This window comes from Bordetella genomosp. 2 (assembly GCF_002261345.1).
Lineage (GTDB): Bacteria > Pseudomonadota > Gammaproteobacteria > Burkholderiales > Burkholderiaceae_B > Bordetella_A.
In genome coordinates, this window is record NZ_NEVT01000003.1 from 1008133 (window position 1) to 1063006 (window position 54874).

The 54874-nt window shown below is 69.0% G+C and carries 59 protein-coding genes (2 of these 59 running past the window's edge); 46 read left to right on the forward strand and 13 right to left on the reverse strand.

What is annotated here, in order from left to right; all coding sequences use genetic code 11:
* The 10 genes from aroA to cysM form a co-directional block, all read left to right on the forward strand.
* Positions 1–99: the final stretch of a 3-phosphoshikimate 1-carboxyvinyltransferase gene (aroA, locus tag CAL24_RS06885; protein WP_094806148.1), read on the forward strand. Its footprint begins 1242 nt before the window's first position; 99 of the gene's 1341 nt are visible here — the last part of the coding sequence; its start codon lies off the left edge, out of view; it ends in the stop codon at positions 97–99.
* A complete protein-coding gene (gene cmk, locus CAL24_RS06890) occupies positions 96–791 on the forward strand; it encodes a (d)CMP kinase (protein WP_283162968.1) in 696 nt (231 codons plus the stop codon). Before aroA ends, cmk begins: the two co-directional genes overlap by 4 nt.
* A gap of 114 nt (positions 792–905) precedes the next feature.
* The gene (rpsA, locus tag CAL24_RS06895) at positions 906–2618 is read left to right on the forward strand and encodes a 30S ribosomal protein S1 (protein ID WP_170947035.1); all 1713 of its coding nucleotides are present in this window, start codon (positions 906–908) and stop codon (positions 2616–2618) included.
* Positions 2619–2621: 3 nt separating this feature from the next.
* Positions 2622–2978 carry an integration host factor subunit beta gene (locus tag CAL24_RS06900; RefSeq protein WP_028354226.1) on the forward strand — a complete coding sequence of 119 codons (357 nt, stop codon included), beginning with the start codon at positions 2622–2624 and terminating at the stop codon, positions 2976–2978.
* Between the two features lie 195 nt (positions 2979–3173).
* Positions 3174–3488, forward strand: a complete 315-nt coding sequence (locus CAL24_RS06905) for a LapA family protein (protein ID WP_094806151.1) — start codon at positions 3174–3176, stop codon at positions 3486–3488.
* 42 nt (positions 3489–3530) lie between these two features.
* Positions 3531–4763, forward strand: coding sequence for a lipopolysaccharide assembly protein LapB (gene lapB / locus CAL24_RS06910; RefSeq protein ID WP_094806153.1), 1233 nt, complete (start codon positions 3531–3533; stop codon positions 4761–4763).
* Positions 4760–5701, forward strand: coding sequence for a D-glycero-beta-D-manno-heptose-7-phosphate kinase (rfaE1, locus tag CAL24_RS06915; protein ID WP_094806155.1), 942 nt, complete (start codon positions 4760–4762; stop codon positions 5699–5701). Before lapB ends, rfaE1 begins: the two co-directional genes overlap by 4 nt.
* A complete protein-coding gene (rfaD, locus tag CAL24_RS06920) occupies positions 5698–6690 on the forward strand; it encodes an ADP-glyceromanno-heptose 6-epimerase (protein ID WP_094806157.1) in 993 nt (330 codons plus the stop codon). Before rfaE1 ends, rfaD begins: the two co-directional genes overlap by 4 nt.
* Before the next feature lie 131 nt (positions 6691–6821).
* Positions 6822–7304 carry a ComEA family DNA-binding protein gene (locus tag CAL24_RS06925; protein WP_051439395.1) on the forward strand — a complete coding sequence of 161 codons (483 nt, stop codon included), beginning with the start codon at positions 6822–6824 and terminating at the stop codon, positions 7302–7304.
* A 74-nt stretch (positions 7305–7378) separates the two neighbouring features.
* Positions 7379–8299: a cysteine synthase CysM gene (gene cysM, locus CAL24_RS06930; protein ID WP_028354222.1), complete on the forward strand. Its 921-nt coding sequence runs from the start codon at positions 7379–7381 to the stop codon at positions 8297–8299.
* A gap of 82 nt (positions 8300–8381) precedes the next feature.
* Here the strand turns inward: cysM and mltB are convergent, their stop codons facing one another.
* On the reverse strand, positions 8382–9521 hold the full coding sequence (mltB, locus tag CAL24_RS06935) for a lytic murein transglycosylase B (RefSeq protein ID WP_094806158.1): 1140 nt from the start codon (positions 9519–9521) through the stop codon (positions 8382–8384).
* A gap of 11 nt (positions 9522–9532) precedes the next feature.
* Between mltB and CAL24_RS06940 the strand changes: the two genes are divergently transcribed.
* The 3 genes from CAL24_RS06940 (at position 9533) to CAL24_RS06950 (ending at position 12205) form a co-directional block, all read left to right on the forward strand.
* Positions 9533–10456 carry a histone deacetylase family protein gene (locus CAL24_RS06940; protein WP_170947036.1) on the forward strand — a complete coding sequence of 308 codons (924 nt, stop codon included), beginning with the start codon at positions 9533–9535 and terminating at the stop codon, positions 10454–10456.
* Between the two features lie 68 nt (positions 10457–10524).
* The gene (locus CAL24_RS06945) at positions 10525–11274 is read left to right on the forward strand and encodes an electron transfer flavoprotein subunit beta/FixA family protein (RefSeq protein ID WP_028354219.1); all 750 of its coding nucleotides are present in this window, start codon (positions 10525–10527) and stop codon (positions 11272–11274) included.
* 1 nt (position 11275) lies between these two features.
* Complete coding sequence (locus CAL24_RS06950; RefSeq protein ID WP_094806160.1) at positions 11276–12205, forward strand: electron transfer flavoprotein subunit alpha/FixB family protein; 930 nt, start codon at positions 11276–11278, stop codon at positions 12203–12205.
* 114 nt (positions 12206–12319) lie between these two features.
* On the opposite strand, the gene CAL24_RS06955 is transcribed toward CAL24_RS06950, so the two are convergent.
* Positions 12320–13243 (reverse strand): LysR substrate-binding domain-containing protein, encoded by a 924-nt coding sequence (locus CAL24_RS06955; protein ID WP_028354217.1) that lies wholly within the window; start codon positions 13241–13243, stop codon positions 12320–12322.
* A gap of 96 nt (positions 13244–13339) precedes the next feature.
* Between CAL24_RS06955 and CAL24_RS06960 the strand changes: the two genes are divergently transcribed.
* The 14 genes from CAL24_RS06960 (at position 13340) to CAL24_RS07025 (ending at position 28039) form a co-directional block, all read left to right on the forward strand.
* Positions 13340–14560 carry a CaiB/BaiF CoA transferase family protein gene (locus CAL24_RS06960; protein WP_094806162.1) on the forward strand — a complete coding sequence of 407 codons (1221 nt, stop codon included), beginning with the start codon at positions 13340–13342 and terminating at the stop codon, positions 14558–14560.
* Positions 14557–15321, forward strand: coding sequence for an enoyl-CoA hydratase/isomerase family protein (locus CAL24_RS06965; RefSeq protein WP_094806164.1), 765 nt, complete (start codon positions 14557–14559; stop codon positions 15319–15321). The genes CAL24_RS06960 and CAL24_RS06965 overlap by 4 nt, the downstream gene beginning before the upstream one ends.
* Before the next feature lie 57 nt (positions 15322–15378).
* Positions 15379–16356, forward strand: a complete 978-nt coding sequence (locus CAL24_RS06970; protein WP_094806166.1) for a tripartite tricarboxylate transporter substrate-binding protein — start codon at positions 15379–15381, stop codon at positions 16354–16356.
* Between the two features lie 13 nt (positions 16357–16369).
* Positions 16370–18196, forward strand: coding sequence for an acyl-CoA dehydrogenase (locus tag CAL24_RS06975; RefSeq protein ID WP_028354213.1), 1827 nt, complete (start codon positions 16370–16372; stop codon positions 18194–18196).
* A gap of 134 nt (positions 18197–18330) precedes the next feature.
* Entirely contained in the window at positions 18331–18972 is a 642-nt protein-coding gene (locus CAL24_RS06980) for a peroxiredoxin (protein ID WP_028354212.1), read from the forward strand.
* A gap of 205 nt (positions 18973–19177) precedes the next feature.
* Positions 19178–20203 (forward strand): sulfate ABC transporter substrate-binding protein, encoded by a 1026-nt coding sequence (locus CAL24_RS06985; RefSeq protein ID WP_028354211.1) that lies wholly within the window; start codon positions 19178–19180, stop codon positions 20201–20203.
* A gap of 22 nt (positions 20204–20225) precedes the next feature.
* Positions 20226–21110 (forward strand): sulfate ABC transporter permease subunit CysT, encoded by an 885-nt coding sequence (cysT, locus tag CAL24_RS06990; RefSeq protein WP_094806168.1) that lies wholly within the window; start codon positions 20226–20228, stop codon positions 21108–21110.
* Entirely contained in the window at positions 21107–22021 is a 915-nt protein-coding gene (gene cysW, locus CAL24_RS06995) for a sulfate ABC transporter permease subunit CysW (RefSeq protein ID WP_094806170.1), read from the forward strand. The genes cysT and cysW overlap by 4 nt, the downstream gene beginning before the upstream one ends.
* Positions 22022–22034: 13 nt before the next feature.
* A complete protein-coding gene (locus tag CAL24_RS07000; RefSeq protein ID WP_094806172.1) occupies positions 22035–23099 on the forward strand; it encodes a sulfate/molybdate ABC transporter ATP-binding protein in 1065 nt (354 codons plus the stop codon).
* A complete protein-coding gene (locus CAL24_RS07005) occupies positions 23096–23848 on the forward strand; it encodes a phosphoadenylyl-sulfate reductase (protein ID WP_038853413.1) in 753 nt (250 codons plus the stop codon). The genes CAL24_RS07000 and CAL24_RS07005 overlap by 4 nt, the downstream gene beginning before the upstream one ends.
* A 10-nt stretch (positions 23849–23858) precedes the next feature.
* Entirely contained in the window at positions 23859–24767 is a 909-nt protein-coding gene (gene cysD, locus CAL24_RS07010; RefSeq protein ID WP_028354206.1) for a sulfate adenylyltransferase subunit CysD, read from the forward strand.
* 18 nt (positions 24768–24785) lie between these two features.
* Entirely contained in the window at positions 24786–26084 is a 1299-nt protein-coding gene (locus CAL24_RS07015; protein ID WP_028354205.1) for a sulfate adenylyltransferase subunit 1, read from the forward strand.
* Between the two features lie 199 nt (positions 26085–26283).
* Positions 26284–27546: a PA0069 family radical SAM protein gene (locus tag CAL24_RS07020; RefSeq protein ID WP_094806173.1), complete on the forward strand. Its 1263-nt coding sequence runs from the start codon at positions 26284–26286 to the stop codon at positions 27544–27546.
* A gap of 88 nt (positions 27547–27634) precedes the next feature.
* Entirely contained in the window at positions 27635–28039 is a 405-nt protein-coding gene (locus tag CAL24_RS07025) for a hypothetical protein (RefSeq protein ID WP_051439393.1), read from the forward strand.
* 34 nt (positions 28040–28073) lie between these two features.
* Here the strand turns inward: CAL24_RS07025 and CAL24_RS07030 are convergent, their stop codons facing one another.
* On the reverse strand, positions 28074–28946 hold the full coding sequence (locus CAL24_RS07030) for a DMT family transporter (protein WP_028354204.1): 873 nt from the start codon (positions 28944–28946) through the stop codon (positions 28074–28076).
* Between the two features lie 243 nt (positions 28947–29189).
* Here CAL24_RS07030 and rplS point away from each other — a divergent pair, with 243 nt between their 5' ends.
* Positions 29190–29570, forward strand: a complete 381-nt coding sequence (gene rplS / locus CAL24_RS07035; protein ID WP_028354203.1) for a 50S ribosomal protein L19 — start codon at positions 29190–29192, stop codon at positions 29568–29570.
* A 105-nt stretch (positions 29571–29675) separates the two neighbouring features.
* On the forward strand, positions 29676–30404 hold the full coding sequence (locus CAL24_RS07040) for a CoA pyrophosphatase (RefSeq protein WP_028354202.1): 729 nt from the start codon (positions 29676–29678) through the stop codon (positions 30402–30404).
* Here CAL24_RS07040 and rsgA read toward each other — a convergent pair.
* Positions 30398–31366 carry a ribosome small subunit-dependent GTPase A gene (gene rsgA, locus CAL24_RS07045; RefSeq protein ID WP_094806175.1) on the reverse strand — a complete coding sequence of 323 codons (969 nt, stop codon included), beginning with the start codon at positions 31364–31366 and terminating at the stop codon, positions 30398–30400. The genes CAL24_RS07040 and rsgA overlap by 7 nt on opposite strands.
* Positions 31363–32622, reverse strand: a complete 1260-nt coding sequence (locus CAL24_RS07050) for a M48 family metallopeptidase (protein WP_094806176.1) — start codon at positions 32620–32622, stop codon at positions 31363–31365. The genes rsgA and CAL24_RS07050 overlap by 4 nt, the downstream gene beginning before the upstream one ends.
* A 45-nt stretch (positions 32623–32667) precedes the next feature.
* Here CAL24_RS07050 and orn point away from each other — a divergent pair, with 45 nt between their 5' ends.
* Together orn and CAL24_RS07060 are read left to right on the forward strand one after the other, a co-directional pair.
* Positions 32668–33213, forward strand: coding sequence for an oligoribonuclease (gene orn, locus CAL24_RS07055; protein WP_028354199.1), 546 nt, complete (start codon positions 32668–32670; stop codon positions 33211–33213).
* A 13-nt stretch (positions 33214–33226) separates the two neighbouring features.
* Positions 33227–34225 carry a sigma-54 interaction domain-containing protein gene (locus tag CAL24_RS07060; protein WP_094806178.1) on the forward strand — a complete coding sequence of 333 codons (999 nt, stop codon included), beginning with the start codon at positions 33227–33229 and terminating at the stop codon, positions 34223–34225.
* On the opposite strand, the gene CAL24_RS07065 is transcribed toward CAL24_RS07060, so the two are convergent.
* From CAL24_RS07065 to CAL24_RS07075, 3 genes are read right to left on the reverse strand one after another with little or no spacing between them, the layout of a single operon-like run.
* Positions 34222–35190 (reverse strand): tripartite tricarboxylate transporter substrate-binding protein, encoded by a 969-nt coding sequence (locus tag CAL24_RS07065; protein WP_094806180.1) that lies wholly within the window; start codon positions 35188–35190, stop codon positions 34222–34224. The genes CAL24_RS07060 and CAL24_RS07065 overlap by 4 nt on opposite strands.
* 44 nt (positions 35191–35234) lie before the next feature.
* Positions 35235–35561 (reverse strand): DUF4387 domain-containing protein, encoded by a 327-nt coding sequence (locus tag CAL24_RS07070; protein WP_094806182.1) that lies wholly within the window; start codon positions 35559–35561, stop codon positions 35235–35237.
* A 12-nt stretch (positions 35562–35573) separates the two neighbouring features.
* Positions 35574–36935 (reverse strand): acyclic terpene utilization AtuA family protein, encoded by a 1362-nt coding sequence (locus CAL24_RS07075; RefSeq protein WP_094806184.1) that lies wholly within the window; start codon positions 36933–36935, stop codon positions 35574–35576.
* 221 nt (positions 36936–37156) lie between these two features.
* Here CAL24_RS07075 and CAL24_RS07080 point away from each other — a divergent pair, with 221 nt between their 5' ends.
* Entirely contained in the window at positions 37157–37774 is a 618-nt protein-coding gene (locus CAL24_RS07080; protein WP_094806186.1) for an NAD(P)H-hydrate epimerase, read from the forward strand.
* Positions 37775–37780: 6 nt separating this feature from the next.
* Here CAL24_RS07080 and paaX read toward each other — a convergent pair whose 3' ends face one another.
* The gene (paaX, locus tag CAL24_RS07085) at positions 37781–38716 is read right to left on the reverse strand and encodes a phenylacetic acid degradation operon negative regulatory protein PaaX (RefSeq protein WP_094806188.1); all 936 of its coding nucleotides are present in this window, start codon (positions 38714–38716) and stop codon (positions 37781–37783) included.
* Positions 38717–38889: 173 nt separating this feature from the next.
* Here paaX and paaA point away from each other — a divergent pair, with 173 nt between their 5' ends.
* The 10 genes from paaA (at position 38890) to CAL24_RS07135 (ending at position 47465) form a co-directional block, all read left to right on the forward strand.
* Positions 38890–39879, forward strand: coding sequence for a 1,2-phenylacetyl-CoA epoxidase subunit PaaA (paaA, locus tag CAL24_RS07090; RefSeq protein WP_028354196.1), 990 nt, complete (start codon positions 38890–38892; stop codon positions 39877–39879).
* A gap of 62 nt (positions 39880–39941) precedes the next feature.
* Positions 39942–40226: a 1,2-phenylacetyl-CoA epoxidase subunit PaaB gene (gene paaB, locus CAL24_RS07095; protein WP_028354195.1), complete on the forward strand. Its 285-nt coding sequence runs from the start codon at positions 39942–39944 to the stop codon at positions 40224–40226.
* A gap of 7 nt (positions 40227–40233) precedes the next feature.
* Entirely contained in the window at positions 40234–40998 is a 765-nt protein-coding gene (paaC, locus tag CAL24_RS07100) for a 1,2-phenylacetyl-CoA epoxidase subunit PaaC (protein WP_094806190.1), read from the forward strand.
* A gap of 32 nt (positions 40999–41030) precedes the next feature.
* Positions 41031–41501 carry a 1,2-phenylacetyl-CoA epoxidase subunit PaaD gene (paaD, locus tag CAL24_RS07105; protein ID WP_094806509.1) on the forward strand — a complete coding sequence of 157 codons (471 nt, stop codon included), beginning with the start codon at positions 41031–41033 and terminating at the stop codon, positions 41499–41501.
* A gap of 18 nt (positions 41502–41519) precedes the next feature.
* Positions 41520–42608, forward strand: a complete 1089-nt coding sequence (gene paaE / locus CAL24_RS07110; protein WP_028354192.1) for a 1,2-phenylacetyl-CoA epoxidase subunit PaaE — start codon at positions 41520–41522, stop codon at positions 42606–42608.
* A gap of 54 nt (positions 42609–42662) precedes the next feature.
* A complete protein-coding gene (gene paaN / locus CAL24_RS07115; protein ID WP_028354191.1) occupies positions 42663–44327 on the forward strand; it encodes a phenylacetic acid degradation protein PaaN in 1665 nt (554 codons plus the stop codon).
* Between the two features lie 14 nt (positions 44328–44341).
* A complete protein-coding gene (gene paaG, locus CAL24_RS07120) occupies positions 44342–45130 on the forward strand; it encodes a 2-(1,2-epoxy-1,2-dihydrophenyl)acetyl-CoA isomerase PaaG (RefSeq protein WP_028354190.1) in 789 nt (262 codons plus the stop codon).
* On the forward strand, positions 45130–45600 hold the full coding sequence (gene paaI / locus CAL24_RS07125) for a hydroxyphenylacetyl-CoA thioesterase PaaI (RefSeq protein ID WP_028354189.1): 471 nt from the start codon (positions 45130–45132) through the stop codon (positions 45598–45600). Before paaG ends, paaI begins: the two co-directional genes overlap by 1 nt.
* Before the next feature lie 80 nt (positions 45601–45680).
* Positions 45681–46994, forward strand: coding sequence for a phenylacetate--CoA ligase PaaK (gene paaK, locus CAL24_RS07130; RefSeq protein WP_094806192.1), 1314 nt, complete (start codon positions 45681–45683; stop codon positions 46992–46994).
* A gap of 9 nt (positions 46995–47003) precedes the next feature.
* Entirely contained in the window at positions 47004–47465 is a 462-nt protein-coding gene (locus tag CAL24_RS07135; RefSeq protein WP_094806193.1) for a GNAT family N-acetyltransferase, read from the forward strand.
* A 20-nt stretch (positions 47466–47485) separates the two neighbouring features.
* Here CAL24_RS07135 and CAL24_RS07140 read toward each other — a convergent pair whose 3' ends face one another.
* The 4 genes from CAL24_RS07140 to CAL24_RS07155 all read right to left on the reverse strand — a co-directional run bounded on the left by CAL24_RS07140 (position 47486) and on the right by CAL24_RS07155 (position 50820).
* Entirely contained in the window at positions 47486–47887 is a 402-nt protein-coding gene (locus CAL24_RS07140; protein WP_094806195.1) for a hypothetical protein, read from the reverse strand.
* 32 nt (positions 47888–47919) lie between these two features.
* Complete coding sequence (locus CAL24_RS07145; protein ID WP_094806197.1) at positions 47920–49197, reverse strand: TRAP transporter large permease; 1278 nt, start codon at positions 49195–49197, stop codon at positions 47920–47922.
* Between the two features lie 65 nt (positions 49198–49262).
* Complete coding sequence (locus CAL24_RS07150; protein WP_094806198.1) at positions 49263–49763, reverse strand: TRAP transporter small permease; 501 nt, start codon at positions 49761–49763, stop codon at positions 49263–49265.
* A 79-nt stretch (positions 49764–49842) separates the two neighbouring features.
* Complete coding sequence (locus CAL24_RS07155; protein ID WP_094806200.1) at positions 49843–50820, reverse strand: TRAP transporter substrate-binding protein; 978 nt, start codon at positions 50818–50820, stop codon at positions 49843–49845.
* Positions 50821–50928: 108 nt separating this feature from the next.
* Between CAL24_RS07155 and CAL24_RS07160 the strand changes: the two genes are divergently transcribed.
* The 4 genes from CAL24_RS07160 to CAL24_RS07175 form a co-directional block, all read left to right on the forward strand.
* Positions 50929–53460, forward strand: a complete 2532-nt coding sequence (locus CAL24_RS07160) for an ABC transporter permease (protein WP_094806201.1) — start codon at positions 50929–50931, stop codon at positions 53458–53460.
* Complete coding sequence (locus tag CAL24_RS07165) at positions 53460–53885, forward strand: group II truncated hemoglobin (RefSeq protein WP_028354176.1); 426 nt, start codon at positions 53460–53462, stop codon at positions 53883–53885. The genes CAL24_RS07160 and CAL24_RS07165 overlap by 1 nt, the downstream gene beginning before the upstream one ends.
* 64 nt (positions 53886–53949) lie before the next feature.
* Positions 53950–54600: a 3-deoxy-D-manno-octulosonic acid kinase gene (locus tag CAL24_RS07170; protein ID WP_094806510.1), complete on the forward strand. Its 651-nt coding sequence runs from the start codon at positions 53950–53952 to the stop codon at positions 54598–54600.
* 170 nt (positions 54601–54770) lie between these two features.
* Positions 54771–54874, forward strand: the beginning of a protein-coding gene (locus CAL24_RS07175) for a polyamine ABC transporter substrate-binding protein (RefSeq protein ID WP_094806203.1). 1000 nt of this gene lie beyond the right edge of the window; the window shows 104 of its 1104 coding nt (coding positions 1–104); it begins with the start codon at positions 54771–54773; the stop codon falls past the right edge of the window.

The window sequence follows — 54874 nt, forward strand, 5'->3', positions numbered from 1 at the left end:
GTGCGCATTCTCGACCCGGGTTGCGTCAGCAAGACTTTCCCCGATTACTTCGATGTCTACGCCGGGCTGGTGGCCGGCCGACCCGGTACCGAATCATGAGCACTGCGCCCGCCATGTCCGCCGATATTCCCGTCATCGCCATCGACGGTCCCACGGCCTCGGGCAAGGGCACCGTGGCCCACCGGGTCGCCAAGGCGCTGGGCTGGGCCGTGCTCGACAGCGGCGCGCTGTACCGGCTCACGGCGCTGGCGGCCCTGAACCGCGGCCTGGCCGCTGAGGACGAGGCCGGCGTGGCGCGCGTGGCGCAGGAGCTGGACGCCCGTTTCGAGGGCCGGCACATCTACCTGGAGGGCGCCGAGGTGGGCGAGACGATCCGCCAGGAGCGGGTCGGCAACTTCGCGTCCCGCATCGCCGCGTATCCGGCGGTGCGGCAGGCCCTGCTCGAGCGCCAGCGGGCTTTCCGCGCGCCGCCCGGGCTGGTGGCGGACGGCCGCGACATGGGCACGGTGGTCTTCCCGGATGCGTCCCTTAAAGTATTCCTGGTGGCGGATGTCGAGGCGCGTGCGCAAAGACGCTGTAAGCAGTTGATCGAAAAGGGAATTTCTGCTAATCTAACCGACCTTTTGCGCGATATGCGCGAACGCGACGCGCGCGATACGCAGCGCGCCACGGCGCCGCTCGTTGCAGCGGCGGATGCACACGTGCTCGATTCGTCCTATCTGACCATCGAGCAAACGGTGCAGGCAGTACTCGATTTCTGGAAAGTTTCAGGCCCTGCCAAGGGCTCGTAGCGCCGGGCGCATGCCCGGGGCGCGGGTGCTGGCAGGTTCATTCACTCCACTGTCGCGGGCAATCCGCTTCGGTGTGTTTTTCAAGGCCATTTTGGCCCAATGGATTTCAACTCAATGTCTTCCGTTTCCACTCCCGCCACCGGCGGCGAAAGCTTCGCCGACCTCTTCGCAGAAAGCCTCAAGACCCAGGACATGAAGTCCGGCGAAGTGATCAGCGCCGAAGTCGTGCGCGTCGACCACAACTTCGTCGTCGTCAATGCCGGCCTGAAGTCCGAAGCGCTGATCCCCCTGGAAGAGTTCCTCAACGACCAGGGCGAACTCGAAGTGCAACCCGGCGATTTCGTCTCGGTGGCCATCGATTCCCTGGAAAACGGCTACGGCGACACCATTCTGTCGCGTGACCGCGCCAAGCGCCTGTCGGCCTGGCTGCAGCTCGAAAAGGCCCTCGAAAACGGCGAACTGGTCACCGGCACCATCACCGGCAAGGTCAAGGGCGGCCTGACCGTCATGACCAACGGCATCCGCGCGTTCCTGCCGGGCTCGCTGGTCGACCTGCGTCCCGTCAAGGACACCACCCCGTACGAAGGCAAGACCCTCGAATTCAAGGTCATCAAGCTCGACCGCAAGCGCAACAACGTCGTGCTGTCGCGCCGCCAGGTGCTGGAAGCCAGCATGGGCGAAGAGCGCCAGAAGCTGCTCGAGACCCTGCACGAAGGCGCCGTGGTCAAGGGCGTGGTCAAGAACATCACCGACTACGGTGCGTTCGTCGACCTGGGCGGCATCGACGGCCTGCTGCACATCACCGACATGGCCTGGCGCCGCGTGCGTCACCCCTCCGAGGTCCTGCAGGTGGGCCAGGAAGTCGAAGCCAAGGTCCTCAAGTTCGACCAGGAAAAGAGCCGCGTCTCGCTGGGCGTCAAGCAGCTGGGCGAAGATCCGTGGGTCGGCCTGGCGCGTCGCTACCCGCAGGGCACCCGCCTGTTCGGCAAGGTCACCAACCTGACCGACTACGGCGCGTTCGTCGAGGTCGAGGCCGGTATCGAAGGCCTGGTGCACGTCTCCGAAATGGACTGGACCAACAAGAACGTCGATCCGCGCAAGGTCGTGACCCTGGGCGAAGAGGTCGAAGTCATGGTCCTCGAGATCGACGAAGACCGTCGCCGCATCTCGCTGGGCATGAAGCAGTGCCGCCAGAACCCCTGGGAAGAGTTCGCCACCAACTTCAAGCGTGGCGACAAGGTCCGTGGCGCCATCAAGTCGATCACCGACTTCGGCGTGTTCGTCGGCCTGCCCGGCGGCATCGACGGCCTGGTGCGCCTGTCCGACCTGTCCTGGACCGAAACCGGCGAAGAGGCCGTCCGCAACTTCAAGAAGGGCGACGAAATCGAAGCCGTGGTGCTGGGCATTGACACCGACAAGGAACGCATCTCGCTGGGCATCAAGCAGCTGGAAGGCGATCCGTTCAACAACTACGTCGCCACCTATGACAAGGGCGCCGTGGTGCAGGGCGTGATCAAGTCGGTCGAGCCCAAGGGCGCGGTCGTCACCCTGTCGGTCGACGTCGAGGGCTACCTGCGCGCCTCCGAGATCTCCTCGGGCCGCGTCGAGGACGCCACCACCGTGCTGAAGGCCGGCGAGAACGTCGAAGCCATGATCGTCAACATCGACCGCAAGACGCGCTCGATCCAGCTGTCGATCAAGGCCCGCGACAACGCCGAGACGGCCGATACCATCCAGCGCATGTCCGAAGCCAGCGCCTCCTCGGGTACCACCAACCTGGGCGCGCTGCTCAAGGCCAAGCTGGATCAACAGCGCAACGACGGCTGATAAGTGACCAAGTCGGAGCTGATCGCCGCACTGGCGGCCCGCTATCCCCAGCTGGCCGCCCGCGACACCGATTACGCCGTCAAGACCATGCTCGATGCAATGACCCAGGCCCTGGCCTCGGGCCAGCGCATCGAGATCCGCGGTTTTGGCAGCTTTTCGCTGTCGCAGCGTTCACCCCGCATCGGGCGCAACCCCAAGTCGGGCGAGCAGGTGCTGGTGCCTGGCAAGCAGGTGCCGCACTTCAAGGCCGGCAAGGAATTGCGCGAGCGGGTCGACATGGCCGGCGGCGACGCCGGCACGCCGTCCGATACCGCCGCGGACGACCCGCTGCCCACGCTGCTCGGCATGCACGCCATGTAGGGTTGCGGCAGGGTGCCTGGCCGTTTGCCGCGGCGGCGCATACCCCGATGAAGCCCCTTGATCCTTCAAGGGGCTTTGTTTTTGCGCGGCGCGGCGGGCCATGCCGCGCGGACGGCGCATTTGTCGCCACCGACCGCGGATTCCGGTCCGCTTCCGCTTACAATTGACAGTCTTGAATTCTCTGGAGCATGCGCCATGCGCTACCTTGTCTGGGCCCTGCGATTGCTCGTTTTCATCGCGGTGCTGATGTTCGCCTTGAAGAACACCGGCCCCGTCGCCGTGAACTTCTACGCCGATTATGTCGTGCAGGACGTCCCGCTCATCGTGGTGATGCTGGTGACGTTCGTGGTCGGCACGGTGTTCGGCCTGCTGCTGACGGTGCCCGCCGCCATGCGCCGGCGCCGCGAAGCCATGCGCCTGCGCCGCGAAGTCGAGCGCCTGCAGGCCGCCGCCAATGGCACGACCCCGCCGGTCGCCCCCGAGGCCATCGCCCCGATGTCGCCGCTGTAAGCGGCGCGCACCGTTTTCCCCGACCGCTACAGAGCTCGCAGCGTGGATTTTGAACCTTGGTGGCTTATTTTCGTGCCCTTGCTGTTTGCATTGGGCTGGCTGGCGGCGCGCTTCGACTTCCGCCAGATGCTGCGCGAGACGCGCACCTTGCCGGATTCCTACTTCCGCGGGCTGAATTTCCTGCTCAATGAGCAACCCGACCGCGCCATCGACGCGTTCGTCGAGGTCGCCAAGCTCGACCCGGAAACCACCGAGCTGCATTTCGCGCTGGGCAGCCTGTTCCGCCGGCGCGGCGAAATGGAGCGCGCCATCCGCGTGCACCAGAGCCTGCTGAACCGGTCCGACCTGCCGGAAGCCGAACGCGAGCACGCCCAGCACGAACTGGCCCACGATTTCCTCAAGGCCGGCATGCTGGATCGCGCCGAGGCGGCTTTCGAGCAGCTCAAGGACACCCGCTACGCCCTTCCGGCGCTGCGCTCGCTGATTCGCATCTACGAGTCCGAACACGACTGGCCGCGCGCCATCGAGGCCGTCAAGACGCTGCACGGCCTGGTCGACGAGCCGGTGCCGCAGATCGTGCACTACTACTGCGAGCAGGCCCAGACCGCGCTGGCGGCCAAGCCGTTCGACGCCGACGCGGCCCATGCGGCGCTCGACGCGGCCGACCACGCGGCCAGCCAGGCGGGCGCCGGCGAAACCGCCGGCAAGCCGGCGAAAGTGCGCACTTCCATGCTGCGCGCGCGCCTGGCCGCTCTCGAGAACGACCCCAAGCGCGAGCGGCTGTACCTCGAATCCATCCTGGCCGACGCGCCGGAGTTCGCCGGCCTGGTGGCCGAGCAGCTGCTGGCCAATTACCGTGCCGCCGACCAGGCCGCCGAGGGCCTGGAACTGCTGCAGAAGCAGTACGGCCATCATCCGTCGCTGGACCTGTTCAACGTCATATTCCGCGAGCTGCGGGTGCAGCGCGGCGCGGCGCCGGCCTGGGCCTTCGCGCGCGGCGCGCTGCGCCATCATCCGTCGCTGCTCGGGCTCGACCGCCTGCTCGAGGCCGAGCTGGGCAGCGCCGCCGGCCAGCCGCCGGGAGAGGCCGAACAAGGGCCCGTGCGCGGCGCCGATCTCACCCTGCTGCGCAGCCTGATCCACAAGCATACGCAGCGCCTGGACCGCTATGCCTGCCGCAATTGCGGCTTCCAGGCGCGGCGGTACTATTGGCAGTGCCCAGGCTGCAACGTCTGGGAGACCTACGCGCCACGCCGTCTGGAAGAACTCGAATGAAATCCTATCCCGCCGAGGCCATCGCGCGCAGCCGCGTGCTCGTCGTGGGCGACATCATGCTGGACCGCTACTGGTTCGGCGAGGTCGACCGCATCTCGCCCGAGGCGCCGGTGCCCGTGGTGCGCGTGGCGCGCCGCGAAGACCGCCTGGGCGGCGCCGCCAACGTGGCGCGCAACGTCGCCGCCCTGGGCGGGCAGGCCACGCTGCTGGGCATCGTCGGCGCCGACGAGGCGGGCGAGGGCATCGGCCGGCTGGCCGAGCAGGCCGGCGTGCAGGCCGACCTGGTCGCCGACGCCGACCATCCCACCACGCTCAAGATGCGCGTCCTGGGGCGCCAGCAGCAGCTGCTGCGGGTCGACTTCGAACAGCATCCCGCCCCGGCCACGCTCGACGGCCTGGATGCCCGCTACGCGCGCCATCTGGCGCAGCATGACGTGGTGGTGCTGTCGGACTACGCCAAGGGCGCGCTCGACCGCGTCCAGGACCTGATCGCCCAGGCGCGCGCCGCCGGCGTGCCGGTGCTGGCCGATCCCAAGGGCGACGACTACGCGCGCTATCGCGGCGCCACCCTGGTCACGCCGAACCGGGCCGAGATGCAACAGGCCGTGGGCCGCTGGACCACCGAGTCGCAGCTGACCGAGCGCGCCCAGCGGCTGCGCGCCGACCTCGACCTCGAAGCCCTGCTGGTCACCCGGTCCGAGCAGGGCATGACGCTTTTCACCGCGGCGGGCCGCGAACACGTCGATGCGCAGGCGCACGAAGTATTCGACGTGTCCGGCGCCGGCGACACGGTGCTGGCCACCCTGGCGGCCATGCGCGCCATCGGGCTGCCCTGGGCCGAAGCCATGGGCTGGGCCAACCGTGCCGGCGGCATCGTCGTCGGCAAACTGGGCACCTCGGTCGTCACCGCCGCAGAACTCGCAGGAGAATCCACATGATCGTCGTCACAGGCGCCGCCGGTTTCATCGGCAGCAATCTGGTGCGCGGCCTGAACCGGCGCGGCATCCAGGACATCATCGCGGTCGACGACCTGACCGAGGGCGACAAGTTCCTCAACCTGGTCGATTGCCAGATCGCCGACTACCTCGACAAGGACGAATTCCGCAAGCGCGTCCTGGCCGGCGCGCTGCCGCCGGTGCGGGCCGTGCTGCACCAGGGCGCCTGCTCGGACACCACCGAGCGCAACGGCCGCTACATGCTCGACAACAACTACCGGGTCACGCTGGAGCTGTTCGAGTACTGCCAGGCCCAGCGCATCCCGTTCCTGTACGCCTCGTCGGCGGCCGTGTACGGGGGCTCGTCGGTGTATGTCGAGGAGCCCGCCAACGAGCGTCCGCTGAACGTCTACGGCTATTCCAAGCTGCTGTTCGACCAGGTGCTGCGCACCCGCATGGACAGCCTGACCGCCCAGGTGGTGGGGCTGCGCTATTTCAACGTGTACGGCCCGCACGAGCAGCACAAGGGCCGCATGGCCTCGGTCGCCTTCCACAACATGAACCAGTTCCTGGCCGAAGGGCACGTGCGGCTGTTCGCCGGCTGGGACGGCTATCCCGATGGCGGCCAGAGCCGCGACTTCATTTCGGTCGAGGACGTCGTCGCCGTCAACCTGCATTTCCTCGACAACCCCGGCACGTCGGGCATTTTCAACTGCGGCACGGGGCGCGCGCAGCCGTTCAACGACGTGGCCGCCGCCGTGGTCAACACGCTGCGCGCGGAACTCGGCGAGGCCGCGCTGCCGCTGGACAAGCTGGTCGAGCAGGGGCTGGTGCGCTATATCCCGTTCCCCGAGGACCTGAAGGGGCGCTACCAGAGCTACACGCAGGCCGACGTCAGCCGCCTGCGCGCGGCGGGCTTCAGCGCACCCATGCGCGATGTCCAGACCGGCGTGGCCGAGTACGTGCGCTACTGGCGCGCGCGCAAGGCCTGACCGGCGAACCGCCGGCTGCGTAGTTCCCGGGGCGGATTTTCCCGTTCACGGGGGCGCCCGGCGGGGCGGGGCGGCGGCATCATGGCTGGCAGGCGGGCCATCCGGCCCGCCATTTCGCACGGAGCCCCGCCATGAACCCCTTCCTGCATGATCCCGTGGCCGTCCCCTTGCCGGCCGTTCCTCGCCCTTCCCGCCGCAGCCCGCCGCGCTGGCCGCTGGTGGGCGCGCGCCAGCCCGGCCGCGCCGGGCAGCCGCCGGCGCGCCGCGCCATGGCGCACACGCTGGGCCGTTTCGCGGTCGCCGGCGGGCTGAGCCTGGCGGCCATGCCCGCGCAGGCCCTGGACGTCAACGCGGCCAGCGCCGAACAACTGGAATCGCTGCGCGGCGTGGGGCCCAGCACGGCCCGCATCATCATCCAGGAACGCGAGCGCGCCGGCCGGTTCGAATCCCTGGAAGACCTTTCCGACCGGGTGCGCGGCATCGGCCGCAAGCGCCTGCGCAGCCTGCAGGCGGCAGGGCTGGTGGCGGGGCCCGGCATTCCGGTCCTGGCGCCCGGGGGCGCCACCGCCACGCCGCATTTCGCGCCGGCGCTGCCCAGCCTGTCGGCTCCCTGAACGCCGCGGGCGGTATCCCTGGCGCGGGCGCGGCTTTGGCGCCACGTCCGCACGGCAGCGGTTATCATCGGCCGATGGCTACCTCATCCTATCCCACCATCGAACAAACCGTCGGCAATACGCCGCTGGTCCGCCTGCAGCGCATTCCCGGCGCGGCGGGCCAGGCACGGGGCAACGTCATCCTGGCCAAACTGGAAGGCAATAATCCGGCGGGTTCCGTCAAGGACCGGCCGGCGCTGTCGATGATCCTGCGCGCCGAAGAGCGCGGCGAGATCAAGCCGGGCGATACGCTCATCGAAGCCACCAGCGGCAACACCGGCATCGCGCTGGCCATGACGGCCGCCATGCGCGGCTACCGCATGGTGCTGATCATGCCGGACAACCTGTCGGTCGAGCGCCGCGCAGCCATGGCGGCCTATGGGGCGGAGCTGATCCTCACGCCCGCGGACAAGGGCGGCATGGAATACGCCCGCGACCTGGCCACCAGCATGGAGGCCGAAGGCAAGGGCAAGGTGCTGGACCAGTTCGCCAACCCCGACAACCCGCGCGCCCACATCGAAGGCACCGGCCCCGAGATCTGGACGCAGACCGACGGCCGCGTCACCCACTTCGTCAGCGCCATGGGCACGACAGGCACCATCATGGGCGTGTCCACCTACCTGAAGTCGCGCAATCCGGCGGTGCAGGTGGTGGGCGCCCAACCGGCCGAAGGGTCGCAGATCCCGGGCATTCGCAAGTGGCCGGAAGCCTACCTGCCGAAGATCTTCGATCGCAGCCTGGTGGATGCCTACGAGTCCATCGGCCAGGACGAGGCCGAGACCATGGCCCGCCGCCTGGCCGCCGAAGAGGGCATCTTCGGCGGCATTTCCTCGGCTGGCGCGCTGGTGGCGGCCCTGCGCGTGGCCGAGCGGGTTGAGAACGCGACCATCGTGTTCATCGTCTGCGACCGCGGCGACCGCTATCTGTCGACCGGCGTGTTCAACGAGCGCCGCTGACGCGGCTTTCGCTTCCAGGTGCCTGGCCCCGGCGCTGCAGTGGTTGCATGCGTCGTCCGGTGCCTGACACCTGCGCGGCGGGTCATCTGCCCATGCGTTGTTCGAGCGCGGCCGCCAGGTCAGCCACCGCGGTGGCGTAGAAATAACTCCGGTTATATTGCGTCAGCGCAAAAAAGTTCGGCGTGGCGGTGCGGTACTGCACGGTGCCGCGCGCCTCTTCTTCCAGGTCCACGACGCCCAGCGGGCGGTCCTGCCAGCCGTTGCCGCTGGCGCCGGGCGCCAGGCGTGCGCCGGCGGCCTGCAGCGATGACCAGGTCTGCGTGGGCTCGAGCCCGCCCGATGCCAGCGCGGACGGGTCCGGCGGCAGTATCACCGGCGCGAATACCGGCAGGCCGCGCTGCCAGCCATGCTCGACCAGGAAATTGCCGACCGACATGACCGAGTCGGCGACGCTGTTGGTCAGGTCGATATGGCCGTCGCCGTCGCCGTCCACCGCGAAGCGCATGATGCTGCCCGGCATGAACTGGGGCATGCCGATGGCGCCCGCATAAGAGCCGCTCGCCTCGAGTTCGAGCTTGCCGCGCAGCGCCAGCGTGATGAAGTCCCCCAGTTGGCCGCGGAACATGTCGGCGCGCTCGGGGCGGTTGGGATCGGGATAATCGAACGCCAGGGTGGCCAGGGCGTCGAGCACGCGGAAATTGCCCATATTGCGCCCGTACAGGGTTTCGACCCCGATGATGGAGGCGATGATCGAGGCGGGCACGCCGTAGCGCTGGGCCGCCTGGTTCAGCAGCGCCGCGTGCTCCTGCCAGAACTGCACGCCCCAGCCGATGCGCTTGGGCTCGACGAAGCGCGCGCGGTAGGTGAGCCAGCTGCGCCATATCTTGCGCCCCGGGGGCGAGGGCGCGATCAGGCGCGCCACGGTGGCGTTATAGCGGGAGTCCGCCAGGGCGGCCGTGACCCGGTCCAGGGGGAGGGCGCGTTCGTCCGCCAGCTGACGGGCGTAGGCGAGCGCCTCGGGGCGCAGCTGTCCGCCCGGAGTCAGCGCGGCCGGCGGTTCGGCGGGCGGTTTGGCCGGGCCGATGCGTATCGGGGCGCCCCCGGAAGGGCGCTGCGGCGGAGTCTGGTCCTGGGGGTGCGAGCCGGACGGAGGGGCGCTTGCGCATCCGGCAAGAAAAAAAGCAATCGTGCCGATTTGCAGGAATTGCCGACAGATGAACATAATCTTCCTTTATGGAGACCATGTATCTTACCCACCCCGCCTGCCGGTTGCATGAAATGGGCGGTTGGCACCCCGAAAGCCCGCAGAGGCTGGATGCCATCGCCGACCAGTTGCTGAGCAGCGGCCTGATGCCCTTCCTCGTGGAGCACGAGGCCCCCGCCGCCTCGCGCGAGGCGATCCTGCGCGTGCATACGGCGGGCTACCTCGCCAGCCTGCATGCCCGGTCGCCCGCCGAGGGCTATTGCGCCATCGATCCCGACACGATGATGAACCCGCACACCTACGAGGCGGCGCTGCACGCCGCCGGCGCGGGCATTGCCGCCGTCGACGCGGTCATGGCGGGGCATGCGGCCAACGCCTTCTGCGCGGTGCGTCCGCCCGGCCACCATGCGCGCCGCGAGCAGGCCATGGGCTTCTGCTTCCTGAACAACGTGGCCATCGCGGCCCAGCACGCCATCCACGCGCACGGGCTGCGCCGCGTGGCCATCGTCGATTTCGACGTGCATCACGGCAATGGCACCGAAGAGGCCTTCGCGGGCGACGAGCGGGTGCTGATGTGCAGTATCTTCCAGCACCCGTTCTTCCCCAACAGCGGCACCACGCGCCCGGCCGCCAACATGGCCAATGTGCCGGTGCCGGCCTATACCGACGGCGCCGAGGTGCGGTCGGTGGTGCGCGACGTCTGGCTGCCGCGCCTGCAGGCCCATGCGCCCGAGCTGATCCTGATCTCGGCCGGTTTCGACGCGCACCGCGAAGACGATATGGGCCAGCTGGCCCTGGTCGAGGCCGACTACGCCTGGATCACCGAGCGCATCGTCGAAGTGGCCGACCAGCACGCCCAGGGACGGATCGTCAGCCTGCTGGAAGGCGGTTACAACTTATCAGCCCTTGGACGGAGCGTCGTCGCCCACATACGGGCGCTGGCAAAGTTGTAGAATCAATGAATTGTGCAATGCGGGGTCGGCCTCGGCCGGCCGGTTAATCATAGTTAGGAGGCTGCTGGATGAAGGTGTTGGTACCTGTCAAGCGCGTGGTTGACTACAACGTCAAGGTGCGCGTCAAGTCGGATCAAACGGGCGTGGATATCGCGAACGTGAAGATGTCCATGAACCCGTTCGACGAGATCGCGGTCGAGGAAGCCACGCGCCTGAAGGAAAAGGGCGGCGCCACGGAAGTGGTGGCGGTGTCGTGCGGCGTGGCGCAGTGCCAGGAAACCCTGCGCACGGCCATGGCCATCGGCGCGGACCGCGGCATCCTGGTGCAGACCGACGCCGAACTGCAGCCGCTGGCGGTGGCCAAGCTGCTCAAGGGCCTGGTCGAAAAGGAACAGCCGCAGCTGGTCATCCTGGGCAAGCAGGCCATCGATGACGACGCCAACCAGACCGGCCAGATGCTGGCCGCGCTGCTGGACTGGCCGCAGGCCACGTTCGCCAGCAAGGTCGAGCTGGGCGACGGCGAAGTCTCGGTCACGCGCGAGGTCGACGGCGGCCTGGAGACGGTCAAGCTGAAGCTGCCGGCCATCGTCACTACCGACCTGCGCCTGAACGAGCCTCGCTACGTCACGCTGCCGAACATCATGAAGGCCAAGAAGAAGCAGCTGGACACCGTCACGCCCGAAGACCTGGGTGTCGATCCCGCGCCGCGCCTGAAGACGCTGAAGGTCACCGAGCCTCCGGCGCGCAAGGCGGGCATCAAGGTGGCCGACGTGGCCGCGCTGGTCGACAAACTCAAGAACGAAGCGAAGGTGCTCTAAGATGACGACGCTGGTTATTGCCGAACACGACAACGCCCAACTGAAGGGCGCGACCCTGAACACCATCGCCGCGGCCGCCAAGCTGGGCGGCGACGTGCACGTGCTGGTGGCCGGCAGCAATGCCCGCGCCGTGGCCGACCAGGCCGCGCAGGCCGCCGGCGTGGCCAAGGTGCTGCTGGCCGACGCGCCGCAACTGGCCGAGGGGCTGGCCGAGAACCTGGCCGCGCAAGTGCTGGCCGTGGCTTCCGGCTACAGCCACATCCTGTTCCCCGCCACCGCCTCGGGCAAGAACGTGGCCCCGCGCGTGGCCGCCAAGCTGGACGTGGCGCAGGTCTCCGACATCATCGGGGTGGAATCGGCCGACACCTTCCAGCGCCCGATCTACGCCGGCAACGCGATTGCCACGGTGCAGTCGACCGACTCGGTCAAGGTCATCACGGTGCGCACCACGGCGTTCGACGCGGTGGCCGCCACGGGCGGCTCGGCCGCGGTGGAAGCGCTGGAAGCGGTGGCCGATTCGGGCAAGTCGTCGTTCGTGGGCCGCGAAGTGGCCAAGAGCGACCGTCCGGAGCTGGCCGGCGCGCGCGTGGTGGTGTCCGGCGGACGCGGCCTGGGCAGCGCCGAGAACTTCAAGATCCTCGACCCGCTGGCCGACAAGCTGGGCGCGGCGCTGGGCGCCTCGCGCGCGGCCGTCGACGCCGGCTACGCGCCCAACGACTGGCAGGTGGGCCAGACCGGCAAGATCGTCGCGCCACAGCTGTATGTGGCGGTGGGCATCTCGGGCGCCATCCAGCACCTGGCGGGCATGAAGGACTCCAAGGTCATCGTGGCCATCAACAAGGACCCGGAAGCGCCGATCTTCGGCGTGGCCGACTACGGCCTGGTCGGCGACCTGTTCCAGGTCGTGCCCGAACTGGCCAACGCCCTGTAGAACGCAGGACGCCGCGCCGGGCGCGCCATGCCGGGTCTTCCGGCCGGCGCGCCCGGCGTTTTTCATGGCCGGCCGCCATCCGTCCGGCAAGGCGCCACGCCAGCGCGCCTGCCTTCAATACAACGCCTTGCAGCCGCGCCAGGCGCCTTGCGCGACCAGGCGCTTGATCTCTTCCTTGCACAGTTCGACCACCCGCTCCACGGCCGGCGTGGGCGGCATGCTTGCGCTCGCGCACAACACCAGCTCGCGCGCCAATCCGATGTCCAGCGCATGCGCGGCGATGGCGCCGTCGGCGATGTCCGAGTGGGCGGCCGAATAGGGCAGGATGGTGGCCGCCATGCCGTGCCGCACGGCCGGTATCAGGATGGCCGAAGTGCTGGCCTCGGCGAACAGGTTGCAGGTCAGGCGCGCCGTCAGGAATGCATGGTCCACCCGCGCGCGCAGCGTGTTCGGCAGGCTGGGCAGGATCAGCGGCAAATGATGGAAATCGGCGATGGACAGCTTGCGGCGCGGCAGCTTGACGCCGGCCCGGGTCAAGAGAAAGAGCTCTTCGAGCAGCAGCGGCGTGCGCACCAGGCCCTGCATGGGTTGCTGGTCGGGCGACAACGAGAAATCGATCCTTCCCTGCAAGACCAGCTTGGTCAGGTCGGCGCTGGGGATGTCGACGATCTCCAGCACCACCGAAGGCAGTTCGGCCTTGACCCGCTGCATCAGCGGCAAAGACAGCATGCGCGCGGTGCTGGACGCCAGGCCGATCGATACGGTTCCAGTGACCTGGTCGGCCGCGCGCGCCAGCAGGCTGCGCGTGGCGTCCACCTGGCGGAGGATGGTCTGGGCATGGCGATACAGCAGCAGGCCTTCCGCCGTGGGCTGGACGCCCTTGGCGCCGCGCGCCAGCAGCCCGACGCCCAGGGTCTCTTCCAGCAAGGCCATTTGCTGGCTGAGCGCCGGCTGGGCCAAGTGCAGGCTTTCGGCCGCGCGCGTCATGTTGCGCAATTCGACGACGCGCACGAAATATTTGAGTTGACGTAGGTTCACAAGAAATAAGTTTAACTTATGGTTTGATTGTTAAATCGTATTTTTTGGTCTGGCAAGGCCTGCCTAGAATGGCTCGCATTCGAGAGGAGACGAGCCATGAGCCTGCCGTTGGCCGGACTGAAAGTCCTGGACCTGACCCGCGCCCTGTCGGGCCCATTCAGCACCATGACGCTGGGCGACCTGGGCGCCGAGGTCATCAAGGTCGAACCCACGCCCGAGGGCGACATGGTGCGCCAGTGGGGGCCCTTCGACGACGACATAAGTGTTTATTATCTGAGCGCCAACCGCAACAAGAAGGGCATCGGCGTCGATTTCCGCCATCCCGACGGCCTGGCGCTGGTGCGCAAGCTGGCGCTGGGCTGCGACATCGTGGTGGAGAACTTCAAGGTCGGCACCATGCAGCGCATGGGCCTGGGCTACGAGGCGCTGTCCGCCGAGCACCCGGGCCTGATCATGGCCTCCATCTCGGGCTTCGGCAGCCGCGGGCCGGCCCGCGACTGGGCCGGTTTCGACCAGATCGCGCAAGGCTATTCCGGCTTCATGAGCCTGACCGGCACGCCGGAGTCGGGGCCTACCCGGGTGGGCACGGCGATCGGCGACCTGGCCGCCGGCCTGTGGCTGGTGATCGGCATCCTGGCCGCCGTGGTGCAGCGCAACCGCACCGGCCGCGGCCAGCATGTGGAAACCTCGCTGCTGGCGGCGCTGATGGCGTTGCTGAGCGTGCAGGGCCAGCGTTACCTGAGCGTGGGCGAAGTGCCGCAACCCTGCGGCAATGTCCATCCTGTCATCGCCCCCTACGGCACCTTCGAGACGGCCGACGGCCCGCTCAACCTGGCCCCCGCGACCCAGGCGATGTGGACCCGACTGTGCGGCATCCTGGGCCTGGAACGGCTGGCATCCGACCCGCGCTTCCTGACCAATGCCGACCGCATGCGCCACCGCCATGAACTGAAGCAGGAACTGGAAGCCGCGTTGAAACGCCGCACGCGCATGGAATGGACGCCGTTGATGATCGAGAACGGCATTCCGGCCGGGCCGATCAATACCCTGGACGACGTGTTCGCCGATCCACAAGTGCAGGCTTGCGGGCTGGTGCAGGCGTTGCGGCACCCGCAGCTGGGCGAGTTGCGGCAGGTCGGCCTGCCGCTGGACCTGGGCGGCGTGCCGCCGGAGGCGACGGCGCGGCTGGCGCCTCCGGTGTTCGGCCAGCATACCCGTGAAGTGCTGGCCTCGTTCGGCCTGGCGCGGGAGGAGATCGACCGCCTGCTGGCCGGGCGCGTGCTGCACCAGGCCGCCGAACCCGCGGAGGCATCATGAGCGCCGCCGATACGCCGCAACTGACCGTGGACGGCACGGTGGCGACACTGCGGCTGCGCAAGCCGGCGGTGGCCAACCGGCTCAGCCCGCACGACCTGGACGCGTTGCGCGCGCACCTGGAGACCGTCAACGGCGACGAGCGCATCCTGGTGCTGCGCTTCGTGGCCGAAGGCAAGTATTTCTGCAGCGGCTATGACATCTCGTCTCTGGCCGCCGACAGCGCGCCCAGCTCGCTCTACTTCGGCGCCACCATCGACCTGGTCGAGGCGGCCCGCCCGGTGACGATCGCCGCCGTGCAGGGCGGCGTCTACGGCGGCGGCACCGACCTGTGCCTGGCCTGCGACTTCCGCCTGGGGACGCCGCAGGCGGACATGTTCATGCCCGCGACCCGGCTGGGCCTGCATTTCTATGCCGGCGGCATGACGCGCTACGTGACGCGCCTGGGCCTGGACCAGGCCAAGCGCCTGTTCCTGACCGCCGACCGGATCGGGGCGGAGGAAATGCTGCGCATCGGCGTGTTGACCGAGCTCGTGGCCGCCGACCAGCTGGACAGCCGGCTGCAGGTGCTGACCGGGCAACTGGCCGACATGGCGCCGCAGGCCCTGCTGGGCGTCAAGCGGCACCTGAACCTGATCGCGCGCGGGCAGATCGATGTGCAGCAGATCGAGCAGGCCGTGTTGCGCTCGGAACGCTCGCGCGACATCGCGGAAGGCGCGCGGGCCTGGAAGGAGAAGCGCAAGCCGCGATTCACTGGCCATTGAGGCCGCAACGGCCTGGCTTGCCGGCCCGGCCGCATGTATAACCAAGAGGAGACAGACATGCACATTCAACGCGCCGCGCGCGCCGCAGGGCGCGCGCTGATGCTGGCCGGCGGGCTGCTGGCCGCGGCGGCCCAGGCGGCCGCGGACTACCCGGCCAAGCCGGTCACCCTGGTGATCGGTTTTCCGCCCGGCGGCGGGGCCGATCATGTCGGGCGGGTATACGCCAACAGCCTGTCCAAGGTGCTGCGCCAGCCGGTGGTGGTCGAGAACCGCCCGGGCGCCGGTTCGACGATCGGCGCCAGCCATGTGGCGCGCGCCGCGCCCGACGGCTATACCCTGTACCTGGGCAACTCCAGCGTGATGGGCAGCGACAGCGCGCTCTACAAAGTGGACTACACGCCGGACGATTTCATTCCGGTGGCCCAGTTGACCACCGGGCCCATGGTGCTGATCGCCAACGCCGGCCTCGGCCTGGCGAGCGTGCAGGACCTGCTGGAAAGGGCGCGCCGCCAGCCCGGCGAACTGAATGTCGCATCCTCCGGCAACGGGGTCATCACCCACCTGGCGGCGGTGGAGTTCATGCAATTGACCGGGGCGAAGCTGATGCACATCCCGTTCAAGGGCGGCGCCGCGGCGACGCAGTCGGTGGCGGCGGGGGATACCGATATTTCCTTTGCCACCGCGCCGTCGGCCAAGGCGGCCATCGACACGGGCAAGGCCGTGGCCCTGGCGGTGACTTCGGGCCAGCCGTCGCGGCTGCTGCCGTATCCGCCGATCGCGGCCGCCGTGCCGGGCTACGACCTGTCCAACTGGTGGGGGGTGTTCGCCCCGCGGGGCACGCCGCAGGCGGTCGTCCAAACACTGTTCGAGGCTACCCGCAAGGCGCTCGACGAGCCGGCCGTGCGCCAGAGCCTGGCCGCCGGCTATGAGGAAGTCACGCCCTCGGCGTCGCCGGCCGCGTTCGACGAGTTCGCCCGCAAGGAGGGTGCCAAAGGTTTAAGATTGGCCCGGGAGAGCACCGCAACCGCCAACTGATCCTGGAGACACAATGCCCTACGTCACCCCGTTGCAGGATTTCCGCTTCGCGCTCAAGGCGCTGGCCGGACTGGACGACATCCTCAAGCTGCCCGGTTTCGAAGAAGTCACGCCGGACCTGGTCGATGCGATCCTGGACGAGAACGCCCGCTTCGTCGAGCAGGCCATCGTGCCGCTGAACGTGCCCGGCGACCGGCAGCCGCCCCGCTGGGAAGACGGGCGGGTGACGACCACGCCCGGGTTCCGGCAGGGGTTCGCCGACTACGCCGCCAGCGGCTGGCAGGGCTTGCAGCACCCGGCGCAGTGGGGCGGGCAAGGGCTGCCCAAGCTGGTGGCGGCCGCGCCCAGCGAGAATATCCAGGCCGCCAGCCTGGCGTTCTCGCTGTGCCCGATGCTGACCGACGGCGTCATCGAAGCCCTGCTGACGGTCGGCTCGGACGCGCAGCGCCAGGCCTATGTGCCCAACCTGATCGCCGGCAAATGGACCGGCACCATGAACCTGACCGAGCCGCAGGCCGGGTCGGACCTGGCCCAGGTGGCGACCCGGGCGGTGCCGCAGGCCGACGGCACCTACCGCCTGAGCGGGCAGAAGATCTTCATCACTTACGGCGAGCACGACCTGGCCGAGAACATCATCCACCTGGTGCTGGCCCGCACGCCGGACGCGCCGGCCGGCGTGAAGGGGATCTCGCTGTTCATCGTGCCGAAGTTCCTGGTCAACGCCGACGGCAGCCTGGGGCCGCGCAACGATGTCTGGTGCGCGTCGCTCGAACACAAGCTGGGTATTCACGGCAGTCCTACCGCGGTGCTGCTGTACGGCTCGGGCAAGGGCGACGCCGGCGAGGGCGCCGTGGGCTACCTGGTGGGCGAGCAGAACCGCGGCCTCGAATACATGTTCATCATGATGAACGCGGCGCGCTTCGGGGTGGGGCAGCAGGGCATCGCCGTGTCCGAGCGCGCCTACCAGCACGCGCTGGCGTATGCGCGCGAGCGCGTGCAGGGCCGCGCCGTCGAAGGCTCGGCCGGGCCGGTGCCGATTGCCCGGCACCCGGATGTGCAGCGCATGCTGCTGACCATGCGCGCCCTGACCGAGGCCGCGCGCGCGGTGTCGTTCGTGGCGGCGGCCGCGCACGACAAGGGCACGCACCACCCGGACGCCGAAGTCCGCGCGCGCAACCGGGCCTTCTATGAATACCTGGTGCCCATCGTCAAGGGGTTCTCCACCGAAACGGCGGTCGAGGTGGCGTCGCTGGGCATCCAGGTGCACGGCGGCATGGGCTACATCGAAGAGACCGGCGCGGCCCAATACTACCGCGACGCCCGCATCCTGCCGATCTACGAAGGCACCACCGCCATCCAGGCCAACGACCTGGTCGGCCGCAAGACCCTGCGCGACGGCGGCGCGACCGCCTACGCATGCATCGCGGCCATGCGCGACACGCTCAAGACGCTCGACACCGAGACCGGCCGCGCCGACGCCGCCGACCGCGAAGGCCTGTACCTGCTGCGCGACAACCTCGACCAGGCGATCCAGGCCTACGACGGCGCCGTGGCGTTCATACTGGAACATGCCCAGTCGAACATCCGGGCGGTGTATGCCGCCAGCGTGCCGTACCTGATGCTGGCGGGCACGGTGCATGGCGGCTGGCAGATGGCGCGCGCTGCGCTGGCCTGCCGGCGGCAGCTGGCGGAGGGCTCCACCGACCCGTTCTACCGCGCCAAGCTGGCCACCGCGCTGTTCTACGGCGCGCAGGTCCTGCCGCGCGCCTTGAGCCTGGCGGCCGCGGTCCGCGCGGGCGCCGTCGCGGACGCTTGCGGCGCGCAATCGGATATTGCATAAGGTTATATAACTTGCGTATTTCCGGCGATACGGGTTTGATGTAAGAATCGTCTGATGTCGATCCCCGCGCGCCGGGGTCGCTTTGCAGGCCGCCGGCCATCGCGGCCGGCGGCGTCAACCGCCAGGAGACTTCCATGAGCCAACTTCGCCTGGGCGATACCGCCCCCGACTTCGAACAGAAATCGTCCATCGGCCCGATCCGCTTCCACGAGTACCTGGGCGACAGCTGGGGCGTGCTGTTCTCGCACCCCGCCGACTTCACGCCCGTGTGCACGACCGAACTGGGCTACACGGCCAAGCTGGCCGACGAGTTCGCCAAGCGCAACGTCAAAGTGCTGGCGCTGTCGGTGGACGGTGTCGAGTCGCACACCAAGTGGATCGACGATATCAACGATACCCAGTCGACCAAGGTCAACTTCCCGATCATCGCCGACGACGACCGCAAGGTGGCCGAGCTGTACGACATGATTCACCCGAACGCCAGCGCGACGGCGACGGTGCGTTCGGTGTTCATCGTCGACCCGGCCAAGAAGGTGCGCCTGATCATCACCTATCCCGCCAGCACCGGCCGCAATTTCAACGAGATCCTGCGCGTCATCGATTCGCTGCAGCTGACCGACAGCCACAGCGTGGCGACGCCGGTCAACTGGGAAGACGGCGACGATGTCATCATCGTGCCGTCGCTGCAGGACGAGGCGGTGATCAAGCAGAAATTCCCCAAGGGCTACAAGGCGGTGCGGCCCTACCTGCGCATCACGCCCCAGCCGAATAAGTAAATAACCGTGGCGCGGATGGGGCGTGTACGCCCCGTCCGCGCCAGGTGCCGCCTCCGCGCCCGCATGGGCGCGGTTTTTTTTTTGCCCGCGCCGCGGCCGGCTGCTTTATTGCTGGCAGCGATGAGTAACCAAAAAATGATTCGTTCCGTTTAGCTTGCCCGCCCCGCACACTTGCATCCATCGTTGATACGCACCGGATGCAGGCATGCTGAAGAAAAACAGATTCTGGACCGCCCTGGCCGCCGTGGCCGCGACCTTCGTGCTGGGGCTGCCCGCGCAGGCGCAGGAGAAGCAGGCGCTGCTGAACGTGTCGTACGACCCGACGCGCGAGCTGTACCGCGAAGTGGACGAGGCCTTCGCCAAGGCATACCAGGCCAAGACCGGGGTCGAACTGACCATCCGCCAGTCGCACGGCGGCTCCGGCAAGCAGGCGCGCTCGGTCATCGACGGGCTCGATGCCGACGTGGTGACGCTGGCGCTGGCCTATGACATCGACGCCATCGCGGCCCGCGGCCTGCTGCCCGCCAACTGGCAGAGCCGCCTGCCGCGCAACAGTTCGCCGTATACCTCGACCATCGTGTTCCTGGTGCGCAAGGGCAACCCCAAGCAGATCCACGACTGGAACGACCTGGTCAAGGACGGCATCGAAGTCATCACGCCCAACCCCAAGACCTCGGGCGGCGCGCGCTGGAACTACCTGGCCGCCTGGGCCTACGCGCTGGAGCAGAACGGCGGCAGCGCCGACCGGGCCAAGGAGTTCGTCGCCGAGCTGTTCCGCCATGTGCCGGTGCTGGATACCGGGGCGCGCGGCGCCACCACCACGTTTGTCGAGCGCGGCGTCGGCGATGTGCTGCTGGCCTGGGAAAACGAGGCGTTCCTGGCTCTGAAGGAACTCGGGCCCGACAAGTTCGACATCGTCGTCCCGTCGCTGTCGATCCTGGCCGAGCCGCCGGTGGCGGTGGTGGACAAGAACGTCGACCGCAAGGGCACGCGCGCGGCGGCGCAAGCCTACCTCGAGTTCCTGTACACCCCGCAGGCCCAGGAGATCATCGCCCGCAATTACTACCGGCCCACCGACGAGCAGGTGGCCGCCAAGTTCGCCGGCCAGTTTCCCAAGGTGAAGCTGGTCACCATCGACGACGCGATCTTCGGCGGCTGGCAGCGGGCGCAGCAGGCGCATTTCAGCGACGGCGGCACGTTCGACCAGATCTACCAGCCCGGCAACAAATAGCGGACCACGGCAGAACCCGATCATGAGCACAGCTTCGATAGCGGCCGCGGGCGTGACGACGCCCGCCGGCCGGCGGCGCAACCGGCCCGGCGTCCTGCCGGGTTTCGGCATTTCCATGGGATACGCGGTGCTGTACCTCAGCCTGCTGGTATTGATCCCGCTGGCCGCCTTGCCGATCAAGAGCGCCGGCCTGGGGTGGGACGGTTTCTGGGACACGGTGACGGCGCCGCGCGTGGTGGCGTCGTACCGGCTGACGTTCGGCGCCGCTTTGCTGGCCGCGCTGGTGAACCTGGTGTTCGGCATGCTGGTGGCCTGGGTGCTGGTGCGCTACCGGTTCCCCGGCAAGAAGATCCTGGACGCGCTGGTGGACCTGCCGTTCGCGCTGCCCACCGCCGTGGCCGGCATCGCGCTGACGGCGCTGTATGCCAGGAACGGCTGGTTCGGCGGCCCGCTGGAGCAATGGCTGGGCCTGAAAGTGGCGTTCACCCCGCTGGGCATCGTCGTGGCGCTGATTTTCATCGGCATTCCGTTCGTGGTGCGCACGGTGCAGCCGGTGCTGGAGGACATCGAGCGCGAAATCGAGGAAGCGGCCGCCAGCCTCGGCGCCAGCCGCTGGCAGACCATCCGCCGCGTGCTGTTGCCGACCGTGCTGCCGGCGCTCCTGACCGGCTTCGCGCTGGCATTCGCGCGCGCGGTGGGCGAGTACGGCTCCGTCGTCTTCATCGCCGGCAACCGGCCGATGGTGTCGGAAATCACGCCCTTGCTGATCATCTCCAAGCTGGAGCAGTATGACTACGCCGGCGCGGCCGCCATCGCCACGGTGATGCTGGTGCTGTCCTTCGCGCTGCTGCTGCTGATCAACCTGCTGCAGGGCTGGCAGGCGCGGCGCGCCGGGAGGTTCGCATGACCCCCGTCGCGCCCGCCGCGCCCGGCCGCCCCGACCACCTGACCGAGCCGCGCTGGGTGCGCGGCGTGCTGCTGGCGCTGGCGCTGGGCTTCCTGGCGCTGTTCCTGCTGGCGCCGCTGGTGGCGGTGTTCGCCGAGGCCTTCAAGAAAGGCTGGCAACTGTACCTGGCGGCCATCGCCGAGCCGGACGCCTGGAGCGCGATCCGGCTGACGCTCTGGGTGGCCGCCATCTCGCTGCCGCTGAACCTGGTGTTCGGCGTGGCGGCTGCCTGGGCCATCGCCAAATTCCAATTCCGCGGCAAGCAGTTCCTGATCACGCTGATCGACCTGCCTTTTTCGGTGTCGCCGGTGGTGGCGGGCCTGGTCTTCGTGCTGCTGTTCGGCTCGCAGGGCTGGCTCGGACCCTGGCTGCAGGAGCACGACCTGAAGGTCGTCTACGCCGTGCCCGGCGTGGTGCTGGCCACCCTGTTCGTCACCTTTCCCTTTATCGCCCGCGAGCTGATCCCGTTGATGCAGGCCCAGGGCAGCGAGGAAGAGCAGGCGGCGCTGACGCTGGGCGCCAGCGGCTGGCAGATCTTCTGGCGCGTCACCCTGCCCAACATCAAATGGGGCCTGCTGTATGGCGCCATCCTGTGCAACGCGCGCGCCATGGGCGAGTTCGGCGCGGTATCGGTGGTGTCCGGCCATGTGCGCGGCCTGACCAACACCATGACGCTGCACGTGGAGATTCTCTACAACGAATACCAGTTCGCGGCTGCGTTCGCCGTGGCCTCGCTGCTGGCCCTGCTGGCGCTGGTGACGCTGGTGGTCAAGAACCTGGTCGAGTGGCGCAGCGCCCGCCCGGACGCCGCCGCCGTCCCGCTGGAGCGAACGGCCGCGCCGGCCGCCGCGCCCCGACCGGCAACGGCATGAAGGAGCTTCCGCCATGAGTATCGAAGTCAGAAACCTGTCGCGCCGCTTCGGCGATTTCCGCGCGCTGGACGATGTGTCGCTGCACATCGAGACCGGCGAGCTGGTGGCCTTGCTGGGCCCGTCGGGTTGCGGCAAGACGACCCTGCTGCGGATCATCGCGGGCCTGGAGACGGCGGACCAGGGCAGCGTCCTGTTCGCCGGCGAAGACGCCACCGCCGTCGACGTGCGCCATCGCCAGGTGGGGTTCGTGTTCCAGCACTACGCGCTGTTCAAGCACATGACGGTGTTCGAGAACGTGGCTTTCGGCCTGCGCGTCAAGCCGCGCGCGACGCGGCCTTCGGAGGCGCAGATCCGCGCCAAGGTGCACGAGCTGTTGAACCTGGTGCAGCTGGACTGGCTGGCCGACCGCTATCCGGCCCAATTGTCCGGCGGCCAGCGCCAGCGCATCGCGCTCGCCCGGGCGCTGGCGGTCGAGCCGCGCGTGCTGCTGCTGGATGAGCCGTTCGGCGCGCTGGACGCCAAGGTGCGCAAGGAGCTGCGCCGCTGGCTGCGGCGGCTGCACGACGAGCTGCACGTGGCCAGCGTGTTCGTCACCCACGACCAGGAGGAAGCCCTGGAGGTGGCCGACCGCGTGGTCCTGATGAATGCCGGGCGCATCGAGCAGGTGGGCACGCCGCGCGAAGTCTGGGAGCACCCGGCCACGCCGTTCGTCTACGGTTTCCTGGGCGACGTCAATCAGTTGAGCGGGCATGCCGCGCGCGGAGTCTGGCAGGCGCATGGCGTGGCTTTGCCCGCGCCCGAGCTGACCCAGGCCGAGCATACGCAGGCCATCGCCTATGTGCGCCCGCACGAGATCGACCTGGCCCGCAACAACGGCACCGGCCAGGGCATCCCGGTGCGCCTGAACCATGCCTACCTGGCCGGCGCCAGCGCCTACCTGGAGCTGGAGCGCGAGGACATGCAGGCCATCATCGAAGCCCAGGTGCCCGAGCACCTGTATCGCGAACTCAACCTGAAGGAGGGCGAAAGCCTGCTGGCGCGGCCGCGCCGGGCCCGCGTTTTCGCCGCGCAAGCATGACAATCATCGAAACCGCCCTGGACCCCGTCGTCGCCGCCCGCTGGAACGCGCTGCAGTCGCGCCTGGCCGAAATCGCGCAGCGGCATCCGGACGCCGCGCTGGCGTCGTCGCTGGCCGCCGAGGACATGGTGCTGACCCACGCCATCTATGACGGCGGGCTGGACCTGGAGATCTTCACGCTGGATACCGGCCGCCTGCATGCCGAGACGCTCGGGATGCAGGACGCGGTGCGCCAGCGCTATGGCCGCGCCCTCACTGTCTACCGGCCCGAGGCGGCGGCGGTGCAGGCCCATGTGCAGCAGCACGGCGCTTATGCGTTCTACGACAGCGTGGAGCTGCGCAAGGCCTGTTGCCAGATACGCAAGGTCGAGCCGCTGAAACGGGCGCTGGCCGGCCGCAGCGCCTGGATCACCGGCCAGCGCCGCGCCCAGGCGGCCACCCGCGGCGAGCTGCCCGAGGCCGAGCAGGACGCGGTGTTCGGGCTGTACAAGTACAACCCGCTGGCCGCCTGGAGCGAGGAAGACGTCTGGCACCTCATCCGCGCGCTCGATATTCCCTACAACCCGCTGCACGACCAGGGCTATCCCTCGATCGGCTGCGAGCCCTGCACGCGCGCCATCCGCCCCGGCGAAGACGTGCGGGCGGGCCGCTGGTGGTGGGAGTCCTCCGACTCCAAGGAATGCGGGCTGCATGCCGGCAACCGGGTCATCAGCGTGGCGGCCGTTCCCGCCAAACCGACTTCTGTGTAAAGGAAAACCCATGTCCGTCGTCGTCAACCGCAGCCACCTCGACTGGCTGGAATCGGAAGCCATCTACATCCTGCGCGAGGTCGCGGCCGAGTGCGCCAAGCCGGTGCTGCTGTTCTCCGGCGGCAAGGATTCGGTGGTGTTGCTGCGCCTGGCCGAGAAGGCCTTCCGGCCGGGCCGCTTCCCGTTCCCGCTGATGCACATCGATACCGGCCACAATTTCGACGAAGTGATCGCCTTCCGCGATGCGCGGGCGGCCGAGCTCGGCGAGACGCTGCTGGTGCGCAGCGTCGAGGATTCGATCCGGCGCGGCAGCGTGGTGCTGCGGCGCGCGACCGACTCGCGCAACGCCGCGCAGGCGGTGACCCTGCTGGAAGCCATCGAGGAATTCGGCTTCGACGCCTGCATCGGCGGCGCGCGCCGCGACGAGGAGAAGGCGCGCGCCAAGGAGCGCATCTTTTCGTTCCGCGACGAGTTCGGCCAGTGGGATCCGAAAGCGCAGCGGCCGGAACTCTGGAACCTGTTCAACACGCGCGTGCATCCGGGCGAGAACATGCGCGTGTTTCCGATCTCCAACTGGACCGAACTTGATGTCTGGCAGTACATCCAGCGCGAACGGCTGGCGCTGCCGTCCATCTACTACAGCCACCGGCGCGACGTGGTGCGCCGCAAGGGCCTGCTGGTGCCCGTCACGCCGCTGACGCCGCCGCAGGACGGCGAACGGGTGGAGAACCTGGCGGTGCGCTTCCGGACGGTGGGCGATATCTCCTGCACCTGCCCGGTCGCATCCGAGGCGGCCGATCCGGCCGCCATCATCGCCGAGACCGCCATCACCGACATCACCGAACGCGGCGCCACCCGCATGGACGACCAGACTTCCGAGGCCTCGATGGAGCGCCGCAAGAAAGAAGGCTATTTCTGAACTGACACCGGACTCCCCATGAACGCTGTGAACGATTCTTTTCTTTCGGGCGCCGACCGCGGCGTGCTGCGGCTGATCACGGCCGGTTCGGTCGACGACGGCAAGTCCACCCTGATCGGGCGCCTGCTGTACGACAGCAAGGGCGTGTTCGCCGACCAACTGGACGCCATTTCGCGCGCCAAGTACAAGCGGGTGGCCGGCGACGGCATCGATTTCGCGCTGCTGACCGACGGCCTGGAGGCCGAGCGCGAGCAGGGCATCACCATCGACGTGGCGTACCGCTATTTCGCCACGCCGCTGCGCAAGTTCATCGTCGCCGACGCGCCCGGGCACGAGCAATACACCCGCAACATGGTGACCGGCGCCTCGACCGCCGACGCCGCGGTGATCCTCATCGACGCCACGCGCGCCGCCGACGGCAGGCTGCTGCCGCAGACCAAGCGGCACAGCACCATCGCGCGCCTGCTGGGCATCCGCCATATTGTGGTGGCGGTCAACAAGATGGACCTGGTCGGCTGGGACCGCGCCGTGTTCGAGCGCATTCGCGACGCCTACGCCGACCTGGCGCGGCGCCTGGACATCGCCCGTTTCCATGCGCTGCCGCTGTCGGCGCTGGAGGGCGACAACGTGGTCAACCCGTCCGCCAGGACGCCCTGGTACGACGGCCCGCCGCTGCTCAGCCTGCTGGAGCAACTGGGCCAGGCCAATGACGCGGCCGGGCAGCCGCTGCGCTTTCCGGTCCAGTGGGTGGCGCGCCACGGCGGCGATAGCGCCGACGATTTCCGCGGCTACGCCGGCCGCGTCGCCAGCGGCGTGCTGCGGCCGGGCGATGAAATCGTGGTGCAGCCGTCGGGGGTGAGCGCGCGCGTCAAGCAGGTGCTGGCCTTCGACCGCGCGCTGGATGCCGCGCTGGCCGGCGACTCGGTCACGGTCGTACTGGACCGGGATGTCGACGTCTCGCGCGGCGATGTGCTGGCGCATGCTGATGCGCCGGCGCGCGTCGGCCGCGAATTCGAAGCGGAACTGTGCTGGCTCGACGCGCAGGCGCTGAACCCGGCGCGCAAGTACCTGCTCAAGCACGGCACGCGGCTGACCACCGCGAAGATCCGCGAAGTGCACACACAGCGCGACATCCACGAACTGCAGGAGGTGGCTAACGCCGGCGGCACGCTGAACATGAACGACATCGGCCGCGTGTCGCTGGTCACGCGCGAGGCGCTGGCGGTCGATCGCTATGCCGATGCGCCCGCCACTGGCGCCTTCATCCTGATCGACGCCGCCACTCACCAGACTGCGGCCGCGGGCATGCTGCGCTGACGCCCAGGCCCGCCGCCGGACGCCGGCGGCGGGCTGTTGTTTTAATGCGAAACCCAGTATTCATGCGGGTTCCCGGGCGATTTCCAGACCATGAAATGATTTCTCCAGACGGCCGCCGCGTCTTGCGGTAAAGTGGGACGTCGCCCTTTCGGGGCGCCAGGGGCTTGCTGAAAGTACTGGTTTTTTGTACAGTACTTTCATGGAACGCACCGATCACGTTTTTCCCGCCGGTTCTGGGTCCCCGGCTGCCGCCCCCGCCGCCTTGCGCGGCCGGGGTGCGGTTACTAACGTTCGGCATCGCTTCCAGCAAACCGACCGCGCTCCCACCGACGACGGCTGGGCCGCCACCCACGTGCCGGCCGATGCCCTGGCAGATCCCTCCTGGTCCGCCGACGGCGTGGCCGAGCCCTCCGCCCCTTATATTCCCATCACGCCGGAGCCGGTGCGCCAGACCACCGTGGCCCCCGAGCAGGCCCGCAAGCTGTTGTCGCGCAACGATTCCCCCGACATCCCGTTCGATGTCGCCGTCAACCCCTACCGGGGGTGCGAGCACGGCTGCGTGTACTGCTACGCGCGGCCCACCCATGCCTACCTGGGCTATTCCCCCGGGCTGGACTTCGAAACCCGCCTGGTGGCCAAGGCCAACGCGGTGGACGTGCTGCGGGCCGAACTGGCCCGCCCCGGCTACCGGGTCTCGCCCATCAACATCGGCTCGGCCACCGACGTCTACCAGCCCATCGAACGCCAGTGGCAGCTTACCCGCGGGGTGCTCGAACTGCTGCTGCAGACCCGCCACCCGGCCACCATCGTCACCAAGAACGCCCTGGTCGAGCGCGATCTCGACCTGCTCCAGCCGCTGGCCGAGCAGCGGCTGATCACGGTGTTCGTCAGCATCACCACCCTGGACGCCGACATGGCCCGCACGCTGGAACCGCGCGCCTCGGCCCCCTGGCGGCGCATCCAGGCGGTGCGCACGCTGGCCAATGCCGGCGTGCCCGTCGGCGTCCTGGTGGCGCCCGTCATTCCCTTCATCAACGACGAATCCCTCGAACACATCCTGCAGGAGGCCCGCCAGGCAGGCGCCTGCTACGCCAGCTACACCGTGCTGCGGCTGCCCTGGGAAGTGCGCGCCGTCTTTGAAGAATGGCTGCAGGCCCATTTCCCGGACCGCGCCCAACGCGTGCTGCATCGCATCGAAGACCTGCGCAACGGCCGGCGCAACGACCCCCGTTTCGGCAGCCGCATGCGCGGCACCGGCCTGTGGGCCGACCTGCTGCGCCAGCGCTTCGGGCTGGCGGTGCGCAAGCTGGGCCTGAACACCACCCGGCCGCAGCTGGCCACGCATCTGTTCCAGGCGCCCCGGCCCGCCATGGCTGCGGCGCCGGCCCCGGCGGCGGGGCAGGGCGGCCACCGGCACACCAGGCCGGCGCCGCAGGCCTCGCCGCAGTTGTCGCTGTTCTGATTTCCCGTTTCACCGGCTGTCGCCGCGCGTCCAGGCGGCCCCTTAATCCGCAGAGCTGTTCGTCTGCCAGCGTTCACCGGAGTCTTCCATGACCATCGCCACTCTCGCTTCCGATTCCGCCGTTTCCCTGCCCAGCTCGCGGTTGCCCGCCTGGCTGCCGCGACTGCTGGCGCAAGCCGGCGGCGGCGTGCTGCGCCAGCCGGCCAAATGGCCGTTCTCGTCGGGGTTGTCGCGCGGGCGCCAGCTCATGCCCGCCCCCTCCCAGGCGGCCGACCGTCCGGCGCAGCCCGCCGCCGTCGCGCCTGTCGCGCCCGCCGCGCCGACGCTGTCCGCCGATACGCAGGCGGCCCACAGCCAGTCGCTGGGCACGGCGGCGCGGGTGGCGGGCCAGGGGGTCACGCTGCGCCAGATGGTGGTCGACACCATGCTGGTGGCCATGTGGGCCGCCCTGATCCCCGGCCTGATGTGGCTGGGGGCCGCGGCGGGGTTCTGAACCCGCGGCGGAGCAGCGGCATTCCCCGCGCCGGTTAGCTCGAGCCGAGCAGCACCACGCCCACCAGAATGGCCGCGCAGCCCGCCAAGCGGCCGAGGCCCACCTTTTCGCGCAACAGGAACATGCCCGCCAATGTGCCCAGCATCATCGACATTTCCCGCGCCGGAGCCACCAGGCTGAGCGGCGCGCCGTTGCGCAGCGCGTACAGCACCAGTATGTAGCCCAGCGGCGACAGCAACCCCACGGCCAGCGCCAGGTGCCAGTGGCCGCGCATGGCCTGCCAGCTGGCGGCCCGCCGCTGCAGGATATGCGGAGCCATCATCGCGGTGCGCGTGACGCAGGTGAACCAGTCGAACAGCACCGGCATGAGCAGCAGCACCTTGACGCCGTAGGCGTCCACCACGGTATAGGCCGCAATGAACAGGCCTATCACCACGCCCCAGCGCACGCCCAGCCACGCCTGGGGTTGGCGGAACAGCGCCAGCCTGCCCTGGGTGGCGATCAGCAGCACGCCGCCCACCACGCACAGCATGCCGGCGATGCCCGTGGCCGAGGCCGGCTCGCCCAGCAGCAGGAAGGCACCCATGGTCGAGAGCAGCGGGCCGGTGCCGCGCGCAATGGGATACACCACGGACAGGTCGGCGACCTGATAACCGCGCTGTAGGCACAGGCTGTAGCCCAGGTGCAGGGCGCTCGACGCCAGGATGCACGCCACCACCGGCCAGGTCCAGTCCATGCCCTCGTGCAGCAGGATCCACACCACCCAGGGCGCATACAGCAGGCTGGCGCACAGGCCGTAGGCGAAGACGAAGACCGGTCCGACCATCGCCGCGCGCTTGGCCAGCAGGTTCCAGGTGGCGTGGGCCATCGCCGCGAGGATCACTAATATCAGGGACGCATACGACATGGCGGGGGGCGCGGCGTGGATGACAGGTTTGTGACAAAACGGAGGCCTACAGCGTACTCCTTTTATTGGGGCCGGGTGATTGGGCAGGCAGGCGTCGCGGCCAGTACCAGCAACTCCGGTTTTGATGTAGAATGCTCGGTTTGCCAAACCCTCATCCTCTGCTTGCGCACAGCCCAGGGCAACGGGCCAGTACCGCCGCCCCGCGTAAAAACAGCGCAACGCACGATGATTTCGGAGTTCATCATGAACCTCATCGCTCTCCTGGAACAGGAAGAAATCAAGCGCCTGACCGGCGACAAGACCATGCCCGAATTCGCCCCCGGCGACACCGTGGTGGTCAGCGTCAACGTCGTGGAAGGCACCCGCAAGCGTGTGCAGGCCTACGAAGGCGTCGTCATCGCCAAGCGCAACCGTGGCCTGAACTCGTCGTTCATCGTCCGCAAGATCTCCTCGGGCGAAGCCGTCGAACGTACGTTCCAGCTGTATTCGCCGCAGATCGCCGGCATCGAAGTCAAGCGCCGCGGCGACGTGCGCCGCGCCAAGCTGTATTACCTGCGCAACCGCTCGGGCAAGTCGGCGCGCATCAAGGAAAAGCTCGTCATCAAGCAGGCCAAGTCGGCTTGATGCTCCGCCGCGGTACGGCGCCAGCCATGGCGCCATGCCGCGCTCGCGGACATTCCGGGTTAAAAAGGCACCTGCAAAGGTGCCTTTTTCACGTCCCTCTCAGGTATGCCTGATCCTTCGTCCCGCCCGCGCCGGCCGCCCGCCGGCCCGTCCTTCGACCCCGCCGCCCAGCCCTGGCAGCCCGCCGATGCCGACCTTGCCGCCGTGCCGCCGGAGCGGCTGGCGCCCGACTCGTTGCGCGGCGCGCTGAGCCGGCCCGGCCCCTGGCCGATGGACCCGGTGGTCACGCCCGAGCAGCGCCATCCCGGCCGCGAGGGGGCGCCGGTGCTGGCGGCCGTGCTCATTCCCCTGGTTGCCCATCCGGACGGCGTGCGCGTCATGCTGACCCAGCGCACCGCCCACCTGCACGATCATGCGGGCCAGGTCAGCTTCCCCGGCGGGCGGCTCGAGGCCTTCGACGCCAGCCCGGTCGCCGCGGCGCTGCGCGAGGCGCAGGAAGAAACCGGCCTGCCGGCCGAGCACGTCGACGTGTTGAGCAGCATGCCCGCCTATCTGACGGCGACGGGGTTCTCGATCACGCCGGTGGTGTCGCTGGTGCGGCCTGGCTACACGCTGGCGCCCGACGCCTTCGAGGTAGCCGAAGTATTCGAAGTGCCGCTGGCTTTCCTGATGGACCCCGCCAATCATCGCCTGTACCGCGCATTGCTGCCGGACGGGCGCGAGCGCCGCTATTACGCCATGCCCTGGCAGGATTATTTCATCTGGGGAGCCACCGCCGGCATGCTGCGCAACCTGTACCACGTGGTGCGCCACCGGCTGGCCGGCATTCAATAGCGCTGCTGCGCGACCTCGCTTTCTTCCAGGATGCGCCGGTACAGCGCGTAGCGGCCCGGGTCGATCCCGCCCGCCTGCAAGGCCGCCACGACACCGCAGCCCGGCTCGTGGCGGTGGGTGCAGTTGTAGAAGCGGCAGTGTTCGATATGCGGGGCGAATTCCGGGAAGCCGCGCAGGATGTCCGCGCCGGACAAGTGCTGCAAGCCGAACGCCTGGAAGCCGGGCGAATCGATCAGGTCGCCGCCGGGCGGCGGCAGATGGTAGAGGCGGGTGGTGGTGGTGGTGTGCCGGCCCATGTCGAGCGCGGCTGAATATTCGCGCGTAGCGGCGCCGGCCTGCGGGGCCAGCGTATTGAGCAGGGTGGACTTGCCCATGCCGCTCTGGCCCAGCAGCAAGGTCGTGCGCCCGGCCAGGCGCGGCGCCAGCAGGGCATGCACCGCCGCGCTGTCGTGGGCGCTGAGCTCGATCACCGGCACGCCCAGCGCGCGCACCGCCGCCAGGCGCGCGCGCGCGGCGTCCAAGCCGTGGCGCAGGTCGGTCTTGTTGAGGATGATGAGCGGCTCGATGCCGGCGCTCCAGGCGCCGGCCAGCGCGCGGCCGGCCAGGTCGTCGGAGAAAGTGGGCTCGACCGCCACGACGATCAGTAATTGGTCGACGTTGGCCGCGAACTGCTTGGCGCGCATTTCGTCGGAGCGATACAGCAGGTTGCGGCGCGGCAGGATGGCTTCGATGACACCCTCGTCGCGGCCCTGGGGCGCCACCAGCACCCGGTCGCCGACCGCCGCGCCGGCCTTCTTGCCGCGCGGGAAACAATGGCGCTGGGCGCCGTCGGGGAATTCCACGACGTAGTGGCGCCCGTGGGCGGCGATGATGCGGCCCTCTGCCTGCGTCGCGGCGGCCGCGTCGGCGCCGCGTTCATGGCGCGAGCGTATCGGCTTGGGGCGGCCCGGCGTGGCGCTCATGCCGCCTGGGTGAGGTGACGGATGCGCACGGCGGCGGGAGGGTGGCTGTCGTAGAAGGCGGAATGCACGGGGTCGGGCGTCAGGGTGGCGGCGTTGTCATCGTACAGTTTGACCAGCGCCGACACCAGCCGGTCGGGGGAGCTCTGGGTGGCGGCGTAGCGGTCGGCCTCGAATTCGTCGCGGCGCGAGTACCAGCTGGCCACGGGAGTCAGCATGAAAGTGAAGACGGGGATCGCCAGGAAGAACAGCAGCAGCGCCATGGCGTCATTGCGGCCGTCCAGGCGCGGCAGCACGCCCAGGCCCTCGTAGAACCAGGGCTGCTGGGCGAGCCAGCCCAGCACCGCGAAGAACAGCAGGGCCGCGCCGAAACTGAGCGCGATGCGCTTGATGATGTGCCGCTTGGCGAAATGGCCCAGCTCGTGCGCCAGCACGGCTTCGATTTCGTCGGGGTTCAGGCGCGCCAGCAGGGTGTCGAAGAACACGATGCGGCGCGCCTTGCCGAAGCCGGTGAAATAGGCGTTGCCATGCGCCGAGCGGCGCGAGCCGTCCATGACGAACAGGCCGTTGAGCGCGAACCCGCAGCGCTGGGCCAGCTGCTTGATGCGGCCCGCCAGTTCGGGGTCGGTGAGCGGGGTGAACTTGTTGAACAGCGGCGCGATGAAGGTCGGGTAGATGAACAGCAGCAGCAGGTTGAAGAGGGTCCAGAGGCCCCATGCCCAGAGCCACCATAGGGCGCCGGCTTCGGCCATGAGCCACAGGATGGCGGCGGCCAGCGGGGTGCCCAGCAGCAGCGCCACGACCAGCCCCTTGGCCAGGTCGGCGGCGAACAGGCCGGGCGTCATGCGGTTGAAGCCGAAGCGCGCCTCGAGGCGGAACTGCCGCCACAAGGTGAACGGCAGCCCCAGCAGGCCCAGCAGCAGGGCCACGCTGCCCAGCAGCAGCAACTGGCGCAGCAGGTCGTGGGAGGTGACCTGCGCCACCAGCAGGTCGATGGCCTGCAGGCCACCCAGCAGGGTCAGCGCCACCAGGATCACGGCGTCGTAGACGCGTTCCAGCATGCCCAGGCGCATGCGCGCCACGGTGTAGTCGGCCGCCCGCTGGTGGCTGGCCAGCCCGATGCGCGGCGCGAACTCGGGCGGCACCTGGTCGCGGTGGCGCGCCACGTGGCGGATCTGGCGGGAGGCCAGCCACAGCCGCACGCAGATATCGGCCAGCAGGAGGGAAACGAACAGCAAGGTCAGGGCGGTCAGGGGCACGGCGCGGGGGGTATGAGAAAATGCAGTGTTTTAAAGGCAAATTATATGGCTGCGAACGAAAACCGCCTGGTCTGGCTCGATATGGAAATGACCGGCCTGGACCCCGCCAAAGAGCGCATCATCGAAGTCGCGGTGGTCGTCACCGAACCTGACCTGACCGTCGTGGCCGAAGGGCCGGTGCTGGTCGTGCACCAGCCCGAGAGCCTGCTCGACGCCATGGACAACTGGAACAAGTCCACGCACGGCAAGAGCGGCCTGATCGAGAAGGTCAAGGCCTCCACCCTGACCGAGGCGCAGGCCGAGCGGATCCTGCTGGATTTCCTGGCGCAACACGTGCCGGCGGGCAAATCGCCGCTGTGCGGCAATACCATCAGCCAGGACCGGCGCTTCATGTACGCCTACATGCCGAACCTGGAGCGCTTCTTCCATTACCGCAACCTGGACGTCAGCACCCTGAAGGAACTGGCGCGCCGCTGGGCCCCGGCCGTCTACAAGGGGTTCGAGAAACAAAGCCGGCACGAGGCGCTGGCCGACATCTACGAATCCATCGACGAATTGAAGTACTACCGCGAGCATTTCCTCAAGGCGTAGCAGCCGTGCGAGCATGCCGCCCATCGCGCCCGACCTCGATCCGCTGATCGGCGACCATCCGTCGATGGCGGCGCTGCGCGCCCTGGTGCGCCGGGTGGCGCGCAGCAAGGCCAGCATCGTGCTGATCTACGGCGAGACCGGCACCGGCAAGGGGCTGGTGGCGCGCAGCCTGCATGCGCAGTCCGACCGGGCCGGCAAGGGCTTCACCGAGATCAATTGCGCCGCCATTCCGGGCAACCTGCTGGAATCCGAGCTGTTCGGGCACGAGCGGGGCGCTTTTACCGGCGCGGTGGCCCGCAAGGTCGGGCTGCTCGAGGCGGCCAATGGCGGCAGCGTTTTCCTGGACGAGATCCGCGAACTCGATCCGGTCATGCAGGCGAAGATCCTGACCTTGCTCGACAGCCGGCGCTTCCGGCGCATCGGCGCCGTGCAGGAAGTCTCCATCGATGCCCGGTTCATCGCGGCCACCAACAAGATATTGCTGGCCGAAGTGCAGGGCGGGCGGTTCCGCGATGACCTTTATTACCGGCTGCAGGTCGTGTCGATCAATCTGCCGCCGCTGCGCGAGCGCGGCGATGATGTGTTCGTGCTGGCCGACAAGTTCCTGCAGCGCTACAACGCCACCCACGGCAGCCGCTTCACCGCCCTCGATCCCGACGTGCGGCGCATTTTCAAGGCGTATGCGTGGCCCGGCAATGTGCGCGAACTAGGCAATTTGCTCGAGCGCATCTGCATCCTCGAGGACGGCGATACGATCCTGCCGCGCCATCTGCCCGCGCGCATCGTGCGCGATGCCGGCAAGCCGCTGGCGACCGCGGGCGCCGGCGCGCCCGCGGCCGGCTACGCCGAACAGACGCGGCGTTTCCAGCGCGAGCTGATCGAATCCGCCCTGCGCGCCCAGGGCGGCAGCCTGGCGCGGGCCGCCGCGGCGCTGGGCTTGACGCGGCACGCCCTGCGGCACCAGATGAGCAAGCTGGGCCTGGACGACGGACGTGCGCGCGGGCAGGGCTAGTTGGCCGTGATGTCGTGCTTGGCGGTGACCTCCCGCCACAGCGCCAGGTCGTCGCGCACGCGCTTGCCGAACTCGGCGCTGCTCAGGCGGGCCGGAATGGTGCCGTCGATGTCGAGCAGCGTTGTCGTGGCCGGCGACGCCGAGATCTCGTTGAGCGCGGCATTGAGCCGGTCGATATACGGCTGCGGCGTCCCGGCGGGCGCGAACACGCCGACCCAGATCTCGACCGCGTAGCCCGGCAGGGTGGCCGCCGCCGGCGCCAGATCGGGGAAGGCGGCGTGCCTGGCGCGCGCGGTGGTGGCCAGCAGCCGCACCTTGCCGCTCTGCACCACCGGCGCCAGGGTGCTGTAGTTGGACAGCATGACGTCGATCTGGCCTCCGGCCAGGTCGGACGCGGCGTTGGCAGCGCCCTTGTAGGGCACGTGCGTCATGCGCGTGCCGGCCGCGTCGTCCAGCATCACCGTGGCCAGGTGGCCCAGCGACCCGACTCCCGCCGTGCCGTAGTTGAGCGCGTCGGGCTTGCCGCGCGCCGCTGCGATCAGGTCCGCCAACGAGCGGTACGGCGTGCCGGCGGATACCGCCACCACCAACGGGCCCTGGCCGATCATGGCGACGGGGGCGAACTGCTTGAGCGGATCGTAAGGCACGTGCGGCTGGGTCGCCGCCGAGGTCAGGAACGAGGACGAGGTGAGCAGCAGCACCGAGCCGTCCTTGGGCGCCCTGGCCACATAGTCGGAGCCGATGACGCCGGCCGCCCCGCTGCGGTTCTCGACGATGACCGTCGTGTCCAGGCGCTCGGCCAGCTGCGGCGCCAGTGCGCGCGCGATGGCGTCGTTGCTGGCGCCGGCCGAGAACGGCACCACGATCTTGACCTGCGCGGGCACGCCGGGCTGCGCCGCCGCCGCCGCCGCGCAGACCGCGTAGCCGGCGGCCAGCGTCAGTGCTTGCTTGATGAGTGTTTTCACGGTCGATTCCCTTTGGAATGTTGTAGGTATGCCGGCGCCGGATGTCAGCGGTCCAGCGGCACGGGAATGTCCAGCAACGGCGCGTATTGCTGCGCGCCGAAGATGTCGCCGTCGCCGGCCGAGCCGCTGGGCGTCAGCCGATAGAGGGTGAACTTGATCGCCAGGCCGGGATCGTATTGCACGAAGTCCGAAATGCGAGTGTCGGCGATGCCGTACAGGGCCGCCACGCTGGCGCGCGTGAGGGCGCCGGAGCGCTTGACCGCGTCGTAGGTGGCGCGGTCGCGGAAGATGACATCGAAGGTGATCTTGTTTACGCCGGCATTCTTGCTGCGGATGGTCTTGGCGAGTTCGCTGAGTTTCTTGGTCGTCATGGCGTTTCCGGCTCAGGCGCCGGCCTGGATGATGTGGGTGGGGAAGAGCTCGGCGGCATCGTCGACCGGCAGCGTGTGGTTGAGCGTCCAGCGGTAGGCGGCGCTGGCTTGCACGACTTCGTCGAGCGGAAACGAGACCGAGCCGGCGGTACCTTTCACGTCCGGCAGGCGCGCGTAGAACATCTGGCGCAGGCCGGTCAGGGTGAGCTCCTCGGCCATTTCGCGCGTCGGCGCCACGCCCTGCACCATGATGCACAGCTCGTGGCCGGGCTGGTGGCGCAGGGGCTCCAGGTCGCCCATGACGCCATCGCGGCCGTACACCTTGTAGTGCAATTCATAGCCGTCGGCGCCGAAGCGCTCGCGGACTTTCTCGCGCGCCCAGTCGATTACCCGGTCGACGTTGGCGATGGTGTAGGGGTCGCGGATGCCGCACAGGCCGATATAGCGCTCGCCGACCTTGCCGGAACCTTCCAGCTTGACGAGCACGCGATCGGCCGGGATGAAGCGCGAACCGGTGATGCGGGTCGTTTTTTCGTTGAGTTGCTCGTAATGGCAGGCAGTCATGTCGAGCTTGCCGCCGGCGAAATACTCCTCGAAAGGATTGGAGCGCTCATACATGGCGTGTCCCGCCACCGAAGCGATGGTGCAGCGCTGCTCGGGGTGCATGGCGGTGACGCGCACGTCCTGGTCCGAGATCTCGCCCATGACGGTTTCCTTGCCCCCGTAGGGTTCGGCGCAGAACGAGGCGCATTCCAGCACCTTGCCCAGGTAATAGGCATGGTCGGCCGCGTAGCCCTGGTGCAGGGCCGGGGCGGCAAACACCGCGGCGTCCGAGCTGCGGCCGCCGATGATGACATCGGCCCCCTGTTGCAGCAGCTTCAGGTAGGGGTGCACGCCGGCCACCGCGACGATGCGCTCGGTGGCGTCCAGTTCCGCCTCGGTGAGGTCGGCATAGCCGTCCAGGCCCGCCACCTGCGCGCCCTCGCGCAGTTTGCGCCGCACGTATTCCTTGTCCACCTCGGAATAGAAGTAGCCGATCTTGAACGGCGCCAGGCCATGCTGGGCGGCCAACTCCCGGATCATGCCCACGTACATGTCCACGCGGCTGTTCGAGCCGGTGTCGCCGGCCGAGCCGATGATCATGGGCACGCCCAGTTCGCGCGCCGCCAGCAGCATCTGTTCCAGGTCGTGGCGCTGCCAGGCCTGAGGGCTGGTGGAGGTGTCCGAGCCCAGCGGCACCGGGCCGACATCGTCGCTGCCCGAGTCGGCGGCGATGACGTCAGGGCGGGCCGCGACCCCTTTCCGGAAACTTTCGGTGCGCAGGGGCGCGAATCCCAAATGCCCATTCGGGCAGATTATGCTCATTGATCGCATCGGTCTGGTCTCTACAGTTGTCGATTGCCGGCCTGGATGGGCCGGTGCATGATCAATGCAAGCTGTATGCCAACTTTGCGCGGACAGGAATTTGCTGCAAAATCAACGGCATGGGCGGTGCAGGTGCGTCTTGGTGCGCTAATAAATAACGCAATTGCGTGAATTACGCGCATTTCTTGTTTTCAGCCGCAGGCGTGCCGACAGCAGCCCGGGAGCTTTCGATGTCCGTTTATTCCGTCGCCCGGATCCGCCTTGCCGAACAGCAGGCGCAGGCGCGCGGCCTGGCGCTGATGCCGCGGGCGGGGGCCGCCGCCGCCGACTTCATCGCGGCACGCTGGCCGGCGGGCGCCGCCGTGCTGGCGCTGGTCGGGCCGGGCAACAACGGCGGCGACGCGCTGGTGGCGGCGACCCGCCTGCAGGCTGCCGGTTACCGGGTGAGCGTGGTGATGCCGGGCGATCCCGACCGGTTTCCCGCCGACGCCGCGCGGGCCTATGCGGCCTGGCGCGCCCGGGGCGGCGCCGAACGGGCCGGCCTGGCGCCCGGTCCGCGGCCCGATGTCATCATCGACGGCCTGTTCGGCATCGGCCTGAACCGTCCGCTGGGAGCCGACTGGCAGGCGTTGGTCGATGAGGTCAACAGCTGGGAACTACCGGTGCTGGCCTTGGACGTGCCCAGCGGCGTGGACGCCGATAGCGGCCGGGCGCTGGGACGCCCGCTGCGGGCGCGCTGGACCCTGTCGTTCATCGGGCGGGCGCGCGGCCTGGAGGCGCCCGGCCCGGGCCGCGACGCCGCTGGCGAGCTGCACCTCGATACCCTCGGCGTGGCCGTCGAGCCCTAGCGGGCCCTAGGCGCCCGGCCGCCCGCCGAAGCGCGCGTACACCTCCGGCGACAGCGCGGTATAGCGGTCGTTGTCGCGGCCCGCCACGGCGTCCAGGTGCTGTTCCGACGCATCGAACAGCTTCCAGTAGATCTGCCCGCACAATGCGCGGGCCGCATGGCCGGGCCAGCGCTCGGGCAGCATGGGCACCGGCAGTTGCGGGTCGTGCAGCACGATCCGGCGCCAGGTATGCAGCAGCAGCATGCGCGCCGCGAAGGCGTCGGCCGGCGCCACCGGCTCGTCCAGCAGCTTGTCCAGCGGCGCGAACTGGCGCGAGAAATGCCGGTATTGCCCGGCCAGTTCGTCGAGGTTCCAGCAGTGCGGCGCCAGGCTGGCGATGGGCAGGCCGCCCGCCTCCGCCAGGTCGCGTCCCGACAGCACCAGCGCCTTGTCGGGGATGCCTAGTTTCTGGAGGATTTCATGGGCGGTGCCGGCCCCGGCCTGGGGGTGCGCGAATAGCCCCGGCGCCAGCATGCCGAAGCCCTCCCAGGCCAGCTCGCGCCGCAGCTCGGTGCGCTCGGCCAGGCCGTTGTTGCCCAGGCGCGGCAGCGCCACCAGGGTCCATTGGCCGTCCCAGTCGGCCGCCGGCCCGTCGTAGATGCGCTGCGAGGCGTGCGCGGTATGGCGCCGGCCCTGCTCGGACAACTGGTACAGGCTGCGGCGTCCGTGCCGCTCGGCCTGCAGCCAGCCTTGCGCCACCAGCCGGAACACGCTGGTGCGCAGCAGCCGTTCGTTGATGCCCAGCGGCTCGAGCAGCTCGATGATGCCGCCCAGCCAGATGGCACCCCCGTGGCAGGCCAGCGCATCGCCCAGCAGACTGACGCACAGCGACTTGGCGCGGGGCGGGGCGTCCTTGAGCAGGCGGTCGATGTAGCGGCCCACGGAAGAGGGGGGATTTGCCATGGGATACGTGGCCTATATGACAATGCTCAACATGATACACATATCTGATGTGATACAAAAATAGGTTTGACAATTAATTTTGTGTATTAAATAATCGTCTCATGCCTGGCCAGACGAATGGCCGGCGCGCGCGCTGCTCCCGGCCGGCGTGGCGCGACCGCAAGGAGACGAACATGTACGCACAACTTGTCGAAACCGGCGTCAAGCAGGTCCGCGGCGTCGACCAGCTCACCGGGCCCGAACAGGCATTCCAGCGCCGCATCGACGACGGCGTGCGCATCGAGCCGCAGGACTGGATGCCCGAGGCCTATCGCAAGACCCTCATCCGCCAGATCTCCCAGCACGCCCATTCCGAGATCGTTGGCATGCTGCCCGAGGGCAACTGGATCACCCGCGCGCCCTCGCTCAAGCGCAAGGCCATCCTGCTGGCCAAGGTGCAGGACGAGGCCGGGCACGGCCTGTACTTGTATAGCGCCGCCGAGACCCTGGGCGTGTCGCGCGACGACCTAGTCGACGACCTGCACACCGGGCGCGCCAAGTATTCCAGCATCTTCAACTACCCCACGCTCACCTGGGCCGACATCGGCATGATCGGCTGGCTGGTCGACGGTTCGGCCATCATCAACCAGATCCCGCTGTGCCGCTGTTCATACGGCCCCTACGCGCGCGCCATGGTGCGCGTCTGCAAGGAGGAGTCCTTCCACCAGCGCCAGGGCTACGACCTGCTCATCCAGATGTGCCGCCATGGCACGCCCGAGCAGAAAGCCATGTGCCAGGATGCGCTGAACCGCTGGTGGTGGCCCGCGCTGATGATGTTCGGCCCGTCGGATGCCGACTCGCCCAACAGCGCGCAGTCGATGGCCTGGAAGATCAAGCTGTTCTCCAACGACGAACTGCGCCAGAAGATGGTCGACCAGACCGTGCCGCAGGCCGAGTACCTGGGGCTGACGGTGCCCGATCCCGACCTGAAGTGGAATGCCGAGCGCGGCCACTATGACTTCGGCGAGATCGACTGGGACGAGTTCTATGCGGTGATCAAGGGCAACGGCCCCTGCAACCGCGAGCGGCTGGCCGCCCGCAAGCAGGCGCACGAAGCCGGCGCATGGGTGCGCGAGGGCCTGGCCGCCTATGCCGAGAAGCAGGCGCGCCGCGAGGCCGCCTGAGCGCCTACCACACGATCACCCCGGGGCCGCGCGGGCGGCCCCGCACCTGAAGGATACGCATCATGAGCAAGCAGTGGCCGCTCTGGGAAGTCTTCATCCGCAGCCAGCACGGGCTGGCGCACAAACACGTGGGCAGCCTGCACGCGCCGGACGCGGAAATGGCCATCAACCACGCGCGCGACGTCTACACGCGGCGCAACGAGGGCCTGAGCATCTGGGTGGTGCGCGCGGCCGATATCGTGGCCAGCAGCCCGGCCGACAAGGAGCCGCTGTTCGACCCGGCCAACAACAAGGTCTACCGGCATCCGACCTTCTTCCCCATGCCCGATGAAATCAAGCACATGTGAGGCGCGCATGGACAAGCCATTATTCGAATACTTGCTGCGCCTGGGCGACACCACGCTGATCCTGTCGCAGCGCCTGTCGGAATGGTGCGGGCACGGCCCGGCCCTGGAAGAGGACCTGGCGCTGACCAACACCGCGCTCGACCTGCTGGGCCAGGCGCGCATGTGGCTGACCCTGGCCGGCGAAGTGGAGGGGGCGGGGCGCGACGAGGATGCGCTGGCCTATTTCCGCCACGCCCACGAGTTCCGCAACCTGATCCTGGTCGAGCGGCCCAATGGCCACTACGGCGACACGCTGGCGCGCCAGTTCTTGTTCGACGTGTGGCACTACTTCCTGCTGCAGCGCCTGGCGCAGTCGGCCGACGAACGGGTGGCGGCGATCGCCGCCAAGTCGCTGAAGGAGGTCACGTACCATGTGCGCCGCTCGTCGGACCTGGTGGTGCGGCTGGGCGACGGCACGGCGCAGAGCCACCAGCGCATGCAGGACGCCGTGGACGACGCCTGGCGCCACACCGGCGAACTGTTCAACGACGACGACATCGACCGCGACATGGCGGCGCGCGGCATCGGCTGCGAACTGGCGGCGCTGCGCGAGCCCTGGCTGGCCCATGTGCGCGAAGTGCTGGCCGAGGCCACGCTGAAACTGCCCGACCTGGCCGAGGCCGGCCATCCCGCCCACCAGGGCGGCCGCCAGGGCCGGCACACCGAGGCCCTGAGCTACGTGCTGGCCGAGATGCAGTCGCTGCCGCGCGCTTATCCGGGAGCCGTGTGGTGAACCGCGCCGCGTCCGTGCCCGCCAGCCAGGTCATGACCTGGCTGGAAAGCGTGCCCGATCCCGAGATCCCCGTGCTGTCGGTGGTGGACCTGGGCGTGGTGCGCGGCGTGGCCTGGGACGGCGAGACTTGCGTGGTCACCATCACCCCCACGTATTCGGGCTGTCCGGCGATGCGCGAAATCGCCCACGATATCGAACGCACCCTGGCCGGCCACGGCGTGGCGGCGGTACGCGTCGAGACCCGGCTGGCGCCGGCCTGGACCACCGACTGGATGAGCGAGCGCGGCCGCGCGGCCCTCAAGGGCTATGGCATCGCGGCCCCCGCCGAGCGCGCCATCGATGTCTCCGGCATCAGCCGGCGCGCCGCCGGCCCGGTGGTGGCCTGCCCGCATTGCGGCTCCAACCGCACCCGGCTGGTGAGCCACTTCGGCTCCACGTCGTGCAAGGCGCTGTACCGCTGCGCCGCCTGCCGCGAGCCGTTCGATTATTTCAAGACCCATTGAGCAGGGCTGCATCGCTTCATGAGCCAGATTTCGTTTCATCCCTTGAAGGTCGCCTCGGTGGCGCGCAACACGCGCGACGCGGTGGTGGTGACTTTCGACCTGCCCGACGCGCTGCGGCCGCAGTTCGCTTTTCGGCCGGGCCAGTACCTGACCCTGCGCACCGAGCTGGACGGCGAGGAACTGCGGCGCTCGTATTCCATCTGTTCGGCGCCGGACGACGGCGTGCTGCGCGTGGCCATCAAGAAAGTCGACGAAGGCGTGTTCTCGAGCTGGGCCAACCATGAGCTGCAGCCCGGCCAGACGCTGGAAGTCATGCCGCCGGCGGGCAATTTCACGGTCGACTTCGCGCCGGACAACCGCCGCAACTATGTGGCCTTCGCGGTGGGCAGCGGCATTACGCCGGTGTTCTCGCTGGTCAAGACGGCGCTGTCGACCGAGCCGCACAGCCGCTTCACGCTGTTCTTCGGCAACCGCGCCTCGTCGTCGGTGCTGTTCCGCGAGGAAATCGAGGACCTGAAGAACTTGTACATGGAACGGTTCTCGCTGGTCTACGTCATGAGCCGCGAGAGCCAGGACATCGAGTTGTTCAACGGCCGTCTGGACGGCGACAAGGTCGACCAGCTGTTGACGGCCTGGATGCGGCCGGACGAGATCGACTATGCCTTCGTGTGCGGCCCCCAGACCATGATCGAGAGCGTGGTGCAGCGGCTGCAGGCGCGCGGCCTTGCCAAGGAGCGCATCAAGTTCGAGCTGTTCGGCGCGCCGCGCGGGCCGCGCGCCCTGCGCACCGGACGCGATGCGCCGGCCGCGCCGGGCAAGGGCCAGTGCCAGGTGACCGTGGTGCAGGACGGCCACAGCCGCAGCTTCGTGATCGACAAGAACAAGGACAGCGTGCTCGATTCGGCCCTGGCGCAGGGCATCGAGCTGCCATACTCCTGCAAGGGCGGCGTCTGTTCGACGTGCCGTTGCAAGGTCGTGGAAGGCGAAGTGGACATGGACGCCAACTTCGCGCTCGAGGACTACGAAGTGGCGCGCGGCTTCGTGCTCAGTTGCCAGAGCTTCCCGGTCAGCGACCGGCTGGTGCTCGACTTCGACCAGGAAACCTGACGCGCCCGCCGCGGCGCATGCCAACCCCGAACCCATTCATTGCGGAGATCGCCCGTGTCACCAGACTATTTCGAACGCCACCAGCCCATGCTCGAACGCGCGCTGGCCGCCGCCGCGGAACGGGGCTACTGGAGCCCGTTCGCCGAATCGCCCAGCCCGCGCCATTACGGCGAAACCGCCAATGACGACGGCCGCGCCGCCTTCGAGGCGCTGCGCGGCAAGCCTTTTCCGCTGGAGGCGCGCAGCGCCCAGGGCACGGTGGGGGGCGAGCGCTCGCCCTACGGCTTCGCGTTGGACATCAGCTATCCCCATGTGCCGCCCGCGGCGCTGGTGCAGTCGGCCGGCCAGGCGCTGCAGGCCTGGCGCCGCGCCGGCCCGCGCGCCTGGGTGGGCGTGTCGCTGGAGATCCTGGCGCGCCTGAACCGCCGCAGCTTCGAGATGGCCTACGCGGTGCAGCACACCACCGGCCAGGGCTTCATGATGGCCTTCCAGGCCGGCGGCCCGCATGCGCAGGACCGCGGCGTCGAGGCGGTGACCTATGCCTGGCAGGAAATGGCGCGCATCCCCGGCGTGGCGCTGTGGGAAAAGCCGCAGGGCAAGCACGACCCGATCAAGATGGAAAAGCGCTTCACCGTGGTGCCGCGCGGCATCGCCCTGGTGATCGGCTGCTCCACCTTTCCCACCTGGAACGGCTATCCGGGCCTGTTCGCCAGCCTGGCCACCGGCAATGCGGTGATCGTCAAGCCGCATCCCGGCGCGATCCTGCCCCTGGCGATCACCGTGCAGGTGGCGCGCGAGGTGCTGGCCGAGGCCGGCTTCGACCCGGACGTGGTGCAGCTGGCGGCGCATCCGGCAGGCGACGAAACGGCGCAGCAGCTGGCGCGGGATCCGGCCGTCAAGATTGTCGATTTCACCGGCAGCAGCGCCAACGGCAACTGGCTGGAACAGCACGCCCGCCAGGCGCAGGTTTATACCGAGAAGGCCGGGGTGAACCAGGTGATCGTCGATTCGACCGACGACCTCAAGGGCATGGCGCGCAACCTGGCGTTCTCGCTGGCGCTGTATTCCGGCCAGATGTGCACGGCGCCGCAGAACATCTACGTGCCGCGCGACGGGATCCAGACCGCCGAAGGCCGCGTCAGCTTCGACGAGGTGGCGGCCGCGCTGGGCACGGCGCTGGGCAAGCTGTGCGCCGACCCGGCCAAGGCGGTGGAGCTGACCGGCGCCATCCAGAATGACGATATCGTCGCGCGCATCGAGCGGGCGCGCGGGCTGGGCCTGCCGGTGGTGGCGGACAGCCAGGCGCTGGCGCACCCGCAGTTCGAGGGCGCGCGCGTGCACACGCCGCTGCTGTTGCGCACCGAGGCGGGCAACCCGGCGATCAGCCAGGAATGGTTCGGCCCGATCGCCTTCGTGGTGGCGACCGATTCCACCGACCACAGCATCGCGCTGGCGCGCGCCAGCGTGGTCGAGCACGGCGCGCTGTCGCTGTCGGCCTATACCACCGACGATGCCGTCGCGGCGCGCATCCAGGACGCCGCCGAAGAGGCCGGCGTGGCCCTGTCGCTGAACCTCACCGGCGCGGTGTTCGTCAACCAGACCGCCGCCTTCAGCGATTTCCACGGCACCGGCGCCAACCCGGCCGCCAACGCCGCGCTGTCGGATTCGGCGTTCGTCGCCAACCGTTTCCGCGTCGTGCAGACGCGCCGCCACGTCTGACCGGAGAGCCCGCCATGTCCTACCAGAACATCCTGTTCGACCTGTCCGGCGGCATTGCCCGGCTGACGTTGAACCGCCCCGACAAGCTCAACAGCTTCACCGCCGCCATGCACGGCGAAGTGGCCGACGCCCTGGGGCGCGTCGAGAACGAGGGCGCGCGCGTGCTGCTGATCACCGGCGCCGGGCGCGGCTTCTGCGCCGGCCAGGACTTGAGCGAGCGCCAGATGGCGGCCGACGGCACGCCGCCCGACCTGGGCGAAACCGTCGGCAAGTATTACGCCCCGCTGGTGCGCCGCCTGAATGCGCTGCCGCTGCCCGTGGTGGTGGGCGTGAACGGGGTGGCGGCCGGGGCGGGCGCCAACCTGGCGTTCGCCGGCGACATCGTGATCGCCAAGGAATCGGCCAGCTTCATCCAGTCGTTCTGCCGGCTGGGGCTGATTCCCGACACCGGCGGCACGTTCGTGCTGCCGCGCCTGGCGGGCCGCGCGCGCGCCATGGGGCTGGCCATGCTGGGCGACAAGCTGAGCGCGCGCCAGGCGCAAGATTGGGGGCTGATCTGGCAGTGCGTGCCGGACGACGAGTTCGAGGCCGCGCTGGAGCGGCTGGCGGCGCACTTCGCCGCCGCGCCCACCCTGGGCCTGGCGCGCACCAAGCAGGCGCTGCAGGCCAGCCTGCACAACGACCTGGCCGGCCAGCTCGAGCTGGAGCAGGAGCTGATGCGCGAGCTCGGCCGCAGCGCCGACTATGCCGAGGGCGTGGCGGCCTTCCTGGCCAAGCGCGAACCCCAGTTCAAGGGGCGTTGATGAGCGCGCACGTTCCCCCCGTCGAGGCGCCCGGCGATCCCCAGGAACTGGCGCAGGCCGTGGGCGCGGCCATGTACGCCGTGGACGCCGCGTCGCAGGCGCTCGACATGACCGTGGCGGAGATCGCGCCCGGCCGGGCGCGCCTGACCATGCGGGTGCGGCCGGACATGCTGAACGGCCACCAGACCTGCCATGGCGGCTTCATTTTCGCGCTGGCCGACAGCGCCTTCGCCTTCGCCTGCAATTCGCGCAACGCCAGCACCGTGGCTTCCGGCTGCACCATCGATTTCCTGGCGCCCGGCTTCGCCGGCGACGTGCTGACGGCGGTCGCGCAGGAGCGCTCGCTGGCCGGCCGCACCGGCGTCTACGATGTGACGGTCACCAACCAGGACGGCCGCCAGGTGGCGCTGTTCCGGGGGCGGTCCTACCGCATCAAGGGCCAGATCGTCGGCACGCCGCCGGATGCGTGAAGACCCTGCTTTCGCATCGCCCCCAGACTCAATACGATAAAGCGGCGTACCGCCGCACCGCATTACCAGGAGACCTCCCCATGTCCAATACCGCGAGCAAGCCCGGACTGGACCCTATCGAGCACGCCAGCCGCGACGAGATCGAGGCGCTGCAGCTCGAGCGCCTGAAATGGACGCTGGCGCACGCCTACCAGAACGTGCCGCACTACCGGAAGGCGTTCGACGCCGCCGGCGTGCACCCGGACGACCTGAAGCAGCTGTCCGACATCGCCAAGTTCCCGTTCACCACCAAGCAGGACCTGCGCGACAACTACCCCTTCGGCATGTTCGCCGTGCCGCGCGAGCAGGTGGCCCGGGTCCATGCCTCCAGCGGCACCACCGGCAAGCCCACCGTGGTGGGCTACACCGCGCGCGACATCGACAACTGGGCCGCCCTGGTGGCGCGCTCGATCCGCGCGGCCGGCGGCAAGCCGGGCGACATCGTGCACGTGGCGTACGGCTACGGGCTGTTCACCGGCGGCCTGGGCGCGCACTACGGCGCCGAGAAGCTCGGCTGCACGGTGATCCCGATGTCCGGCGGCCAGACTGAAAAGCAGGTCCAGCTGATCAGCGATTTCCGGCCCGACATCATCATGGTCACGCCCTCGTACTTCTGCAACATCATCGAGGAGCAGCGCCGCCAGGGCATCGACCCGCGCCAGAGCTCCCTGCGGGTCGGCATCTTCGGCGCCGAGCCCTGGACCGGCCAGATGCGCCAGGATATCGAGACCGAGGCGGCCATCGATGCGGTCGACATCTACGGCTTGTCCGAAGTGATGGGCCCCGGCGTGGCCAGCGAATGCGTCGAGACCAAGGACGGCCCGGTGATCTGGGAAGACCATTTCTACGCCGAGATCGTCGACCCGAACACCGGCCAGCCGGTGGCGGAAGGCGAACCGGGCGAGCTGGTGTTCACGTCGCTCACCAAGGAAGCCATGCCGGTCATCCGCTATCGCACGCGCGACCTGACCCGGCTGCTGGCGCCCACGGCGCGCAGCATGCGCCGCATCGGCAAGATCACCGGCCGCAGCGACGACATGCTGATCGTGCGCGGCGTGAACCTGTTCCCCACGCAGGTGGAAGAGCAGGTGCTGAAGATCGCGCAATTGGCGCCGCACTACCAACTGGTGCTGACGCGCGACGGCCACCTGGATGAACTGGAAATCCTCACCGAGGTGCGCGACGAGTTCGCCAACCTGGCCGAGGCCGAGCGCGAGGCGCTGGGCAAGCAGCTGCAGCACGCGGTCAAGTCATATATCGGCGTGACCGCGCGCGTGCGCGTGGCGGACTGCGGCTTCGTCGAGCGCACGCTGACCGGCAAGGCGCGCCGGGTGGTGGACAAGCGGCCCAAGTAGGCGGCCGCGATGTCCGCCGTTCCGCGCCTGGCGACCATGGGCGAGCTGGCCGCCGTGCGGGCGCTGGTCCATGCCGCCTATGCGCACTATGTGCCGCGCATCGGGATCGAGCCCGGCCCGATGCGCGACGACTACGCGCCGCTGATCCGCGACGGGCGGGTCTATGTGGTCGGCGCGCCGCGGGCCCTGCAGGCGGTACTGGTGCTGATTCCGCAGCCGGATGCCATGCTGCTGGACAACATCGCGGTGGCGCCGGCGGCGCAGGGGCAGGGCTACGGCAGACTGTTGCTGCAGTTCGCCGAGCAGATGGCGCGCCAGGCGGGCTTTCGCTCGATCCGCCTCTACACTCACGAGAAAATGGTCGAGAACCTCGCCTTGTACGCGCGCATCGGCTATCGTGAGACGCACCGCGTCCACGAGCGCGGCCTGGCGCGCGTCTACATGCTCAAGGACCTGGCAGCGCGGCCTTGAGCGCGAGCGGCCGCGGCCGCTCAGCCGCGCCCGAGCAGGTCGTGCGAGTCCAGCAGGGCGTAGACGATCTCGGGCTTGCGGTCCAGGGCCCGGCGGATGGCGGCGGGCAGGGTCTGGCGGGTCTTGTTGCACAGCCCCGGCTGGTCGGCGATCTCGATCTGCAGGCCGCGCACGGTGCGGACTTCATTCGGTCCGGGGGCCACCGTCAGGGAAATGCCCAGCAGCGCGCGCATGCGTTCCTGCATGTGCAGCAGGTCGTCCAGGCTGGCCAGGTTTTCCAGGCGCGCCACCAGCTTCTTTTCTTCTTCGCGGGTCAGGCGCAGGATGCGGATGTCGCCGCCGGGCGTGGCCAGCAGCCGGTCGCGGTTGCAGACACAGGCCCCGGGCGGGCATTCCTGGCGGATGGGAAACGGCAGATTCATAACGCCCGCACAGTATCACACGGCGCGGCCGCCTACCTGGCGTAGACCAGGTCCCGCAACCCCAGCGACAGCCCGGGCCAGTAGGTAATGACCATCAGGCAGGCGATCACCACCAGCACGAACGGGATCAGCGGCCGGATCAGGCGCTCCAGTGGCAGCTTGGCGACCGCGCAGGCGGCGAACAGGTTCACGCCGAAGGGCGGGGTGATCATGCCCAGCGCCAGGTTCACGACCATGATGACGCCGAAATGCACCGGCTCGACGCCGAACTGCATCGCCACGGGCAGCAGCAGCGGCGCCAGTACCACCACCGAGGCCGAGGTCTCGATGAACATGCCGATGACGAACAGCGCCGCATTGACGCCCAGCAGGAAGGCGGTCTTGTCGTGGAACAGCTGCGCCAGCCAGCCGCCCAGCGCATCGGGCACGCCGGCGCGGTTGAGGAGGAAACTGAAGACGCCGGCGTTGGCGATGACGAACATGATCACCGAGGTCGATATCACCGAACGGTGCAGCGTGCCCGACAGCGTGCGGAAGCTGAGCTTGCCATAGACGAATTTGCCGACGATCACGGCGTACATCACCGCTACGACCGACGCTTCGGTAGGGGTGAACACCCCGCCGTAGATGCCGCCCAGGATGATCACCGGCATCAGCAGCGCCAGCCAGGCGCGCTTGAAGGCCGGCCACAAGGGCAGGCGGCCGTCGCCGTCCTGCTTGCCCAGGCCGTTGCGCTTGGCGTACAGCCATACATACAGCATCAGCGCCGCGCCGATCAGGATGCCTGGCATGACGCCGGCGATGAACAGCTCGCCGGTGGAGGTGTCGGTCGACACGGCGAACAGGATCATCGGGATGGAGGGCGGGATGATCACGCCCAGTTCCGCCGCGCTGGCCTGCAGCGAGGCGGCGAACGGCGCGGGGTAGCCGTGCCGCACCATGGCCGGGATCAGGATCGCGCCGACTGCGAACGTGGTGGCCACGCTGGAGCCGGCCACCGCGGCGAAGATCATGCAGGTCAGCACGCAGGTGCAGGCCAGGCCGCCCTGGATGCCGCCGACCACGCTCTTGGCGAATTCGACCATGCGGTCCGAGATGCCGCCGGCTTCCATCAGGTTGCCGGCCAGGATGAAGAACGGCACCGCCACCAGCGGGTACTTGTCCAGCGCGGCATAGAGCTGTTGCGCCACCACCAGCCAGGGCAGCCCGCCCAGCGACACCCCGGTCAGCGCCGCCAGCCCGATTGCGACCGCCACGGGCACCGACAGCCCGAAGAAGATCAGCATCGTCAAAATCATCAATTGGGACATGGCAAGTTGCCTATGGTCAGTCTGTCTTGGTCTTGTATCGTTCTATGGACGCAAGGGGCAGGGCCTCAGCCTTGCGCGTCGTTGCGCACCGGCGCGGGCTCGTCGGCGCCCAGCAGCCAGCGCGCCAGCACGGCGATGGCCGCCAGCGAGGCGCCCACCGGGATGGCCAGGTAGATCCACGAAATGGAAATGTTCAGGCTGGGCACGTTCTGGAAGCGCACGCGGTAAGTCATGTTGCCGCCGATCCAGGCCAGGAATACCAGGAACGCCACGCAGATGATGGCGATCAGGTGTTCCAGCAGGCGCCGGCGGCGGCCCTGCAGCAGGTTGTGCAGCAACTCCACGCTGATCATCGCGCCGTGGCGGAACGCCAGCGCGATGCCCAGCAGCACCGTCCAGATCAACAGCGCGCGCGTCAGCACCTCGCTCCAGTCCGAGGGCGCCTGCAGCACGAAGCGGGCGATGACCTGGTAGAAGGCGGCCGCCGCGGCGGCGACCAGCAGGATCTGGGCGATGGCCGACACGCCCTTGAACAAGGTGCGTTCGGCAAGACGGAGCAGGCGCATGGTGAGTCCGGATGCGGAAGGGTGGGAACGCCGGCCGGACCGCATGCGGCGGCCCGGCCAACCGGCCGGAGGGCCGGTGCTACTTGGTGGCGCGGATCGCTTCGATCAGCTGCTTGTCGTACTTCTTGTAGTACTCGGCGTAGGCCGGCTCGACGGCGGCCGCGAAGGCGTCGCGGTCGACATCGGTGGTGACCTGCATGCCTTCCTTGCGCAGCTGCTCGACGCCGGTCTTCTCGATATTGTCGACGTAGTCGCGCATGGCCTGGGCCGAGGCCTTGCCGGCCTGCTGGAAATTGGCCTTTTCGGCGTCCGACAGGCCTTCATAGACGCTGGCGGACATCAGCACCAGCGCCGGGCCGTACACGTGGCCCGTCAGCGACAGGTATTTCTGCAACTGCGACAGCTTGGCCGAGGTGATCACCGACAGCGGGTTTTCCTGGCCGTCGATGGTGCCCTGCTGCAGGGCGGTGGCCACTTCGGGCCAGGCCATGGGGGTGGGCAGGATACCGATGGCGCGGAAGGCGGCGATGTGGATCGGGTTCTCGGTGGTGCGGATCTTCAGGCCCTTGGCGTCGGCCGGCGTCTTGACCGGGCGCACGTTGTTGGTCAGGTGGCGGAAGCCCTGCTCGCCCCAGGCCAGCGCGATGATGCCGCGGTCGGGGAATTTGGCCAGCATGTCCTGGCCGATCTTGCTGTCGAGCACGTTGCGGGCATGCTGCAGGTCGCGCAGCAGGAACGGGATGTCGAACACGCCGGTCTCGGGCACGAAGTTCAGGGTGGCGCCGGTGGAGACGATGGCCAGGTCGATGGTGCCGATCTGCAGGCCCTCGATGACCTCGCGTTCGCCGCCCAGCGCGCTGTTGGCGAATTGCTGCACCTTGTACTTGCCGCCGGAGGACGCCTCGATCGACTTGGCGAAGGCTTCCGCGCCCGCCCCGTAGTGCGACGAGGTGGACAGCGCATACGCCATCTTCAGCGTATTCTGGGCGGCTGCGGGCAGCGCGGCGGTGGCGGCGCAGGCAGCCAGGAGGGTGGCGGCAAGCCAGGACTTACGCATGGTGTCTTCTCCAGTGAACAAATATTGGTATTGGCGGTCGCATCTTACGCCCAGGCCGCATGATAGCGGGATTCCCCTGACAAACAGACCTTTGGTTACCATTGCAAAATGATGGATTTCCCTGATTCTTCCTCCCGCGCGCGGCCGGGCCTGGCCGCCGCGCTGCGCCAGGGCGCGCGCATGATGATGCGCGACGCCCGCGCCGGCGAGCTGCGCCTGCTGGTGCTGGCCCTGGTGGTGGCGGTCGCGGCGGTGGCCAGCGTCGGCTTCCTGGCCGACCGGGTCGGCCGCGCGCTCGAGCGCGATGCCAGCCAGATGCTGGGCGCCGACCTGGTGCTGGATGCCGACGAGCCGATCGCGGCCGGGTTCTTCGAGGCGGCGCGCGAGCGCGGCCTGGAAGTCGCGCGCACCCTGCAGTTCCCCTCGATGGCCAGCGCCGGCGACGGCGCCCAGCTGGTGTCGCTCAAGGCGGTCGAGCCGGAGTACCCGCTGCGCGGCAGCCTGCGCGTGGCCGAGGCGCCCTATGCCGAGGGCGCGCCCACCCGCGACATCCCCGCGCCCGGCACCGTATGGGCCGACCCGCAGCTGCTGGCGCTGCTGAACATCCGGGTGGGCGACACCATCGGCCTGGGCGACAGCCGGCTGCGCGTGGCGCGCGTCATCACCTATGAGCCGGATCGCGGCATGCAGTTCGTCAATGTCGCGCCGCGGGTCATGATGCGGGCCGACGACCTGCCCGCCACTGGCCTGGTGACGCTCGGCAGCCGCATCGACTACGCGCTGCTGGCCGCCGGCGAGCCCGACGCGGTGGCCGACTACTCGGCCTGGCTGGGTCAGAACCTGCAGCGGGGCCAGAAACTGGCCACGCTGGAATCGGGCCGTCCCGAGGTGCGCCGCACCCTGGATCGCGCCCAGCGCTTCCTGTCGCTGGTGGCGCTGCTGGCGGTGCTGATTTCCGCGGTCGCCGTGGCGCTGGCGGCGGGCCGCTTCATGATGCGCCACCGCGATGGCATCGCGGTCATGCGCTGCCTGGGCGCCGTCCAGGCGCAGATCACCCGCATGCTGGTGCTGGAATTCACCCTGGTGGGCCTGGCGGCGTCGGCCGCTGGCTGCCTGCTGGGCTATGTGGTGCACGAAGGGTTGGTGGCGGCCCTGGGCAGCCTCATCGATACCCGGTTGCCGCCGCCGTCGGCCGTGCCGGCGCTGCAGGGGCTGGTCACTGGCGTGTTGCTGCTGCTGGGTTTCGCCTTGCCCGCGCTGGCGCAATTGCGTCATGTGCCGCCCGCCCGCGTGCTGCGCCGCGACGCCGACACCCTGCGGGCGCGCGGCGCGGCCGGCTACGCCCTGGGCGCGGCGGGCTTCGCGCTGCTGATCTGGTGGTTCGCCGGCAATGCGCGCCTGGGCGCGGTCGTGGCGGGCGGCTTCCTGGGCGCGTTCGCGCTGTTCGCGCTGGTGGCCTGGCTGTGCGTGCTGGGGCTGGCGCGGCTGCGCGGGCTGGCGGCCGGCCTGCCGGCGCTGCGCTTCGCGCTGGCCGGCGTGGTGCGCCGCCGCGCCGCCACCATTACGCAAGTATGCGCGCTGGCGGTGGGCCTGATGGCGCTGCTGCTGCTGGCCATGACCCGCACCGACCTGGTGGCGGGCTGGCAGCGCACCCTGCCGCCGGACGCCCCCAACCGCTTCCTGATCAACATCCAGCCGGACCAGCGGCAGCCGGTGCTCGACTTCCTGGCCGGCCACGGCCTGCGGGACGTCACGCTGTGGCCGATGGTGCGCGGCCGCCTGGTGGCGGTCGACGGGCGGCCCGTGGGGCCGGCCGACTACGAAGAGCCGCGCGCCAAGCGCCTGGTGGACCGTGAATTCAACCTGTCGTACGGCGCGGCCCTGCCGGCCGACAACCGCATCACGCAAGGCCGCTGGCTCGACCCCGGCGCGGCCGAGGTCTCGCTCGAGGCGGGCCTGGCCGAATCGCTGCGGCTGGCGGTCGGCGACAGGCTCACCTTCGACGTCGCCGGCCAGCAGGTCGAGGTCGCGGTCACCAGCATCCGCACCGTCGACTGGGATTCCATGCACGTCAATTTCTTCGCGGTGCTGTCGCCCGCCGCGCTGCAGGACATGCCGCAGAGCTGGATCACCTCGTTCCACCTGCCGCCCGGCCAGGCCGCCTTGCCGCGCGAGCTGCTGCGGCAGTTCCCCAACCTGACCGTATTCGACGTGGGCTCCATCCTGAGCCAGCTGCAATCGGTGCTGGACCAGGTCGTCATGGCGGTGCAGCTGCTGTTCGTGTTCACCCTGGCGGCCGGGGTGCTGGTGCTGTCGGCCGCGCTCACCGCCACCCGCGACGAGCGCGTGCGCGAGGCCGCCGTGCTGCGGGCGCTGGGCGCCACCCGCAACCAGTTGGCGCGCACCCAGCGGCTCGAGGTGCTGGCGGTCGGCGGGCTCGCCGGCCTGCTGGCGGCGGCCGGCGCCAGCGCCGTCGCCTGGGCGCTGTCGTCCTTCGTATTCGATTTCCGTATCACCCTGAGCGCCTGGCCGTGGCTGGCCGGTGTGGGCGTCGGCATGGCGGCCGCCTGGGCCGGGGCCGCGCTGGCCCTGCGCGGCGTGCTGCGCGCGCCGCCCCTGCTTACCCTGCGAGAAGCCTGATGACCTCCACCCGTGTCCAACCCACGGTCGAATCCCTGCAAACCTCCGCCACGCTGTTCGACACCCTGGGCGGCGAACCGGCGATCCGCGCGCTGGTCGACCGCTTCTACGACCTGATGGATCTCGAGCCGGACCTGGCGGCCTTGCGCGCCGCCCACGGCCCCAGCCTGGACTCGGCGCGCGACAAGCTGTTCCTGTTCCTGTGCGGCTATTTCGGCGGGCCCAATTACTACATCGAGCGTTATGGGCACCCGCGCCTGCGGGCCCGCCATCTGCCGTTCTCGATCGGGCGGGTCGAGCGCGACCAGTGGCTGGCCTGCATGGGGCGCGCCATGCAGGACCAGGGGCTCGACCCCGATCTCATCGACCGCCTGCTGGCGGCGTTCTACGGCGTGGCCGACTGGATGCGCAATCGTGACGACTGATCCCGCACCGCAGGCGGCGCCGCACGCGCGGCGCCTGGTCTGGGCCGGCCCGCCGGCCGGCGCGATGCTGTGCGATGCGCGCCTGGGCGCGGCCGGCCCGCAATCGCTCGATCCGCTCTGGTACGGCGAGCGGGCCCGCCCGGTGGACGCGGGCGGGCGCCAGTCGGCCTGGTTCGTGCACGCCGACGGCTGGCAGGGGGTGCTGCGGCGCTACCGGCGCGGCGGGCTGGCCGCGCGGGTCAGCCGCGACGCCTACCTGTGGCAGGGCGAGGCCCGCACCCGCAGTTTCCGCGAATTCCGCCTGCTGGCGCTGCTGCGCGAGCGCGGCCTGAACGTGCCGGCGCCGCTGGCGGCAGCATACTGGCGCCACGGCGCGGTCTACCGCGCCGCCATCTTGGTCGAGCGCATTCCCCATACGCGGCCGCTCGCGCATCTGCTCGACGAGCCGGTCTGGGAGGCGGCCGCCGGCGCCATCGCCGCCATGCACCGGCAGGGCGTATGGCACGCCGACCTGAACGCGTTCAACATCCTGCTCGACGACCATGGCCGCGCCTGGCTGATCGACTTCGACCGCGGCACCGCTGGCGGCGTGTCCGGGCGCGCCCGGCGCGCCAACCTGGCGCGGCTGCGGCGCTCGCTGGAGAAAGTGGGCGGGGCGGCCGGGCTGGCTTTCTGGGAACGCCTGGACCAGGCCTACCGGGCTTGCCTGGATTAGCCGGGCGCCGGCCAGCCGGCGGACCCGGGGCGCAAGGGGGGCTTTGCGGGCCGGCAGGGACCGCGTAAAAACCACGGTTTCTGCGCCGTTCTCTGGACAACGCCCCGTAAAAAGGCTTTATTATTTTGCCCTTTGGCAAATTTCGCACTAGGCATGGCAAGGGGCTCGCGATGAAGATCAAGCCGGGAATGCAATGGGCGCTGGGCGCGGCGCTGGCCGCGGCGGCGCTATCGGGCGCCGTGGCGCAGGACAAGGTCGTCAACGTCTATAACTG

Bases quoted from the DNA above. Each gene is read 5' to 3' on its own strand.
- cmk (WP_283162968.1), top strand. From the start codon at position 96: ATGAGCACTGCGCCCGCCATGTCCGCCGATATTCCCGTCATCGCCATC.
- rpsA (WP_170947035.1), top strand. From the start codon at position 906: ATGTCTTCCGTTTCCACTCCCGCCACCGGCGGCGAAAGCTTCGCCGAC.
- CAL24_RS06905 (WP_094806151.1), top strand. From the start codon at position 3,174: ATGCGCTACCTTGTCTGGGCCCTGCGATTGCTCGTTTTCATCGCGGTG.
- rfaE1 (WP_094806155.1), top strand. From the start codon at position 4,760: ATGAAATCCTATCCCGCCGAGGCCATCGCGCGCAGCCGCGTGCTCGTC.
- rfaD (WP_094806157.1), top strand. From the start codon at position 5,698: ATGATCGTCGTCACAGGCGCCGCCGGTTTCATCGGCAGCAATCTGGTG.
- CAL24_RS06925 (WP_051439395.1), top strand. From the start codon at position 6,822: ATGAACCCCTTCCTGCATGATCCCGTGGCCGTCCCCTTGCCGGCCGTT.
- cysM (WP_028354222.1), top strand. From the start codon at position 7,379: ATGGCTACCTCATCCTATCCCACCATCGAACAAACCGTCGGCAATACG.
- mltB (WP_094806158.1), bottom strand. From the start codon at position 9,521: ATGTTCATCTGTCGGCAATTCCTGCAAATCGGCACGATTGCTTTTTTT.
- CAL24_RS06940 (WP_170947036.1), top strand. From the start codon at position 9,533: ATGGAGACCATGTATCTTACCCACCCCGCCTGCCGGTTGCATGAAATG.
- CAL24_RS06945 (WP_028354219.1), top strand. From the start codon at position 10,525: ATGAAGGTGTTGGTACCTGTCAAGCGCGTGGTTGACTACAACGTCAAG.
- CAL24_RS06950 (WP_094806160.1), top strand. From the start codon at position 11,276: ATGACGACGCTGGTTATTGCCGAACACGACAACGCCCAACTGAAGGGC.
- CAL24_RS06960 (WP_094806162.1), top strand. From the start codon at position 13,340: ATGAGCCTGCCGTTGGCCGGACTGAAAGTCCTGGACCTGACCCGCGCC.
- CAL24_RS06965 (WP_094806164.1), top strand. From the start codon at position 14,557: ATGAGCGCCGCCGATACGCCGCAACTGACCGTGGACGGCACGGTGGCG.
- CAL24_RS06970 (WP_094806166.1), top strand. From the start codon at position 15,379: ATGCACATTCAACGCGCCGCGCGCGCCGCAGGGCGCGCGCTGATGCTG.
- CAL24_RS06975 (WP_028354213.1), top strand. From the start codon at position 16,370: ATGCCCTACGTCACCCCGTTGCAGGATTTCCGCTTCGCGCTCAAGGCG.
- CAL24_RS06980 (WP_028354212.1), top strand. From the start codon at position 18,331: ATGAGCCAACTTCGCCTGGGCGATACCGCCCCCGACTTCGAACAGAAA.
- CAL24_RS06985 (WP_028354211.1), top strand. From the start codon at position 19,178: ATGCTGAAGAAAAACAGATTCTGGACCGCCCTGGCCGCCGTGGCCGCG.
- cysT (WP_094806168.1), top strand. From the start codon at position 20,226: ATGAGCACAGCTTCGATAGCGGCCGCGGGCGTGACGACGCCCGCCGGC.
- cysW (WP_094806170.1), top strand. From the start codon at position 21,107: ATGACCCCCGTCGCGCCCGCCGCGCCCGGCCGCCCCGACCACCTGACC.
- CAL24_RS07000 (WP_094806172.1), top strand. From the start codon at position 22,035: ATGAGTATCGAAGTCAGAAACCTGTCGCGCCGCTTCGGCGATTTCCGC.
- CAL24_RS07005 (WP_038853413.1), top strand. From the start codon at position 23,096: ATGACAATCATCGAAACCGCCCTGGACCCCGTCGTCGCCGCCCGCTGG.
- cysD (WP_028354206.1), top strand. From the start codon at position 23,859: ATGTCCGTCGTCGTCAACCGCAGCCACCTCGACTGGCTGGAATCGGAA.
- CAL24_RS07015 (WP_028354205.1), top strand. From the start codon at position 24,786: ATGAACGCTGTGAACGATTCTTTTCTTTCGGGCGCCGACCGCGGCGTG.
- CAL24_RS07020 (WP_094806173.1), top strand. From the start codon at position 26,284: ATGGAACGCACCGATCACGTTTTTCCCGCCGGTTCTGGGTCCCCGGCT.
- CAL24_RS07025 (WP_051439393.1), top strand. From the start codon at position 27,635: ATGACCATCGCCACTCTCGCTTCCGATTCCGCCGTTTCCCTGCCCAGC.
- CAL24_RS07030 (WP_028354204.1), bottom strand. From the start codon at position 28,946: ATGTCGTATGCGTCCCTGATATTAGTGATCCTCGCGGCGATGGCCCAC.
- rplS (WP_028354203.1), top strand. From the start codon at position 29,190: ATGAACCTCATCGCTCTCCTGGAACAGGAAGAAATCAAGCGCCTGACC.
- CAL24_RS07040 (WP_028354202.1), top strand. From the start codon at position 29,676: ATGCCTGATCCTTCGTCCCGCCCGCGCCGGCCGCCCGCCGGCCCGTCC.
- rsgA (WP_094806175.1), bottom strand. From the start codon at position 31,366: ATGAGCGCCACGCCGGGCCGCCCCAAGCCGATACGCTCGCGCCATGAA.
- orn (WP_028354199.1), top strand. From the start codon at position 32,668: ATGGCTGCGAACGAAAACCGCCTGGTCTGGCTCGATATGGAAATGACC.
- CAL24_RS07060 (WP_094806178.1), top strand. From the start codon at position 33,227: ATGCCGCCCATCGCGCCCGACCTCGATCCGCTGATCGGCGACCATCCG.
- CAL24_RS07070 (WP_094806182.1), bottom strand. From the start codon at position 35,561: ATGACGACCAAGAAACTCAGCGAACTCGCCAAGACCATCCGCAGCAAG.
- CAL24_RS07075 (WP_094806184.1), bottom strand. From the start codon at position 36,935: ATGCGATCAATGAGCATAATCTGCCCGAATGGGCATTTGGGATTCGCG.
- CAL24_RS07080 (WP_094806186.1), top strand. From the start codon at position 37,157: ATGTCCGTTTATTCCGTCGCCCGGATCCGCCTTGCCGAACAGCAGGCG.
- paaX (WP_094806188.1), bottom strand. From the start codon at position 38,716: ATGGCAAATCCCCCCTCTTCCGTGGGCCGCTACATCGACCGCCTGCTC.
- paaA (WP_028354196.1), top strand. From the start codon at position 38,890: ATGTACGCACAACTTGTCGAAACCGGCGTCAAGCAGGTCCGCGGCGTC.
- paaB (WP_028354195.1), top strand. From the start codon at position 39,942: ATGAGCAAGCAGTGGCCGCTCTGGGAAGTCTTCATCCGCAGCCAGCAC.
- paaC (WP_094806190.1), top strand. From the start codon at position 40,234: ATGGACAAGCCATTATTCGAATACTTGCTGCGCCTGGGCGACACCACG.
- paaD (WP_094806509.1), top strand. From the start codon at position 41,031: ATGACCTGGCTGGAAAGCGTGCCCGATCCCGAGATCCCCGTGCTGTCG.
- paaE (WP_028354192.1), top strand. From the start codon at position 41,520: ATGAGCCAGATTTCGTTTCATCCCTTGAAGGTCGCCTCGGTGGCGCGC.
- paaG (WP_028354190.1), top strand. From the start codon at position 44,342: ATGTCCTACCAGAACATCCTGTTCGACCTGTCCGGCGGCATTGCCCGG.
- paaI (WP_028354189.1), top strand. From the start codon at position 45,130: ATGAGCGCGCACGTTCCCCCCGTCGAGGCGCCCGGCGATCCCCAGGAA.
- paaK (WP_094806192.1), top strand. From the start codon at position 45,681: ATGTCCAATACCGCGAGCAAGCCCGGACTGGACCCTATCGAGCACGCC.
- CAL24_RS07135 (WP_094806193.1), top strand. From the start codon at position 47,004: ATGTCCGCCGTTCCGCGCCTGGCGACCATGGGCGAGCTGGCCGCCGTG.
- CAL24_RS07140 (WP_094806195.1), bottom strand. From the start codon at position 47,887: ATGAATCTGCCGTTTCCCATCCGCCAGGAATGCCCGCCCGGGGCCTGT.
- CAL24_RS07145 (WP_094806197.1), bottom strand. From the start codon at position 49,197: ATGTCCCAATTGATGATTTTGACGATGCTGATCTTCTTCGGGCTGTCG.
- CAL24_RS07150 (WP_094806198.1), bottom strand. From the start codon at position 49,763: ATGCGCCTGCTCCGTCTTGCCGAACGCACCTTGTTCAAGGGCGTGTCG.
- CAL24_RS07155 (WP_094806200.1), bottom strand. From the start codon at position 50,820: ATGCGTAAGTCCTGGCTTGCCGCCACCCTCCTGGCTGCCTGCGCCGCC.
- CAL24_RS07160 (WP_094806201.1), top strand. From the start codon at position 50,929: ATGATGGATTTCCCTGATTCTTCCTCCCGCGCGCGGCCGGGCCTGGCC.
- CAL24_RS07165 (WP_028354176.1), top strand. From the start codon at position 53,460: ATGACCTCCACCCGTGTCCAACCCACGGTCGAATCCCTGCAAACCTCC.
- CAL24_RS07170 (WP_094806510.1), top strand. From the start codon at position 53,950: ATGCTGTGCGATGCGCGCCTGGGCGCGGCCGGCCCGCAATCGCTCGAT.